The 56,988-nt window shown below is 70.9% G+C and carries 50 protein-coding genes (2 of these 50 only partly in view); 24 read left to right on the top strand and 26 right to left on the bottom strand.

The features are described 5' to 3' along the window. The 6 genes from ASE01_RS15545 to ASE01_RS15520 all read left to right on the top strand — a co-directional run. Nucleotides 1-1,394: the 3' portion of a pyridoxal phosphate-dependent decarboxylase family protein gene (locus ASE01_RS15545; RefSeq protein WP_082606089.1), read on the top strand. It extends 73 nt beyond the left edge of the window; only the last 1,394 of its 1,467 coding nucleotides appear in the window; the start codon falls outside the window, past its left edge; it ends in the stop codon at nt 1,392-1,394. Beyond that, entirely contained in the window at nt 1,391-2,692 is a 1,302-nt protein-coding gene (locus tag ASE01_RS15540; RefSeq protein ID WP_056753877.1) for a lysine N(6)-hydroxylase/L-ornithine N(5)-oxygenase family protein, read from the top strand. The genes ASE01_RS15545 and ASE01_RS15540 overlap by 4 nt, the downstream gene beginning before the upstream one ends. Continuing rightward, entirely contained in the window at nt 2,689-5,106 is a 2,418-nt protein-coding gene (locus ASE01_RS15535) for a GNAT family N-acetyltransferase (RefSeq protein WP_056753874.1), read from the top strand. The genes ASE01_RS15540 and ASE01_RS15535 overlap by 4 nt, the downstream gene beginning before the upstream one ends. Beyond that, nucleotides 5,103-7,106: a penicillin acylase family protein gene (locus ASE01_RS15530; RefSeq protein ID WP_056753872.1), complete on the top strand. Its 2,004-nt coding sequence runs from the start codon at nt 5,103-5,105 to the stop codon at nt 7,104-7,106. Before ASE01_RS15535 ends, ASE01_RS15530 begins: the two co-directional genes overlap by 4 nt. 2 nt (nt 7,107-7,108) lie before the next feature. Beyond that, nucleotides 7,109-7,651 (top strand): GNAT family N-acetyltransferase, encoded by a 543-nt coding sequence (locus ASE01_RS15525; RefSeq protein ID WP_056753869.1) that lies wholly within the window; start codon nt 7,109-7,111, stop codon nt 7,649-7,651. A gap of 138 nt (nt 7,652-7,789) precedes the next feature. Then, nucleotides 7,790-9,370 (top strand): MFS transporter, encoded by a 1,581-nt coding sequence (locus tag ASE01_RS15520; protein WP_056753864.1) that lies wholly within the window; start codon nt 7,790-7,792, stop codon nt 9,368-9,370. 33 nt (nt 9,371-9,403) lie between these two features. On the opposite strand, the gene gdhA is transcribed toward ASE01_RS15520, so the two are convergent. Beyond that, nucleotides 9,404-10,750 carry an NADP-specific glutamate dehydrogenase gene (gene gdhA / locus ASE01_RS15515; protein ID WP_056753861.1) on the bottom strand — a complete coding sequence of 449 codons (1,347 nt, stop codon included), beginning with the start codon at nt 10,748-10,750 and terminating at the stop codon, nt 9,404-9,406. Between the two features lie 125 nt (nt 10,751-10,875). On the opposite strand from gdhA, the gene ASE01_RS15510 reads away from it, so the two are divergent. Together ASE01_RS15510 and ASE01_RS15505 are read left to right on the top strand one after the other, a co-directional pair. Beyond that, nucleotides 10,876-12,945: a molybdopterin oxidoreductase family protein gene (locus ASE01_RS15510; RefSeq protein WP_082606158.1), complete on the top strand. Its 2,070-nt coding sequence runs from the start codon at nt 10,876-10,878 to the stop codon at nt 12,943-12,945. A gap of 88 nt (nt 12,946-13,033) precedes the next feature. Then, nucleotides 13,034-13,339, top strand: coding sequence for a hypothetical protein (locus ASE01_RS15505; protein WP_056753853.1), 306 nt, complete (start codon nt 13,034-13,036; stop codon nt 13,337-13,339). 33 nt (nt 13,340-13,372) lie between these two features. Here ASE01_RS15505 and ASE01_RS15500 read toward each other — a convergent pair whose 3' ends face one another. Further along, the gene (locus tag ASE01_RS15500) at nt 13,373-13,837 is read right to left on the bottom strand and encodes a DUF5063 domain-containing protein (protein WP_162260301.1); all 465 of its coding nucleotides are present in this window, start codon (nt 13,835-13,837) and stop codon (nt 13,373-13,375) included. 537 nt (nt 13,838-14,374) lie between these two features. Beyond that, a complete protein-coding gene (locus ASE01_RS15495; protein WP_157537380.1) occupies nt 14,375-15,685 on the bottom strand; it encodes an HNH endonuclease signature motif containing protein in 1,311 nt (436 codons plus the stop codon). A 274-nt stretch (nt 15,686-15,959) separates the two neighbouring features. Between ASE01_RS15495 and ASE01_RS15490 the strand changes: the two genes are divergently transcribed. Genes ASE01_RS15490 through ASE01_RS15470 form a run of 5 tightly spaced genes read left to right on the top strand, consistent with a single transcriptional unit; the run spans nt 15,960 to nt 22,369 of the window. Continuing rightward, nucleotides 15,960-17,525: an FAD-dependent oxidoreductase gene (locus ASE01_RS15490; protein WP_056753840.1), complete on the top strand. Its 1,566-nt coding sequence runs from the start codon at nt 15,960-15,962 to the stop codon at nt 17,523-17,525. Between the two features lie 2 nt (nt 17,526-17,527). Then, nucleotides 17,528-20,119: a nitrite reductase large subunit NirB gene (gene nirB / locus ASE01_RS15485; protein WP_200958863.1), complete on the top strand. Its 2,592-nt coding sequence runs from the start codon at nt 17,528-17,530 to the stop codon at nt 20,117-20,119. Next, nucleotides 20,116-20,493, top strand: coding sequence for a nitrite reductase small subunit NirD (gene nirD / locus ASE01_RS15480; protein ID WP_082606086.1), 378 nt, complete (start codon nt 20,116-20,118; stop codon nt 20,491-20,493). The genes nirB and nirD overlap by 4 nt, the downstream gene beginning before the upstream one ends. Before the next feature lie 2 nt (nt 20,494-20,495). Then, a complete protein-coding gene (locus ASE01_RS15475; protein ID WP_082606157.1) occupies nt 20,496-21,614 on the top strand; it encodes a uroporphyrinogen-III synthase in 1,119 nt (372 codons plus the stop codon). Beyond that, nucleotides 21,611-22,369 carry a sirohydrochlorin chelatase gene (locus ASE01_RS15470; protein WP_157537377.1) on the top strand — a complete coding sequence of 253 codons (759 nt, stop codon included), beginning with the start codon at nt 21,611-21,613 and terminating at the stop codon, nt 22,367-22,369. The genes ASE01_RS15475 and ASE01_RS15470 overlap by 4 nt, the downstream gene beginning before the upstream one ends. 248 nt (nt 22,370-22,617) lie before the next feature. Here ASE01_RS15470 and ASE01_RS15465 read toward each other — a convergent pair whose 3' ends face one another. Continuing rightward, complete coding sequence (locus ASE01_RS15465; RefSeq protein ID WP_200958862.1) at nt 22,618-23,202, bottom strand: TetR/AcrR family transcriptional regulator; 585 nt, start codon at nt 23,200-23,202, stop codon at nt 22,618-22,620. 97 nt (nt 23,203-23,299) lie between these two features. On the opposite strand from ASE01_RS15465, the gene ASE01_RS15460 reads away from it, so the two are divergent. Further along, nucleotides 23,300-24,376, top strand: coding sequence for a spirocyclase AveC family protein (locus ASE01_RS15460; RefSeq protein ID WP_082606084.1), 1,077 nt, complete (start codon nt 23,300-23,302; stop codon nt 24,374-24,376). Between the two features lie 57 nt (nt 24,377-24,433). Continuing rightward, on the top strand, nt 24,434-25,888 hold the full coding sequence (locus tag ASE01_RS15455; RefSeq protein WP_056753823.1) for a calcium-binding protein: 1,455 nt from the start codon (nt 24,434-24,436) through the stop codon (nt 25,886-25,888). Nucleotides 25,889-25,942: 54 nt separating this feature from the next. Here the strand turns inward: ASE01_RS15455 and ASE01_RS15450 are convergent, their stop codons facing one another. From ASE01_RS15450 to ASE01_RS15440, 3 genes are read right to left on the bottom strand one after another with little or no spacing between them, the layout of a single operon-like run. Further along, nucleotides 25,943-27,037, bottom strand: a complete 1,095-nt coding sequence (locus ASE01_RS15450; RefSeq protein WP_056753820.1) for a lipocalin-like domain-containing protein — start codon at nt 27,035-27,037, stop codon at nt 25,943-25,945. A 41-nt stretch (nt 27,038-27,078) separates the two neighbouring features. Beyond that, complete coding sequence (locus tag ASE01_RS15445) at nt 27,079-28,365, bottom strand: oxygenase MpaB family protein (protein ID WP_235536040.1); 1,287 nt, start codon at nt 28,363-28,365, stop codon at nt 27,079-27,081. A gap of 20 nt (nt 28,366-28,385) precedes the next feature. After that, nucleotides 28,386-30,209: a multicopper oxidase family protein gene (locus tag ASE01_RS15440; protein WP_056753817.1), complete on the bottom strand. Its 1,824-nt coding sequence runs from the start codon at nt 30,207-30,209 to the stop codon at nt 28,386-28,388. A gap of 47 nt (nt 30,210-30,256) precedes the next feature. Here ASE01_RS15440 and ASE01_RS15435 point away from each other — a divergent pair, with 47 nt between their 5' ends. Both ASE01_RS15435 and ASE01_RS15430 read left to right on the top strand, forming a co-directional pair. Continuing rightward, nucleotides 30,257-31,090, top strand: a complete 834-nt coding sequence (locus tag ASE01_RS15435; RefSeq protein WP_157537375.1) for an esterase/lipase family protein — start codon at nt 30,257-30,259, stop codon at nt 31,088-31,090. Further along, the gene (locus ASE01_RS15430) at nt 31,087-31,686 is read left to right on the top strand and encodes a TetR/AcrR family transcriptional regulator (protein ID WP_056753812.1); all 600 of its coding nucleotides are present in this window, start codon (nt 31,087-31,089) and stop codon (nt 31,684-31,686) included. Before ASE01_RS15435 ends, ASE01_RS15430 begins: the two co-directional genes overlap by 4 nt. 24 nt (nt 31,687-31,710) lie before the next feature. On the opposite strand, the gene ASE01_RS15425 is transcribed toward ASE01_RS15430, so the two are convergent. The 17 genes from ASE01_RS15425 to ASE01_RS15345 all read right to left on the bottom strand — a co-directional run bounded on the left by ASE01_RS15425 (nt 31,711) and on the right by ASE01_RS15345 (nt 47,311). Continuing rightward, complete coding sequence (locus tag ASE01_RS15425) at nt 31,711-32,259, bottom strand: hypothetical protein (protein ID WP_056753808.1); 549 nt, start codon at nt 32,257-32,259, stop codon at nt 31,711-31,713. Continuing rightward, nucleotides 32,256-32,735, bottom strand: a complete 480-nt coding sequence (locus ASE01_RS15420) for a hypothetical protein (RefSeq protein WP_056753805.1) — start codon at nt 32,733-32,735, stop codon at nt 32,256-32,258. Before ASE01_RS15420 ends, ASE01_RS15425 begins: the two co-directional genes overlap by 4 nt. Before the next feature lie 3 nt (nt 32,736-32,738). Then, nucleotides 32,739-34,115, bottom strand: a complete 1,377-nt coding sequence (locus tag ASE01_RS15415; RefSeq protein ID WP_056753803.1) for an MCE family protein — start codon at nt 34,113-34,115, stop codon at nt 32,739-32,741. Beyond that, nucleotides 34,112-35,362: an MCE family protein gene (locus ASE01_RS15410; RefSeq protein WP_056753801.1), complete on the bottom strand. Its 1,251-nt coding sequence runs from the start codon at nt 35,360-35,362 to the stop codon at nt 34,112-34,114. Before ASE01_RS15410 ends, ASE01_RS15415 begins: the two co-directional genes overlap by 4 nt. After that, nucleotides 35,359-36,603, bottom strand: coding sequence for an MCE family protein (locus ASE01_RS15405; protein ID WP_056753798.1), 1,245 nt, complete (start codon nt 36,601-36,603; stop codon nt 35,359-35,361). The genes ASE01_RS15410 and ASE01_RS15405 overlap by 4 nt, the downstream gene beginning before the upstream one ends. Then, complete coding sequence (locus ASE01_RS15400; protein ID WP_056753796.1) at nt 36,600-37,703, bottom strand: MCE family protein; 1,104 nt, start codon at nt 37,701-37,703, stop codon at nt 36,600-36,602. Before ASE01_RS15400 ends, ASE01_RS15405 begins: the two co-directional genes overlap by 4 nt. After that, on the bottom strand, nt 37,700-38,779 hold the full coding sequence (locus ASE01_RS15395; RefSeq protein ID WP_056753794.1) for an MCE family protein: 1,080 nt from the start codon (nt 38,777-38,779) through the stop codon (nt 37,700-37,702). Before ASE01_RS15395 ends, ASE01_RS15400 begins: the two co-directional genes overlap by 4 nt. Then, complete coding sequence (locus ASE01_RS15390) at nt 38,779-40,161, bottom strand: MCE family protein (RefSeq protein ID WP_082606083.1); 1,383 nt, start codon at nt 40,159-40,161, stop codon at nt 38,779-38,781. Before ASE01_RS15390 ends, ASE01_RS15395 begins: the two co-directional genes overlap by 1 nt. 5 nt (nt 40,162-40,166) lie before the next feature. Next, nucleotides 40,167-40,988: an MlaE family ABC transporter permease gene (locus ASE01_RS15385; RefSeq protein ID WP_056753788.1), complete on the bottom strand. Its 822-nt coding sequence runs from the start codon at nt 40,986-40,988 to the stop codon at nt 40,167-40,169. Nucleotide 40,989: 1 nt separating this feature from the next. Beyond that, nucleotides 40,990-41,778: an MlaE family ABC transporter permease gene (locus tag ASE01_RS15380; protein ID WP_056753786.1), complete on the bottom strand. Its 789-nt coding sequence runs from the start codon at nt 41,776-41,778 to the stop codon at nt 40,990-40,992. 101 nt (nt 41,779-41,879) lie between these two features. Further along, entirely contained in the window at nt 41,880-43,409 is a 1,530-nt protein-coding gene (locus ASE01_RS15375; RefSeq protein ID WP_056753783.1) for a cation acetate symporter, read from the bottom strand. Beyond that, nucleotides 43,406-43,795 carry a hypothetical protein gene (locus ASE01_RS15370; protein WP_056753780.1) on the bottom strand — a complete coding sequence of 130 codons (390 nt, stop codon included), beginning with the start codon at nt 43,793-43,795 and terminating at the stop codon, nt 43,406-43,408. The genes ASE01_RS15375 and ASE01_RS15370 overlap by 4 nt, the downstream gene beginning before the upstream one ends. 3 nt (nt 43,796-43,798) lie before the next feature. Next, complete coding sequence (locus tag ASE01_RS15365) at nt 43,799-44,527, bottom strand: LytR/AlgR family response regulator transcription factor (RefSeq protein WP_056753777.1); 729 nt, start codon at nt 44,525-44,527, stop codon at nt 43,799-43,801. Next, a complete protein-coding gene (locus ASE01_RS15360; protein ID WP_056753775.1) occupies nt 44,524-45,657 on the bottom strand; it encodes a sensor histidine kinase in 1,134 nt (377 codons plus the stop codon). Before ASE01_RS15360 ends, ASE01_RS15365 begins: the two co-directional genes overlap by 4 nt. A 16-nt stretch (nt 45,658-45,673) precedes the next feature. Continuing rightward, entirely contained in the window at nt 45,674-46,603 is a 930-nt protein-coding gene (locus ASE01_RS15355) for a class I SAM-dependent methyltransferase (protein WP_056753773.1), read from the bottom strand. 49 nt (nt 46,604-46,652) lie between these two features. Then, complete coding sequence (locus tag ASE01_RS15350) at nt 46,653-47,042, bottom strand: type II toxin-antitoxin system VapC family toxin (protein WP_056753770.1); 390 nt, start codon at nt 47,040-47,042, stop codon at nt 46,653-46,655. Next, entirely contained in the window at nt 47,039-47,311 is a 273-nt protein-coding gene (locus ASE01_RS15345; RefSeq protein ID WP_056753768.1) for a type II toxin-antitoxin system VapB family antitoxin, read from the bottom strand. Before ASE01_RS15345 ends, ASE01_RS15350 begins: the two co-directional genes overlap by 4 nt. Before the next feature lie 72 nt (nt 47,312-47,383). On the opposite strand from ASE01_RS15345, the gene ASE01_RS15340 reads away from it, so the two are divergent. Further along, on the top strand, nt 47,384-48,112 hold the full coding sequence (locus ASE01_RS15340; RefSeq protein WP_056753765.1) for a hypothetical protein: 729 nt from the start codon (nt 47,384-47,386) through the stop codon (nt 48,110-48,112). A gap of 251 nt (nt 48,113-48,363) precedes the next feature. On the opposite strand, the gene ASE01_RS15335 is transcribed toward ASE01_RS15340, so the two are convergent. Further along, entirely contained in the window at nt 48,364-50,211 is a 1,848-nt protein-coding gene (locus tag ASE01_RS15335; RefSeq protein WP_157537374.1) for a PKD domain-containing protein, read from the bottom strand. A 65-nt stretch (nt 50,212-50,276) separates the two neighbouring features. Further along, nucleotides 50,277-51,080, bottom strand: coding sequence for an IclR family transcriptional regulator (locus ASE01_RS15330; RefSeq protein ID WP_056753757.1), 804 nt, complete (start codon nt 51,078-51,080; stop codon nt 50,277-50,279). A gap of 203 nt (nt 51,081-51,283) precedes the next feature. On the opposite strand from ASE01_RS15330, the gene kduI reads away from it, so the two are divergent. From kduI to ASE01_RS15300, 6 genes are all read left to right on the top strand, one after another. After that, nucleotides 51,284-52,063, top strand: coding sequence for a 5-dehydro-4-deoxy-D-glucuronate isomerase (kduI, locus tag ASE01_RS15325; protein ID WP_235536038.1), 780 nt, complete (start codon nt 51,284-51,286; stop codon nt 52,061-52,063). Beyond that, the gene (gene kduD / locus ASE01_RS15320; protein WP_056753752.1) at nt 52,060-52,827 is read left to right on the top strand and encodes a 2-dehydro-3-deoxy-D-gluconate 5-dehydrogenase KduD; all 768 of its coding nucleotides are present in this window, start codon (nt 52,060-52,062) and stop codon (nt 52,825-52,827) included. Before kduI ends, kduD begins: the two co-directional genes overlap by 4 nt. 106 nt (nt 52,828-52,933) lie before the next feature. After that, nucleotides 52,934-54,013, top strand: coding sequence for a sugar ABC transporter substrate-binding protein (locus ASE01_RS15315; protein ID WP_056753750.1), 1,080 nt, complete (start codon nt 52,934-52,936; stop codon nt 54,011-54,013). Nucleotides 54,014-54,015: 2 nt separating this feature from the next. Further along, on the top strand, nt 54,016-55,023 hold the full coding sequence (locus ASE01_RS15310; RefSeq protein ID WP_235536070.1) for an ABC transporter permease: 1,008 nt from the start codon (nt 54,016-54,018) through the stop codon (nt 55,021-55,023). Further along, nucleotides 55,020-56,579: a sugar ABC transporter ATP-binding protein gene (locus tag ASE01_RS15305; protein WP_056753747.1), complete on the top strand. Its 1,560-nt coding sequence runs from the start codon at nt 55,020-55,022 to the stop codon at nt 56,577-56,579. The genes ASE01_RS15310 and ASE01_RS15305 overlap by 4 nt, the downstream gene beginning before the upstream one ends. Continuing rightward, nucleotides 56,576-56,988, top strand: partial view of an ABC transporter permease gene (locus ASE01_RS15300; RefSeq protein WP_056753743.1) — the 5' end (the start) only. 583 nt of this gene lie beyond the right edge of the window; only the first 413 of its 996 coding nucleotides appear in the window; it begins with the start codon at nt 56,576-56,578; the stop codon falls past the right edge of the window. Before ASE01_RS15305 ends, ASE01_RS15300 begins: the two co-directional genes overlap by 4 nt.

Below are 56,988 nucleotides of genomic sequence, written 5' to 3'. Positions count from 1 at the left end.
GTCTGGACCATCTTCTCTCCCACCTCAAGGGAGTGGCCGGACCCGCCACTGGTCGCCAGCCCGACGAGGCGGCCGCCCGGGTCGCCGCGGTCGACCTCGACGAACCACTCGACGGCGTCGACGCGGTGCTCGCGGAGATGTCGGAGCTCTGGCTCGACGACGCCGTGTGGTTCCACGAGACGCGGTACGCCGCCCACCTCAACTGCCCGGTCGTCGTACCCGCCCTGCTGGCGGAGCTCTTCGTCGCCTCGGTGAACAGCTCGCTCGACACCTTCGACCAGAGCGTCGGCGGCACCTTCATCGAGCGTCGGTTGGTCGAGTGGACCGCGGAGCGGATCGGGTTCGGTGCGACCGCAGACGGCGTGTTCACCAGCGGCGGCAGCCAGTCCAACCTGCAGGGCCTGCTGCTCGCCCGTGGCCGGGTGGAGCGCACACCCGCCGAGCGCCTGCGGATCTTCGCCTCGGCCGAGAGCCACTTCTCCGTCCAGAAGTCCGCCCGCCTGCTGGGGCTCGGGGACGAGTCGGTCATCAGTGTGCCGACCGACGAGCGCCACCGGCTCGACGCCGTCGCCCTCGAGCGCTCGCTCGCCGCCTGCACCGCGATGGGCCTGCGACCGATGGCGATCGTCGCCACGGCAGGCACCACGGACTTCGGTGCGATCGACCCGCTGCCCGCCATCGCAGACCTCGCCCGCGTCTACGACGCGTGGTTCCACGTGGACGCGGCGTACGGCGGCGGGCTGCTCGTCTCGCCGACCCGCCGCTCACGGCTGGAGGGCATCGACCGGGCCGACTCGGTCACCGTGGACTACCACAAGACCTTCTTCCAGCCGGTCTCCTCCAGCGCGATCATCGTCCGCGACCGCGCGACCCTCCGGCCGGCCACGTGGCACGCCGACTACCTCAACCCGCGCGACTCGGCGACGCCCAACCAGGTCGACAAGAGCCTGCAGACCACCCGCCGGTTCGACGCGCTCAAGCTCTGGATGACGCTGCGGACGATGGGACCCGACCTGATCGGTCAGTACGTCGACGCGGTCGCCGACCTCGCCCTCGCCGTGCACGCCCAGATGCGCGAGGAGCCCGACCTGGAGTTCGTGGCCGCCCCGGAGCTGAGCACCCTGGTGTTCCGCTACGTCCCGACGGACCTGGCCCTCGACGGCCCGGCGCTCGCGACGCTCAACACCACGATCCGCGCCGAGCTCTACGCGACCGGCACCGCGATGGTGGCCGCGACCAGGGTCGACGGCGTCCAGTACCTCAAGCTCACCCTGCTCAACCCGATGGCCACGGCCCACGACATCGTCGGGATCCTCGACACCGTGCGTGCGTTCGGGGCTCGGATCGCCCACGGGGGCGTCCTGGCCTCCGCCACGATCGGAGCGACGCGATGATCACCCACGACTTCGCCGGGATCGGCCTCGGGCCGTTCAACCTGGGGCTGGCCTGCCTCGCCGACCCGCTGCGCGGCACCGACGACCTCGACGGCGTCTTCCTCGAGGCCAACGATCGCTTCGACTGGCACCCGGGCATGCTGCTCGACGACGCCACGCTGCAGGTGCCGTTCCTCGCCGACCTGGTCACGATGGCCGACCCGACCTCGCGCTGGTCGTTCCTCAACTACCTCAAGCTGAGCGGCAACCTCTATCCCTTCTACATCCGGGAGAGCTTCTACCCGCTGCGCCGGGAGTACGACGACTACTGCCGCTGGGCCGCGGACCACCTGCCCTCCGTGCGGTTCGGCCAGCGGGTCAGCGGCGTCGAGCACGACGGGACGTCGTACGTCCTGCACAGCGAGGGGGCAGGACCGCTGCGCACCCGCCGCCTGGTGGTCGGCATCGGCACCTCGCCGCGGGTTCCGGACGCGCTGCGCGCCGTCGCCGGCGCGCCCGGCGTGAGCCACTCCGCCGACTACCTCGCGCACCGCGAGGCGCTGCAGGCGCAGGACCGGATCACCGTGGTCGGCAGCGGCCAGAGCGCCGCCGAGATCTACCACGACCTGCTGGTCGCGGCGCCCGAGCACGGCTACGAGCTGGTGTGGCTCACCCGCAGCCCGCGCTTCTTCCCGATGGAGTACACCAAGCTCACGCTCGAGATGACCTCGCCGGAGTACGGCGCCTACCACCGCGCGCTCCCGATGGAGACCCGCGACCGGCTGGCTCGCGACCAGCGCCACCTGTTCAAGGGGATCAGTGCCGACCTGGTCGACGCGATCTTCGACCTGCACTACCAGCAGCGGGTCACCGGCGACGGGCCCCGCACGACGCTGCTCACCAACACCGAGGTCCGCGGCTCCCGACAGGTTGCCGTCGGGAGCGAGCTGGACCTGCTGCACACCGAGACCGGCGAGTCCTTCTCGCTGCGCACCGGCGGTCTCGTCCTCGCGACCGGCTACGGACCGACCGAACCAGCCTTCCTCGACGGTGTCGCCGACCGGATCCGGCGTGACGCACGGGGCAGGTACGACGTCGCGGACGACTACTCGGTCGACGTCGCGGGCGGCGAGATCTTCGTGCAGAACGCCGAGGAGCACACGCACTCGCTGCTCGCCCCGGACCTCGGGATGGGCCCGTACCGCAACTCGGTGATCCTCGCCTCGATCCTCGGCCGCGAGCCCTACCCGGTCGAGAAGCGGATCGCGGTGCAGACCTTCGGCGTGCCGGACCGGTTCCGGGAGGAGGTCAGCCGATGACACGCTCGCTCGCCAGCCAGGTCTCCATCGAGCCGCTCGACCTCGAACGCGACGTCGCGCTGGTGCACGCCTGGGGCACGCACCCGCGCTCGGCGTACTGGATGATGCAGGACGCCTCGATCGCCGACGTCCGTGACGAGTACGCCGCCATCGCGGCCAACCCCCATCACGACGCCTTCCTGGGGCGCATCGCCGGCCGGCCGGCGTTCCTCGTGGAGACCTACGACCCGGCGCACGCCGAGGGCCTGGCCGGGTTGGCGGACCTGCGACCGGGCGACGGTGGGATGCACGTCCTCGTCGCACCACCCGAGGGCGAGCCCGTCGCCGGGCTGACCACGGCCGTCTTCGACGCGGTGATGGCCTTCTGCTTCGCCGACCCCGCCGTGGAGCGGGTCGTCGTCGAACCCGACGTCCGCAACGACGCCATCCGTGCCAAGAACCTCGCCGCCGGCTTCACCGAGGTCCGCGAGATCCCGATGCCCGGCAAGACCGCGATGCTCTCCGTCTGCCCCCGCTCCGACTGGAACACGCCAGACCTCGTGCTCGGCTCCGACCGTCCCAGCGCGGTAGTCCCGGGTCAAAAGCACCGCGACACGCCGGACGAAGGTGCTTTTGAACCGGGACTATCGTCCGCGGAGCACCTGACGCCCGAGTTCATGGAGCGGGCGCAGCGACACCTGGTGGCCAAGGCGCTCGGGGAGTTCGCGCACGAACGGCTGATCGCGCCGCTCCGGCTGGAGGGGAGCGAGCGCGACGGGCGCTGGCAGGTCGGCACCGACGGGGCGTCGTACTCCTTCACGGCGCGGGTCAAGCGGCTCGAGCACTGGGTGGTCGATGCGGCCTCCATCGTGCGCACCCGCGACGGTGCCGTCGCCGAGCCGGACGCGCAGGAGCTCGTCGCCGAGCTCGCGCCGGTGCTGGGGATCCCCGACTCGCTGCTGCCGACCTACCTGGAGGAGATCGCGTCCACGCTGGCGTCGACGGCCTGGAAGCTGTGCCACCGGCACGTCCCGGTCGCCGAGCTGGTCGAGGCGGACTACCAGGAGCTCGAGGCCGCGATGACCGAGGGACATCCGGCGTTCGTCGCCAACAACGGGCGGATCGGCTTCGGGCTCGACGACTACACCGCGTTCGCGCCGGAGACCGGTGCCGTCGTACGACTGCACTGGGTCGCCGCGCGGCGCAACCTCACGCACCTGTCCCTCGGAGCGGGCGAGACCGAGCAGGCGTTGTACGACGACGAGCTGGATGCGTCGGTGCGCGAGCGCTTCCGCGCCCACCTGGCCCGGCTGGGCCTGGCGCCGGACGACTACCTGTTCCTGCCCGTGCACCCGTGGCAGTGGCAGAACAAGCTGGCGATCACCTTCGCTCCCGACGTCGCCCGACGCGACCTCGTCCACCTCGGGCCAGGTGCGGACGAGCACCACCCGCAGCAGTCGATCCGCACGTTCTTCAACGCCAGCAACCCCGGTCGCCACTACGTGAAGACGGCGCTCGCGATCCAGAACATGGGCTTCGTGCGGGGCCTGTCGCCGAAGTACATGGAGGCCACCCCCGCCATCAACGACTGGGTCGCCTCGGTCGTGCACGGTGACGAGGAGCTGCAGTCCTGCGGCTTCCAGGTCCTGCGGGAGCTGGCGGCGATCGGCTACACGGGCGATGCCTTCCACCGGCTGGCCGGCACCTCGCCGTTCCGCAAGATGATCGCCGCCCTGTGGCGCGAGAGCCCGGTCCCGCGCACGCCGGACGGCGAGCAGCTGACCACGATGGCCGCGCTCCTGCACCGCGACGCCGACGGCGACGCACTGGTGACCGCCTGGATCAAGGCGTCGCCGGTCGACGCGGCGACCTGGGTGCGCGCCTACCTGCGGGCCTACCTGCGACCCCTGGTGCACTGCCTCGCCGCGCACGACCTCGCCTTCATGCCGCACGGCGAGAACCTGCTGCTCCGGCTGCGCGACCACGTGCCGGTGGGCGCCTTCATGAAGGACATCGGCGAGGAGGTCGCCGTGATGGCGGCCCCCGACGAGGTGCCGCACCCGCTCCCGCCCGAGGTGGAGCGGATTCGCGGCTCCTACCCCGACGACGTCAAGGCGCTCGCCGTGCACACCGACGTCTTCGACGGGGTGCTGCGCTTCGTGGCCGCGATCCTCGACGAAGACGGCATGCTCGGCGAGGAGGAGTTCTGGGCGATCGTCCGCGACACGATCACCGGGCACGCCGCCGACCACCCGGAGCTCGCAGGTGCCGTGGCGCGCTACGACCTGCTGCGCGAGCGCTTCCGGCACAGCTGCCTGAACCGGCTCCAGCTGCGCAACACGCTGCAGATGGTCGACCTCACCGATCAGGCGGAGTCGCTGATCTTCGCCGGCACGCTCGCCAACCCGGCCGCCCGTCCCGAGCCACGGCCGTGATCGTCAGGGACGCGTGGGGCATCCCGACCATCACGGCCGGCTCGCTGCTCGAGGTCGCCCACGAGCAGGGGCGCGCGATCGCCCAGGACCGGGCCTGGCAGCTCGAGGTGGAGCGACGTCGTACCAACGGGACGACGGCGGAGCTCTTCGGCCCGTCGGCCCGGGAGTGGGACGTCCTGGCCCGGCGGTCGCTGCTGGTCGACGTCGCCCGCCGCGCCCACCTCAGCCTGACGGCGGAGAGCCGCGCGTTCGTCGACGCCTTCGTCGACGGGCTCAACGAGGTGCTCGAGAGGCCGTGGCACCGGTGGACCCCACTGGCGGTCTTCGGTGTCCAGCACCTGCTGTTCTCGACCTTCCCGAGCAAGCTCTGGCACCGCCACCTCGCGGAGCGGGTCGCGCCGGAGGGGCGGGAGTGGCTGGACCTGCTGCGGACCGAGGGCCTGCCCGGCGGCAGCAACGCCGTCGCCGTCGCCGGTTCACTCACGGCCAGCGGACTGCCGATCGTCGCTGGTGATCCGCACCGCGTGATCGAGGCGCCCGGTTGCTATGCCCAGGTGCGCCTGGTGTGCACCGACCCCGAGGATCCCTTCGACGTCGCCGGGTTGAGCTTCGTGGGCGTCCCCGGCATCCAGCACTTCGGCCACGCCGGCACCGTGGCGTGGGGCGTGACCAACGCCGTCGCCGACGACGAGGACGTGTACGCCGAGGAGCTGGTCCGGCACGGCGACGCGGTGATCGCGCGCGGTGCCGGTGGATGGGAGCCGGTCGCCCGACGGGTCGAGGTCGTGCGGGTGCGCACCGGCGAGGAGACGTACGACGCCGAGCCGGTCGAGGTCCTGGTGACCGATCGCGGACCGGTCGTGGTCGGCGGACCGGGTCTTCCGGGCACCTACAGCCTGGGCACTCCCTCCTACGTGTTGGGAGATCTCGGCTTCGACACCCTCGTCCCGCTGCTGCGGTCCCGCACTGCCGACGACGTGCTCGGTGCCTTCGAGCACTGGGTCGGTCCCGTCGACAACCTGCTCGTCGGTGACGGCGACGATCACGTCGAGCACCGGGTGGTCGGCCGGGTCCCCGTGCGCTCGCCCGACGCCACCGGCACCCGGCCCGGCTGGGACGGGTGGGTGAGCGACCTCCCCCGTCGCACCGGGGACCTCCTGGTGAGCGCCAACGACCGCGCCACCGCGGACTTCGCCCGGATCGGCGACGACTTCGCTCCGCCGCACCGGGCGGAGCGGCTGACCGAGCTCGTGACTGCCCTGGCTGATCGGGGGCCGATCACCCCGGAGGCATTGGCCGCCACCCTGGCCGACGACCGGCAGACTGCCGGCGCGGTCCTGCTCGAGGTCGTCGACCGGCTGCTCGACCTCTCCGGTGGAGCCAGGGTCCTGCAGCAGCGGTTGCGGGCCTGGGACCGTCGGATGGCGGCCGGCAGCGTCGAGGCGTCCCTGTTCGCCGCGGTGCGGGCCGCCGTGGTGGAGGCCTACGTCGCCTCGCCCCAGCTGGTCGACGTCGACACCAGCCCCCACGGCGAGCTCTTCGCCCCCTGGTTCGACCTGCGCGGCCGGATCCGGCTGGCGCTGCCTGCGCTGCTGGTGGCGGACAAGCCGTTCGGCGTCGATCCGCTGCAGGCCGTGGCGGAGGCGCTCGAGGAGGTCGCCGCCGCGCCGGAACCGGCGGCCTGGGGGGCCGCGCACGTCGCCGTACCCCTCACCCCGCACCAGCAGTTCGGCCTGCCCGCCCCCGCGGGGCAGGAGGTGCCCTTCGTCGTGCTGGAGGGCGACGACGACTGCGTGCTCGCCACCCGCGCCCTCGGAGGCACCGGCGTGTGCGTGCACGGACCGGTCGCCCGCTTCGTCTGGGACCTCGACGGCGCGAGCCGCTGGGTGGTGCCGCTCGGTGCCGCGGGCGACCCGTCCTCGCCCCACCACCACGACCAGCAACAGGTCTGGGCGGCCGGTGGCACCGTGCCGCTCGACCGACCCCGAACGAGGAGATGACGATGACTGTCACCGTGCGCGAGGTGGACCCCGCCGTCGACGCCCCGCTGCTGACCCGCTGGGTCACGGCCGAACGCGCGTCCTTCTGGGGCATGAACGGTCTGGACGAGGAGGAGGTCCGCGACATCTACTCCTACATCGACGAGCAGGAGCACCTGGCGGCGTACCTGCTCCTCCTCGACGGCGAGCCGGTCGGGCTGTTCCAGACCTACGACCCGGAGGTCGACGAGATCGGCGAGTGGTACGACCGCCTTCCCGGCGACGTCGGCGTCCACCTACTGCTCGATGCCGACCCACGCCGGGCCGGGCGCACCAACGAGGTCTTCGCCGCCGGCCTCGACTTCGTCGCCCGGCTCCCCGGCTGTCGCCGGCTCGTCTTCGAGCCCGACGCGCGCAACGCCCCCTCGATCGCGGTGATGGAGCGGCTCGGGTGCGAGCGCGGCCCGCTCGTCGACCTGCGCACCAGCATCAGCGAGAAGCCGGCGCAGTTCTTCTTCCTCGACCGGGAGCGGGCGCTGGCGTTCGCCGGGGCCGTCCTGGCGTGAATCCGTGAGGTGCGTGAGCCCGTGAGATCGAGTTGACGAAAGGAAATCAGGAGAGTCGAGGGCCTGAAACGAGCGCGGCACAGGATCAGGTCCACCATCACACGCCTGTCCCGAGATCAGCCCGCCAGGAGCCCGACCATGACCCTCACCAGCCCGAGCAGCGATGACCTCGTTGCGAGTGCCCCCGCCCCCGAGAGCGGCCGCCGTGGCGGGCGCTGGATCGACGACTGGCGCCCCGAGGACCCCGAGTTCTGGGAGACCACCGGCGCACCGATCGCCAAGCGCAACCTGATCTGGTCGATCTTCGCCGAGCACCTCGGCTTCTCGGTCTGGCTGATCTGGAGCGTCTCGTCGGTGTTCCTGGTCGCCCAGGGCTTCGCCTTCACCCCGCAGCAGCTGTTCTTCCTGATCGCCATCCCGAACCTCGTCGGTGCGCTGATCCGGGTGCCCTACACGCTCGCGGTCGGCAGGTTCGGCGGTCGGAACTGGACGATGATCAGTGCCGGACTGCTGCTGGTCCCGACGCTGTCGTTCGCCTACTTCGTGACGAAGGCGGACACGCCGTACTGGGCCTTCTGCATCATCGCGGCGACCGCCGGCTTCGGTGGCGGCAACTTCGCCAGCTCGATGGCCAACATCAACTTCTTCTACCCCGCCCGGCTCAAGGGTTCGGCGCTGGGACTGAACGCGGCCGGCGGCAACCTCGGTGTCGCGATCATCCAGTTCTTCCTGCCCGTGATCGTCGGCGGCGCCGGCATCTTCGGGCTGGTCAAGGCCTCCCAGGGCGGCATCCACCTGGAGCGCGCCGCGTGGGTCTACGCAGGTCTCGCGGTCATCGCCGTGCTCGCCGCGTTCTTCTTCATGGACAACCTGTCCAACGCCAGGACGGACACCAAGCAGCAGCTCAGCGTGCTGAACCACAAGCACACGTGGGTCATGTCGTTCCTCTACATCGGCACCTTCGGCTCGTTCATCGGCTACTCCGCCGCGATGCCGCTGCTGATCAAGCTCAACTTCTGGCGCCAGCCGGTCCCGGCCGTCGAGGGCATCGGCATCAACTTCGCCTTCTACGCCTTCCTCGGTGCACTCGTCGGCTCCGTCGCCCGCCCGCTGGGTGGCTTCCTCGCCGACAAGTACGGCGGTGCCCGGATCACCCTCGGCGCCTTCTCCGGCCTCGTGCTCGGCACCCTCGGGATCCTCTACACGCTCGGCCGGCTCCAGCCGCTGCCGCCGGCTCCCGACAAGGCGACCCTGGCGAAGATCGCCGCCGACCCGGGTGCCTTCCAGTACCCCGACGCGGTCCGCGCCGCGGTCGAGTCCAACGCCGACGTGTTCCCGCTCTTCCTCGGCATCTTCCTGTTCGTCTTCGCCTGCACCGGGATCGGCAACGGCTCGACGTACAAGATGATCCCGGCGATCTTCCGCAAGGACGCCGTCGTGGCCACCGCCGAGGACAGCCCGGAGCGTGAGCTCGCGGTCCTCGACGCCACCAAGAAGTCCTCGGCAGCGGTGGGCATCATCGGCGCCGTCGGTGCCCTGGGTGGCTTCCTGATCCCGATCACCTTCAACAGCCCCTGGGTCACCGAGCCCCTCGACGCGACCAAGAGCGCGTTCACGATCTTCACCGTGTTCTACGTGGCCTGCGCGTTGGTGACCTTCGCGGTCTACCTGCGGGTCCGCAAGGGCGCCAGGGCGGAGACCGGGTACGTCGGCGTCTGAGCCGACCGTTCGTCCGCGATGCTCGCGCTGGGCTCAGATCACGCCCAGCGCGAGCATCGCGTCTGCCACCTGGACGAAGCCGGCGATGTTGGCGCCGTCGACGTAGTTGCCGGGGGAGCCGTAGGCGTCGGCGGTCTCCAGGCAGCGGGCGTGGATGCCGATCATGATCTCCTCCAGCCGCTGCTCGGTGTGGGCGAAGGACCAGGAGTCACGCGAGGCGTTCTGCTGCATCTCCAGCGCGCTGGTGGCCACACCGCCGGCGTTGGCTGCCTTGCCGGGAGCGAAGGCCACACCGGCCTTGGCGAACACCTGCACGGCGTCCGGGGTGCAGGGCATGTTGGCTCCCTCGGCCACCACCGTGCAACCGTTGCGCACCAGCGCCAGGGCGTGGCTCTTGTCCAGCTCGTTCTGGGTCGCGCAGGGCAGGGCGATGTCGCACGGCACGTCCCACACCGAGCCGCCGGCCACGTGGTGGGCAGACTCCCGGGCATCGGCGTACGCCGTGAGCCGCTCCCGCCGGACCTCCTTGACGTCCTTGAGGAGCTCGAGGTCCAGGCCCTTCTCGTCGACGACGTAGCCGCCGGAGTCGGAGCAGGCCACGACCGTCGCGCCGAGCGCGGTGGCCTTCTGGGCGGCGTAGATGGCGACGTTCCCGGAGCCCGACACGATCACTGTCCGTCCCTCCAGGGACTGGCCCCGGGCCCGCAGGATCTCTTGGGCGAAGTAGACCGTGCCGTAGCCCGTCGCCTCGGTCCGGACCAGGGAGCCGCCCCAGCCCAGGCCCTTGCCGGTCAGCACGCCGGACTCGTAGCGGTTGGTGATCCGCTTGTACTGGCCGAACAGGTAGCCGATCTCGCGGCCGCCGACGCCGATGTCGCCCGCGGGCACATCGGTGTACTCGCCGATGTGGCGGTAGAGCTCGGTCATGAAGGACTGGCAGAAGCGCATCACCTCGGCGTCGCTGCGGCCCTTGGGGTCGAAGTCCGAACCGCCCTTGCCGCCACCGATCGGCATGCCGGTCAGGGCGTTCTTGAAGATCTGCTCGAAGCCGAGGAACTTCACGATCCCGAGGTAGACCGACGGGTGGAAGCGCAGGCCTCCCTTGTACGGGCCGAGCGCGGAGTTGAACTCGACCCGGAAGCCGCGGTTCAGCTGGACCTGACCGGCGTCGTCGACCCACGGCACCCGGAAGATGATCTGGCGCTCGGGCTCGCACACGCGCCGGATGATGGCGGCGTCGGTGTACTCGGGATGCCGGGCGACGACCGGGGCGAGGCTGTCGAGCAGCTCCCGGGTGGCCTGGTGGAACTCGTTCTCACCGGGATTGCGCGCCAGGATCTCGTCGAAGACGGGCTGCAGCGTCGGGTTGAGATCGTTCATCAGTGAACCCTCTCACCGGCTTCGTCGGGTGGGGCAACCGGGTCCGTGAGGCCGTGAGCAGATGTTGACCTCGCGGCCTCGCAACCTCCCGGGTCGTGAAATCACGATCGGCTGGAATGGAGGGCATGACCGCGACCCGCACCCACTGCCCGTACTGCAGCCTCCAGTGCGGCATGCAGGTGTCCCGCAAGGGCCGGGTCGGGATCGAGATCTCCGCGTGGCAGGAGTTCCCGGTCAACGAGGGCGCGATGTGTCGCAAGGGCTGGACCTCCGGCGAGCTGCGCGGCAGTCGCGAGCGGTTGACGACGCCGATGGTGCGTGACCGCGAGACCGGCGAACTGCGTGCCGCGGGCTGGGACGAGGCGCTCGACCTGGTCGCCTCCCGGATCGCCGCGCTGCAGGGCGAGCACGGCAAGGACACGGTCGCGGTCTTCGGCGGCGGCGGACTGACCAACGAGAAGGCCTACCAGCTCGGCAAGTTCGCCCGGGTCGCGCTCGGCACCAGCCAGATCGACTACAACGGCCGCTGGTGCATGAGCTCCGCCGCCAGCGCCGGCAACCAGGCCTTCGGTGTCGACCGCGGACTGCCCTTCCCGCTCGCCGACCTGGAGCAGACCGACGTCCTCGTGCTGGTCGGCTCCAACATGGCCGAGACGATGCCGCCGGCCGCCCGCCACCTCGACCGGCTCCGTGAGCGCGGCGGCAAGGTCGTCGTGATCGACCCCCGCTTCACCGCCACCGCCGAGCGCGCAGACCTGTTCCTGCAGCCCGTGCCGGGCACCGACCTCGCCCTGGCGCTCGGCGTCCTGCACCTGCTCGACGCGCAGGGTGCCATCGACGAGGAGTACGTCGCCGCCCGCACCACCGGCTTCGGCGACGTACGTCGCTCGGTCGCCAGCTGGTGGCCCGAGCGCGTCGAGCGAACGACGGGTGTCGCCACCGACGAGCTCCGCGCCCTCGCCGACCTGCTCACGGGCGCCGACCGGGTGATGGTCCTGACCGCCCGCGGTGCCGAGCAACACTCCCAGGGCACGGCCACCGTGCTCGGCTGGCTCAACATCGCCCTCGCCCTCGGCATGCCCGGCAAGCCGTACGCCGGCTACGGCTGCCTGACCGGACAGGGCAACGGGCAGGGCGGACGCGAGCACGGCCAGAAGGCCGACCAGCTCCCCGGCTACCGGATGATCGACGACCCCGCGGCCCGCGCCCACGTCGCTGCCGTGTGGGGGGTCGAGCCCGACTCGCTGCCCGGCAAGGGCAGGTCCGCCTACGAGCTCCTCGACTCGCTGGGTGACGGCGGTGGGTCGAAGGCACTGCTCGTCTTCGCGTCCAACATCGTGGTCTCGGCACCCCGGGCCACCCACGTCACGCAACGACTCGAGTCGCTCGACCTCCTCGTCGTGTGCGACATCGTCATGTCGGAGACGGCTGCCCTCGCCGACGTCGTCCTCCCCATCACGCAGTGGGCCGAGGAGTCCGGAACGATGACCAACCTCGAAGGCCGGGTGATCCTGCGCCAGCAGGCGATCGCGCCTCCCGAGGGGGTGCGCAGCGACCTCGACGTGATCGAGGGCCTCGCCACCCGGCTCGGTTCGCCCGTCGCCTTCCCGACCGACCCGGAGGAGATCTTCGCCGAGCTCGGCCGCGCCTCAGCCGGCGGCAAGGCCGACTACTCCGGCATCACCTACGCCCGGATCACCGACGAGATGGGCGTCTTCTGGCCCTGTCCGGCCGTGGGTCCGGGCGAGGCCGCGCACCCTGGTACGCCGCGGATGTTCGACGACTCCTTCCCGACCCCCGACGGCCGGGCGCGCTTTCTGGTGCAGGAGTTCGTCGGCGCCGCCGAGCAGCCCGACGCGTCGTACCCCGTCCACCTGACGACGGGCCGTGTGCTCGCCCAGTACCAGTCCGGAGCCCAGACCCGCCGGATCAAGGGGCTGACCGACGAGGGTGCCTTCGTCGAGCTGCACCCGATGCTCGCCGACCGGATCGGTGCGCACGACGGCGCGCTCGTCGTCGTACGGACCCGCCGGGGGGAGATGAAGGCACCGGCCCGCATCGTCACCACGATCCGCCCCGACACCGTCTTCATCCCGTTCCACTGGGTCGGTGCCAATCGCCTCACCAATGACGCCCTCGACCCCTCCAGCCGGATGCCGGAGTTCAAGGTGTGCGCGGCCGAGGTGCTGGTCTGAGCCGCGCGCTCCAACCTCGCGAATCTCCGGCACGATCCGCGATACGGTGCGCCGTGCCGCTCCGCGGCCCATGCCTTGAGGAGACCCCATGCCCTTCACCCGCCAGTCGACCGTGCTCGAGCTGTCCTCGACCCTGCCCGGGCGCGCCTTCAAGGCGCTGATCGTGCGCCAGCTCCCGCCGGTGGCCACCGAGAAGGAGCGTCAGGAGCTGGAGGACATGACCGTCGGCCTTCCGCTGGCGACGCTGGTCGAGCTGTCCGAGGGCAAGCTCACCTGGGGGATCGCCGACTCCGTCGTGGACCTGGCGAACCGCAAGCCGCACCGTCTGGTGAAGCGCGGAGCCGGTGCTGGCGCGGGCGCGCTGAAGAAGGTGGCGCGCAAGGTTCGTCGCTGACGACCTCCCGAAGGCGGGAGGTGCCGCGCTGTGTCAGGGCTCGTACTTGAGCGCGTGCAGGACGCGAAGCGCGTCGACTGCGTGGTGGCCCCAGTGGCTCTCGAAGTCGTACTTCCATTGCCAGGCGACCTCATCGGCGCTGGTCCCCCCGCTGAGGGCACGCAGGCCGGCGACGAGATCTCGCCAGATGTCTGCCAGGTCATCGCAGAGCGATCCGATCCCGGTGTCGCTCTCGTCGGGATCGAAGGGCACGACCTGCAGCACTGACCAGTACAGGTCCGCTTCCAGGCGCCTCCCGAGGTGCTGGAAGATCTGCTCCCACTCACCGTGAGCGACTGCCGGCACTTCCTCGTTCCTCGTGGGGTCCACGTCCGGGAGTCGATAGGCGACGACAAGAAGTTCGGTGAGAGCCAGGATCAGTTCATCGCGGAACTCGGCTGGGCTCGATCCCGCATCAGACTCCACGAGTTCGCAGAACCGAGTGGCCTCCTCCAGCATCAACACGACTGCAGGATGCCGGATCGTCGGGCGTCCGCGCCAACCGTTCCTCGCCCGGATCCGAGGTCGGGCGTGTGTCCCTGAGCAGGTTGCTAGGGTCCCGGCCATGTCGGCGGTGCGGTTCAGTCTCGAGATTCGGATTCCAGCTCCGACTGAGGCTGTGTGGTCAGTTCTGTCGGCACCGAGTCAGCAGCCGGTCCTCGAGCCACGTGTTCGCCTTGTCAGCGAATGGGGCGAGCCGGGGACCGTGGGCTCGGGCTATGAGGTGACGATGCGCGGTCGACCAATCATGTGCGTACGTGTCGCTGCCGCTGTGCCCGGCGAAGAGTACGTCGAGACGATCGAATGGAACGGTCGCACCCGCGGGACACAAGCGCTGGGCTTGCAGTCGATTCAACGTTTCTACGGCAAGAAGCAGTTGAGTCGCTGGCTCCATGCCGTGGCTCGAGTGAGCACGACGCCTGACGGCCGTCGGCCATAGGCACACGGCGGTCGCTCATCGGTTTGTGAGCGCACTCGGGCACAACCCCCAAGGCCTCAGGCCGCGCCCTTGCGGAAGTCCTCACCCGGTCTGTCAGATGTGCCCGGCGCGGCCCGGGGTGGGCTGGTCTTGCGGGTCCCGGTGTGGTCGACGACGTAGGTGGTGCCGTAGGGATCTCGCCAGACCACGATCCCGGGGAAGGGTTGTCGGCACTCCCACTCCTTGCCGTCCTCGGTGTGGTGGGTCTTGATGCGGTGGTGGGTCCGGGTCATCGGTCCGAGGTTGCCGGCCTCGGTTGCGCCGCCCTCGGAGTGGGGGATGTTGTGGTCGGTGTCCATTGCCCGGCCCGTGTGGGGCGCGTACGGGAAGATGTCGCCGCCGTGGATGAGGTGCACCGCGCGGCGCAGGGCTGCGGGGATCTCGTAGGCATCGACCGGGGCCTGGTGGGCGAGGTTGATGACGGGCGTGACGCGGACCCGGCCGCCGAGGTGCGCGATCACGTCCTTCACCCAGGCGGTGGTCACCGGCCCGTGGCCGTCCATCCGGGCGATGGGGGAGTCGGGGGTGAGGCTGAGGTCGATCCGGACCTGCGCCCTGACCGGGCCCACTGCGAGGTCCGGGTGCGCCTCGGGGTTGGTCAGCGTCGCGAACGCGGCCAGTCTGCTGTCGGTCCGGCTCAGTTCGGGAGCCTGCTCGGCGAGAGCCTGCGCGGCGGCCTCAATGCCGGCGGTCGCGCGCAGCAGGGTCGTGATGTGGTCACGGATCGTCAGGGTGCCGATGCCGTGCTCGTTGACCCTGGAGAGCCGGATGCCTCGCTCGGTGGCCGCAGCGAGCTCCTTGGCACGGGCGAGCTCGGGTGCCGCGACGGCGACCTTGCCCTTGACGATCCCGGTGAACCGCTTCCATGCGAGCCGGCCGTCGGCGATGTCGACGACCTCGGTGTCGACCCACGAGGCCTGCTCGGCAGTGAGCTCACGGGTGGCTTCGGCGACGTGTCGGGCGCAGCGCACCGAGGTCCGACCGTCCTCGATCCCGGCCTGGAGGCGGGGCAGGCGGTGGTGGAGGTCCACGGCGTCGGCGATGAGCCTGCGTGCGCCGTACGGGGAGGTCCGGATGCGGGCGGCGAAGGCAGAGGCGGCGTACTCGGTGATCGGCGGGGTGCCCTCGGCGCCGGCGGGGCGGGCGTTGGCGCGCGACCGGGGGGACAGCGCGGCGCAGCGGTCGGGGTGGTCGGGGTGGTGCAGCACGGCCCACTGGCGCGCGCAGGCGAGCACGTCGCGCTCGGCCTGCGCCTTGAGGGCGTGAGCGCGCTCGACGTGGTCCAGGACGTCGGTCCTGGACATGTCGTCGAACACGTGAATGGTCATATGAGGATTGGATCACGACCTGCCGACGGAAAGGACTGGCCTGGTGACGTCTTGTGGAAGAACGGTTGGAAAGACGTCCCTGTGGACGCGAAGTGGCCGATCGGGGGGCATGATCCCGCCCCCGCCCCCGGGCCCGCTCTCCTTGACATTTACACCGGCGTGACGTGGCCCACCGCCGTGATCCCGTGAGACCGGTGAGGTTGTGAGGACTAGTTGACGTCGGGGCGCGCTGCGAAACAACCGCCGTGAAATCTCCACCCTCGACCATGGACACATGACCGAGAGCCCCCGCCCCGAGGAGCCGCGCACGCGGCTCGTCGTCGTGGGTTCCGGCATGGCGACGACGCGCCTGGTCGAGGAGCTGGTGGCGCGCGGCGCGACCACGACGATGGACATCACGGTCCTCGGCGACGAGCCCGTGGCGCCGTACAACCGGATCCTCCTCTCCGCCGTCCTCGAGGGCACCCACCGTCCCGAGGCGCTCACGCTGCGCTCGACGGAGTGGTACGACGAGCACGGCATCGACCTGCGCCTGGGCGCCCGGGTCCTCGGGGTCGACCGTGACCACCGCGACGTGATGCTGGTCGACGGCACGCTCATCGAGTACGACGTGCTCGTGCTCGCGACCGGCAGCATCCCCACCCTTCCGCCGATCCGGGGCCTGGTGCGGATGGATGGCTCGCTGCACGACTCCGTGCACGCGTTCCGGTCGCTCTCGGACTGCCAGGGCCTGGTCGAGGCGATCGAGGAGACCGACGACGAGGGTCGTCCGGTCAACCGCCGGGCGGTCGTGGTCGGCGGCGGGCTGCTCGGCCTCCAGGTCGCCCGGGCCCTGGGCGCACGGGGGATCGACACCGAGATCGTGGAGGGTGCCGAGCACCTGCTCCACCAGCAGATCAGCTCCGCGGCAGGCAGGATCCTGGCCCGCGACCTGAAGAAGCTCGGGGTCGCGGTCTACACCGGCGCCCGGGCCGTCCGGCTCAACGACGCGCTGGACGGTTCCGGCACCGGAGCCCTCGGTGGCCAGGGGCAGGTGCGGGTCCTCGACCCGCTGCCGCGCAACCCCGGCCGCGTGTCGCTGCGGCTGGACAACGGCTTCACCCTCGACACCGACCTCCTCGTCCTGACCGCCGGTGGCCGCCCGTCGACGGCACTGGCCCGGGGTGCCGGGCTCGAGGTGCGTCGCGGGATCGTCGTCGACGACCGGCTCGCGAGCGTCACCGACCCGAGCATCCACGCACTCGGCGACTGCGTGGAGCACGACGGCCGCACCACCGGCTTCGTGCCGCCCGCCTGGGAGCAGGCCGGCATCCTCGCGGGGATCCTGTGCGAGGAGTCCGTGAAGTACGACGGCAGCCGGATCGTCGCCCGCCTGCGCGCCACCGACCTCGACGTCGCCGTCCTCGGTGACGCGACCGCCGAGATCGCGGCCGGGGGCGAGGTCGTCGAGGTCTCCAACCCGATCTCCGGCTCCCACCGCAGACTGGTCGTCCGCGACGGCCGGATCGTCGCGGCCACCCTGGTCGGCGACCTGTCCCGGGTCGGCCTGATCACCCAGCACTTCGACCGGCAGACGGTCCTCGGCGCCCACGAGCCCGGGAACCTCCTGATGCCGGAGCGTCCCGCCGGCGGCGACGAGGTCGCCCGCACGCTGCCCGACGACGCCGAGGTCTGCGCGTGCGCAGGCGTCAGCGCCGGCCGGATCCGGGCGTGCTCGTCCCTCGAGCAGGCCCGTGACACCACTCGCGCCACCACCGGCTGCGGCGGTTGCGCCCCAGTCGTCCGGCAGCTGCTCGGCAGCAATGCCACCCACTCCGTCCTCGCCACGAAAGGCAGCTAGACATGGCACCGCACCTGAGGAAGCAACTGGTCGTCGTCGGCCACGGCATGGTCGGACACCGGTTCGTGCAGGCCGCGATCGAGCGGGGACTCACCGAGACCTACGACATCACGGTCCTCGGCGAGGAGCCGCGCGCGGCGTACGACCGGGTCGCCCTGACCTCCTTCTTCGAGGTCGGCGCGGAGGCACTTTCCTACCTCCCCACGGGTGAGTACGACGACCCGCGCGTCACCCTGCGGCTCAACGCCGCGGTCGCCGCGATGGACGCCACCGCACAGACGGTGACCCTCGCCGACGGCGACACGCTCCGCTACGACGAGCTGGTCCTGGCGACCGGCGCCGCGCCGTTCGTGCCGCCGGTGCCGGGCAAGGACCTCGGCAACGTCTTCGTCTACCGCACCATCGAGGACCTCGAGGCCATCCGTGAGGCCAGTGCGGGTGCGCGCGCCGGTGCCGTGATCGGTGGCGGGCTGCTCGGTCTCGAGGCCGCGAACGCACTGCACCAGCTCGGCGTGACGACGCACGTGGTCGAGATGGCGCCGCGCCTGATGGCCGTCCAGATCGACGAGGTCGGCGGCGCGACCCTCAAGCGCCACGTCGAGGACCTCGGCCTCACCATCCACACCGGCGTGATGACCGAGCTGATCGACGGTGACGACGACGGTCTCGTGTCCGGCATCAAGTTCAAGGACGAGGAGACGATCCCCATCGACATCGTGATCTTCTCCGCCGGCATCCGGCCGCGCGACCTGATCGCCCGTGAGGCCGGTCTCGGCATCGCCGAGCGGGGCGGCGTCCTCGTCGACGAGGACTGCCGCACCTCCGACGAGCACGTCTGGGCGATCGGCGAGTGTGCCGCTCCGGGCGGGCGGATGTACGGCCTGGTCGCGCCGGGCTACGCGATGGCCGAGGTCGTGGTCGACCAGCTGCTCGGCGGCGAGGGCCAGTTCCTCGGTGCGGACATGTCGACCAAGCTCAAGCTGCTCGGCGTCGACGTCGCCTCCTTCGGTGACGCCTTCGCGACGACCGAGGACGCCCTCGAGCTGGTCTTCGCCGACGCCGTGGCGGGGATCTACAAGAAGCTGGTCGTCGCCGAGAACGCCTCCGGTGGCTACGAGCTGCTGGGCGGGATCCTGGTCGGTGACGCGTCGGCGTACGGCGTCCTGCGGCCCATGGTCGGCTCGGGGATGGAGCTCCCGGCCAACCCGGAGGAGCTGATCCTGCCCGCCGGTCGCGGCGGTGTGGACTCTGCTCTTTCCGGGGGAGGTCTGCCCGACACGGCGCAGATCTGCTCGTGCAACAACGTCACCAAGGCCGACATCGTCGCCGCGGTCTCCGACGAGTCGACGCTCAACGACGGTGGCCCCTGCGGCGACGCCGGCTGCGTCACCAAGTGCACCAAGGCGGGCTCGACCTGCGGGTCCTGCAAGGTCGTGGTGAAGAAGATCGTCGAGGACCACTTCGCTGCGACCGGCAAGGTCGTCGACAAGTCCCTGTGCGAGCACTTCCCGCTCACCCGCCAGGAGCTCTTCGAGGTCGTTGCCATCCACGGCTACAACCGCTTCGACGACATCATCGAGGGCCACGGCAGGGGTCGCGGCTGCGACATCTGCAAGCCCGCGGTCGCCTCCGTCCTGGCCAGCCTGCTCAACCACCACGTGCTCGACGGCTCCAACGCGACGCTGCAGGACACCAACGACGCCTACCTCGCGAACCTGCAGAAGAACGGCACCTACTCGGTCGTCCCGCGGATCCCCGGCGGCGAGATCACGCCGGACAAGCTGATCGTGATCGGCCAGGTCGCCAAGGAGTTCGGCCTCTACACCAAGATCACGGGCGGCCAGCGGATCGACCTCTTCGGCGCCCGGATGGAGGACCTCCCGACCATCTGGAAGAAGCTCGTCGACGCCGGCATGGAGTCCGGCCACGCCTACGGCAAGTCCCTGCGCACGGTGAAGTCCTGCGTCGGCTCGACCTGGTGCAGGTACGGCGTTCAGGACTCCGTCGGCATGGCCATCGAGCTCGAGCTCCGCTACCGCGGCCTGCGTTCGCCCCACAAGCTCAAGGGCGGCGTCTCCGGTTGCGCCCGCGAGTGTGCCGAGGCGCGCAGCAAGGACTTCGGCATCATCGCGACCGAGAAGGGCTGGAACCTCTACGTCTGCGGCAACGGCGGGGCGATCCCCTCCCACGCGCAGCTCCTCGCGGGCGACCTGGACCACGCGACGCTGATCAGCTACCTCGACCGGTTCCTCATGTACTACATCCGCACGGCCGACCGGCTGCAGCGCACGTCGTACTGGATGGACGCCATCGGTGGCCTGGACCGGATCCGCGAGGTCGTCGTCGACGACGTCCTCGGGCTCGGTGCCGAGCTGGAGGCGGCCATGGACACCCACGTCGACTCCTACTTCGACGAGTGGAAGGCCACCATCGAGGACCCGGAGAAGCTCGCCCGCTTCGTGTCCTTCGTGAACGCACCCGGCACCCCGGACCCGAACATCACCTTCACCGAGGAGCGCGGCCAGATCCAGGCCGCCAACAACGACGGTCCGGTGTCCCTGGGCGCGACGATCCCCGTGGGAGGCCCCCGATGAGCGAGACGACCCCCATGGTGGAGACCGCGGTCTGCCGCCTGGAGCAGATCCGACCCGAGTCCGGCGTCACGGCGCTGGTGGAGGGGCAGGCCGTCGCCGTCTTCCGGACGTACGACGACCAGGTGTTCGCGCTGTCGAACTTCGACCCGTTCGGCAAGGCGTCGGTGCTCTCGCGCGGCATCATCGGGACGAGGACCCGCGTCACGGAGGCCGGCGAGGAGCAGGTCCCCTTCGTCGCGAGTCCCCTGCTGAAGCAGCCGTTCGACCTGCGCACGGGCATCTGCCTCGACGATCCCGCGGTCGCCGTACCCACCTATGACGTCCGGGTTCTCGACGGGGTTGTGGTCGTGGGCGCTCGGCGCGAGACACTGTGACGGTGGCGACCAGCGAGCAACCTCTCTCCGGATTCCGGATCGGTGTGACCGCTGCCCGCCGTGCGGAGGAACAGATCGCGCTGCTCGAGCGCCGCGGCGCCGAGGTGGTGCACGCCCCGGCGCTGTCGGTCGATCCCAATCGGATCGACGAGGTCGGCCTGCTCGATGCGACCAAGGACGTCCTGTCCCAGCCGGTCGACATCTTCGTGGCGACGACGGGCATCGGCCTGAAGTCGTGGTTCACCGCCGCCGAGCGCTGGGGCCTGCTCACCGACCTGATCGCCCACCTCGGCAACGCCGAGATCCTGGCCCGCGGCCCCAAGAGTGTCGGCGCCCTGCGCCGGTTCGGCCTGCGCGAGCTGTGGTCGCCCGAGTCGGAGGCCTTCGAGGACGTGCTCGTCCACCTGCGCGGCCGTGACCTCCACGGTGTGCGGATCGTCGTCCAGGAGCACGGCCAGTCGTTGTCGATGGCGGCCCATGCCCTGCGCCGGCTGGGCGCCGAGGTCACCACCGTCGCGGTCTACCGCGTCGAGGGCGCCGAGGACCCGGAGCCGATGTTCGGCCTGATCGAGCAGATCGCCGAGCGCCGCGTGCACGCGGTCACCTTCACAGCCGCTCCCGCGATCGCCGCGATGATGCAGGCCGCCACCTCCACCGGCCACCGTGACGAGCTCGTCACCGCCTTCCAGGCCGACGTGATCGCCTCCTGCGTCGGCCCCGTCACTGCCGCCGCCTTCGAGATGTGGGGCGTGCCCTCGATCTACCCCGAGCGCTCCCGGCTCGCGGCGATGGTCAAGCAGCTCGAGATCGAGCTGCCCTCCCGCGCGACCGGCACCACCCTCGAGGTCGCCGGGCACGTGCTCCTGCTGCACGGCGACGACGTCCTCCTCGACGGGGCCGAGATCAAGCTCTCGCCCGCGCCCTACGCCGTCCTGCAGGCCCTGCTGGTCAACCCCGGCACCGTCGTGTCCCGTCGTGACCTCCTCGGCGCGCTCCCCTCCGGCACCGCCGGCTCCGAGCACGCCGTCGAGATGGCCGTCGCCCGTCTCCGGGCTGCCCTCGGCACCCGCTGCATCCAGACCGTCGTGAAGCGCGGGTACCGCCTGGCGGTGGCCACGTGACCCGCGAAGTGCCAGGTTTTCTCCCGCCAAGTGCGGGGGTTTCTCCCTCGAGGTGCGAGGAAGTCCCGCGCCTGGTCACCGTCGCCCACGGCACGCGTACGGCGGCCGGCAACCTGGTCGCGGCTGAGCTCACCGCGGCAGCCGGTGCGCAGCTGGGCTGGACCGCGACGACGTCGTACGTCGAGCTCTGCGCGCCGCTCTTCGCCGACGTGGTCGCCACCAACGAGGACCCCGCGGTCGCCGTCCCGCTGCTGCTCTCGACCGGCTTCCACCTCCGTCAGGACCTGCCCGAAGCCGTCTCCGCGGCGGCCCGACCCGAGCTGGTCCGGCTCGGCTCCAGCCTGGGACCGGACCCGCTCCTCGCCGCGGCGCAGGTCGACCGGCTCCGCGCCGCAGGAGCCACCCCCGGCCAGCCGGTCGTGCTGGTCGCGGCCGGTTCGTCCGACCCGCTCGCCACCGCCGACCTCGAGGCGGCCGCCGCCCACCTCGCCGAGGCGTGGGGAGCGGACGTCCGGCTCGCGACCCTGTCCGCGCTGGGGACCCGTCCCGAGCACGTCGTACGCCGTGGGGACGCCGTGTCGCCGTACCTCCTCGCGACCGGGTACTTCCATCGCAAGGCCCGGCACGCCTCCCTGGCGGCCGGCGCGAGTGTCGTGGCCGACGTGATCGGTCCGCACCCGCTGCTGGTCGAGCTGATCTGTGCCCGCGCGCGGCGTCACTGGATGCAGGACGCCGCGCCCTCCATGACGCCCTGACGGAAGGCCTTCACCCGGTCGTACCCGGCTCGCTGTCGGTCAGCGTCGCCGTCGGCATCCGTCCGTCCCGGGCCAGCGCGCCCCGGCTCCGATCCGCCTGACTCGCGAAGTGCGACCTTTTCTTCCGCGAAGTGCGTGGTTTTCTCCACCGAGGTACGCCCTCTTCGCCGACCTCGGGAGAGAAGTCCACGCACCTCGAAGGAGAAAACCACGCACTTCGCGGGAGAAGACCGCGCACTTCGGCGCGCTCAGCGGAGCGAGGTGGTGACGAAGCGTTCGATCATGGCGCGTTCCCGGTCCAGGTCGATGTGGGGACGGACGACGATCGAGGCGTAGACGGTCTGGAGCCAGTCGGTGATCTCGTCGTCGGTGAGCTCGGGACGCACGCGCCTCTCGGCCCGACCGATCGCCAGCCACGGGGCCCAGTGCTGGCGGGCGCGGGTGACGAGCTCGGGGGACCAGAGCGTCTCGTACGCCGACACCGGGCTGCCCTCGCCGAACAGGTCGCCGAGCTCGGCGTCGCCCCGGAGCAGCTCGATGGTGCGCACCGAGACCTCGACGAAGGCGGTCGCGAAGTCGCCGCTCGCCTCGCCCGAGGCGAGGTCGGCGATCTCGAGGATCCGCTCGATGGCGACCTCGCGCACGAGCTCCTTGCGGTCGAAGAAGACCTTGTAGACCATCTGGCGCGACAGGCCGGCGGCCTCGGCGATCTGGCTCATGGTGACCGATCGGACGCCCAGGTCGCGGTAGAGCTCACGAGCGACGGACTGGATCCGGTCGCGTGTGCCCGAGCGGGTCCCGGTGACGCCGGAGGGCGCGGAGAGTTCGGGCACGCCCCGGAGCATAGCAACGGACGTGGTTGACAAATAGATCTGTTTGACAACAAACTCCTCATATTGACAACCGTCGCCATCGAGGAGTTCGACCACCATGTCCGCACCTGCGCAAACCCCGCAGCCCCCGAAGTCCCCCGACCTGCCGGCGTACGGCGTTGCCGGGAACGGCGACCTGCCGCCGATGGGACGACAGGGCCCGGCGAGCTTCCTGGCGCTGATCGGCGCCCTGTGGGCGGCGCTCTCGGTCTACGTCGTGCTCCGGTGGGTCACCGACGGCACCCAGTTCGGTCCGGTCGAGCGGATCGGACCGGACGAGATGGCGTCCTGGCGGGTCGCCGCGCTGCGGGTGTTCGAGCTGGTCAGCCTCGCGGTCATGTTCGGCTTCTTCTGGTGGAGCTGCATCAAGCCGTGGCGCGAGACCGGGAGGATCAGCCTCGACGGCAAGTTCGTCATCGGCGGCCTGGTCGGCTTCACCGCGGACGCCTTCCTCAACGTGCACAACTACCTGTTCGCGTGGAACAGCCACAACGTCAACCTCGGCGTCTGGGTGAAGTACCTGCCCTTCCACAACCCCGATGCGCCCAGCCAGTACGGCGAGTCGCTCATCTGGGGACCGCCGATGTACATCTACTTCTGCGCCGGTGTCGCCATCCTCGCCGCGCACCACGCGGTCAAGCTGCGCCGCAGGTGGCCGAAGCTGTCGAAGTTCCAGATCTTCGTCGCGATCTTCGTCTTCGAGTTCTGGTTCGACTTCATCATCGAGAACCTCGCGATCCGGTTGACCCACGGGTACGCCTACGCCAAGACGTACGAGCCGTTGACCCTGTGGGCCGGCGAGGTCCACCAGTTCCCCGTCTACGAGTCGGTGCTCGTCGCCTTCGTCGGCATGGTGTTCACCTGGGCCCGGATGGAGGCGATGGAGCGGCCGCCCGGCCAGTCGCCGATCGAGATCGGTGTCGAACGCTGGCGCGCCTCCCTGCAGGGCGTCGTGGGCCACTTCGCGGTCTACGGCTTCTGCGTGGTGACGCTCGTGTTCGTCTACCACCTGCCGTTCAACTGGCTCGGCACGATCGGCGACAGCTACGCCGACCTGCCGAGCTACCTGATGCCCAGTGAGTGCGAGGGAATCGCGGTCGAGGACTGCGTGACGGGCAACTTCGACAAGCCCTGACCGCTCCCGCAAGCCGGTCGCAAGCCGACCGCAAGCGAGGTCGCCCAGTCTCGGGCCATGACCTGGAGACTTACGTTCCTCCCCATCCTGACTGCGGCCCTCGTCGTGCCCGCGAGCATCGGCTTCGCAACCAGCGCGGAGGCGGCCACTGCCCGATGTGCTGGGTTCAAGGCGACCATCGTCGGCACCAATGCCTCCCAGAAGATCACCGGGACCAGCGGCCGTGACGTGATCGTGGCGCGCGGCGGCAATGACGTCATCGACGCGCGGGGCGGACAGGACTTCGTCTGCGGGGGCACCGGCAACGACACCATCCGTTCGGGTTCGGGCACCGGTGGACTGCTGTACGGCGAGGACGGGCGCGACCTGGTCATCGCCCAGGCCGACGGGGTCGGGGTCTACGGCGGCAACCACGACGACACCCTGCGGACCTCGCGGCGCGGGACCCTGCTCGAGGGCGGGGCGGGCAACGACGTGGTCGTGGGCGGCAGCCACGCCGACGTGATCGATGGCGGTTCCGGCAACGACCGGATCTCCGCAGCCGGCGGCAACGATCGCCTCGTCACCGGCGGGCCCGGGGCCGACTCGATCAACGGCGGCTCCGGCACCGACACCCTGCGCGGCGGCAGCGGCAACGACGTCATCTCGCCGGCCACCGGTGTGGGCGGTTTCGCCTACGGCGACGCCGGCAACGACACCCTCGCCGCGGGCGATGACGGCCAGGCGCTGTACGGCGGTGCCGACGCCGACCTGCTCAAGACGGCCTGGGAGGGGACGCTCCTCGAGGGCGGCACCGGCGACGACCGGATCTTCGGTGGTGCCTTCGCCGACACGATCACCGGTGGCGACGGCAACGACCGGATCTCCGCGGGAGGGGGTGACGACGTCGACCTCAACGCCGGCTTCGGCGTCGACACCTGTGACGGCGGACCCGGGAACGACCGCTGCCACGGTGGCGCGCCCGGCGGCCCGGCCAACTCGCCGACGGACCCCGACATCTGCACCGCCGAGGTGACCGAGTCGTGCAAGGGCGACGAGTTCCCGCAGCGGTGGCTCGCGAAGGTCACCGGCCGCGAGACCACCGACATCGAGACACGGACCTGGGAGCTGAGCATGGTGCTCGTGCGCCACGGCGACCCCTCGACCACGACGACGTGGAAGCAGGAGTCGGTGAGCGGATCCTTCTCGGTCCGCGGGCAGGACCACCGTTGTGTGTGGTCGCACGACGGTGGGCTGGGCAGCCGCGACTTCTCCGGTGATCTCGGCCTGGTCCCCGGTGAGGACCTGTACTGGCTCGACGTCGTCGCCGGTGGGTACGGCGAGCGCCTGCTCAGCTGCGAGGGCGGTGCGCCGAGCAGCACCCGGACGTCGTACGAGGCCTGGGGTGCGACCGGCGGCGGTCCCGACGCCATCGCCTGGGACCGCACGCGGCGCGAGATCACGGGTACCTGGGAGGACCCCGACGGCTACCCCGCCCGCGACATCGACTGGGTGATCACGCCGCTGGACTGAGCACCAGAGGACTCAGGCCAGAGTCCTCAGGCCAGAGTCCTCAGGTCAGAGTCCTCAGGTGAGCGCGACCAGCTCGTGCAGCGTCGTCCCGGTCTCGACCACGGTCTCGCCGTCGACGGTGACGGTGAGCTCGAAGTCGGACAGGAACCTGAAGTAGCCGGGCTGCCCCACGACCTTGTGGATGATCGGCTTGAGGATCGCGCCGCCGACCTTGGTGCCGACGACCGGGATGTCATCGAGCAGGTCGTGTCCGTGGATGACCTCGCGCACGTCCATCTGCAGCACCACCTTGGCGTCGCTCACGCCGTCACCGGAGGCCTCGGTCTCCATTCGGATCCAGGTGGGGTAGCTGCGCCGCGCGTCGGCGTTGTACTCCGTAGGGCCCTCGGTGAGGGTGACCTCCCCGGTGCTGAGCAGGATCTCGCCGCCGCGAGCCAGCATCAGCGGCTTGGACTGGTGGTGGTCCAGGCGCTTCTGGGTGCCGACCATCGCGTAGATCAGCGAGAACTGGTCGGTGTAGAGCCGCCCCCAGTGCCAGCGCTCGATGATCCGGGTCATGTTGCCGACGCCCCAGTTGTGGTCGGCGTACCCGATGCCGTTGGCCTCGATCCGCTCACCGTCGATCACGACGGTGCCGCTGACCTTGGTCCGCGGGCCGGGGACGACCCAGGCGAAGAAGTCCTTCTCGCCGTAGCGGGTGTAGCCCTCGCCGGGCATCCACGACGGGGTCTCGTTGGTGAAGGTCAGGTCCATCTCCACGCCGCCCTCGTCGACGTGCAGCTGGTGCACCGGCAGTGGGTCGGTGCCGACGAGCTCGCAGGTGTTGTGGGCGACGCGCGCCTTGCACTTGTCGGCTGACGCCTCGAACGCCATGTGCGGGTAGTGCTTGACGATCTGGCGGCGGGTGCCGTCGGGGAAGTAGACGACGACCTCGACGACCGGCTTGCTGCCGGGAGGCTCCTCGGGACGACGCTTCTGCAGGAAGGCGACGACGGTGTGGCCGGTGTCGAGGCGGGCATCGAAGTACCAGTGCTCGAAGGCCCATTTGGAGTCGCTCGGGTGCAGGGCGTTGTCACGGGGCTCGACGACGGTGAGCTTGCCGTCCTTGCTGCCGGGGCCGTTCCAGCCCTCGGTGATGGTGATGGCCATGCGTGGTCCTTTGGTCGTGGTGCGGGGGAGGAAACGGTGGGTCAGCGACGCAGCGCGCTGCTGGCGTCGAACTCGGCCTCGCGGCCCTCCATCTGTGCGGCGTGCCAGCTGCGTCGGTGCTTGTCCATGACGGTGGCGTGCAGGCCCTTGAGGACCGGAAGCCGGCGCAGCAGCTCGACGGCGGTCATCAGGGGGAAGCGCGCGACGATGATGAGGATCCACGGGAACGCGGACGGCATGTCGTACATCCGCCGGGTCTCGGGCGCCATCCACAGTGCGCAGTAGGCGGAGTAGATCCGGTAGTTGTACGCCGCCCGGAGCTTCTTCAGCCCACGCTGGCCGGGCCGCGGGGCGAAGGCCGCCGGGAAGGACTCGATGAGTTCCTTGCCCGCTCGGCCGGAGTCGTAGCTGCGTGCCGCGGTCGTCATCATCAGCGTCTGGATCTGCTCGATGATCGTCTCGGGGGCCCACCGCGGCTGTACGCCGAGCAGGTGGCCCATGTAGCGGTTGAAGTGGATCAGCGCGCGCATCTCCCTGGGTGTGGTCTGCACGCCGGCGAGCCAGAGGCTCAGGGCCGGTGCGACCGCACCGCCGATCTGCGTCATCTGCTCGTAGGTCTGGCTGATCGGGAGACCCCAGCCGTCGTAGTTCCACTCCGGGTGCTCGCCGACCCGCTTGCGAACCGCGACGTGCATGACCCGGACCATCATCGCGGTCTTGCGGGCCTGGGAGTTCTTCTCGAACAGCTGGCCGGGCTCGGAGACGTCGATCCAGAACTTGTTGGTCTCCAGGAAGCGGCGCAGCGCGTTGTCACCGGCGTACCCACCGGCCAGGGACAGCGGCATCGCGACCGCACCCTCGGTGTAGATCTCGAGGGTGATCGCCCCGGCGACGCTGAACAGCATCGTGCCCCAGCGGCGCCACACGGCGGCGCCGGCCTCGACGAGCTCGCGGTCGACCCAGTCGGGCACGGTCTCCAGCTCGGCGAAGAGGTCCACCATCGACGCAGGCGCGTCCGGCAGGGACTCGATGCCGTCGTCCAGTGCCCGCTCGAGCAGCTTGCGGCCCTTGGCGTGGCCGTACTCCTTGCCGAAGAACACCTCGGCGACGAACTTCTCCGCGACCGGGTCGCCGGCGAACTGGTCCTCGCAGAGCATCCGGGCCTGCTCGTCGGTGGGGAACAGGTCGTGGCCGGTCAGCTTGCGGAAGACCGCGCGCCGACGCTGCCAGTGGGGCAGGTCCTTGCGCTCCCAGTAGCGGAACCGGGTCGGGCAGACCTCGCCGGGCGCGCCGGTCGGGGCCGGGGGTGTGGTGACGTCGATGCTCACGGGTGTGCTCCTGGTCGTGCTCACTGAGCCACCGCGCGCAGCGGCAGCATCATGTCGTGGTCCTCGTGGTCGAGCATGTGGCAGTGCCACAGGTAGCCGCGGATGTGGCCGTCTCCTTCGGCGGTGGCGGCGGCACCGCCCGCTCCGCCCTCGTGCTCGTTGTGCGCAGCGTGCTCCCCGCCTCCGGCGAGCTCGCTGCGGGCGACGGCGCCCTGGGGGAGGTAGGCGAGGTCGGGGTCGAAGCCGAGCTCGTCGGCGGTGGGCCACCGCACGACGATCCGGGTGACGGTGTGGCCGTCGGTGCGCACGGTGTCCTTCGGCCCGGCCTCCCAGGCAGCCGACGGCGTGGTGCGACCGAAGACGAACTTCGCCGGGTCGGGCGTCCAGCGCCTGCCGTGACGGGGGCGGGGATGCGAGAAACGGTAGGCGGCGGTGTTGAGCCTCTGCCGCTCGAGGATCCGGAAGTGCGTCAGGTGGAGGTGGATCGCGTGCGGGTCGGCGGTGATGTTGACCAGGTCCCAGATCTCGGTCGTTCCCTGGACCGGCTTCTCGATGTCGTCGGTCATGAAGCCGAGGTTGTTGAGGCTCATCAGCGCGGGAGGGATCCGGATCTCGGTGTCCTGGAGGATCGTCACCACCCGTCGCCGGACCGGGCGCTCCACCGGTGCCAGCAGTGGCGGCTGCCGTCGCCCGCCACGCAGCCGGGTGGGTACGCCGCCGGTGAACCCGCGCGCCGTACCCGCGGTGAAGCGGCAGAACAACGGCATCGCCACCTCGCCGAGGATCGCGGCCTGGGGCGGCGGTCCCTCGTCGTTGCGGAGCTCGACGGACTCGCCGGGTGCCAGCGAGGAGAAGTCGACGAGGATGTCGACCCGCTCGGCGGGGGAGAGGCGCAGGTCGCGGGTCGCGACGGGCCGGTCGAGCAGGCCGCCGTCGTTGCCGATGACCCAGAACTTCATGGTGTTGGAGAAGAACAGGCGCCACACGCTGTACGAGCCGGCGTTGATGACGCGGAAGCGGTAGAGGCCCCGGTCGACCGGGAGCTCGGGCCAGACCTTGCCGTTCACGAGACCGACGTCGCCGACCGCTCCGCCCTCCCAGCTGCCCTGCGGCACGATCCAGGTGGAGCGGACGTTGAGCCGGCCACCCGGGCCGAAGATCTTCTCCTGGAGGACGAGCGGAATCTCGTGCTCCCCGGCCGGCAGACCCAGCGGGTTGTCCGCCCGGCCGGTGTCGAACTCGTCGCGGACCAGGTTCATCGCGGCCAGGCCGGCGGCGACGTTGAGGCGCGTGGTCCCGAGCGAGTGGTCGTGGTACCAGAGGTGCGCGGCCTCCTGGATCATCGGGAACTGGTAGGTCTGCTGCTCTCCGGGCACCACGAAGTCGTTGGGGTGCCCGTCGGAGGAGGCGGGCGTGACGCCGCCGTGCAGGTGGGTGCTCGTGCGGGTGCGGGTCGCGAAGTCCTCCGGCACGCCGTGCAGGGTGTGGTCGACGTCCTCGGCGAACGGGTGCAGGCCCAGCTGGTTGCGGGTCGTGAGCCGCCACGGCTGGTCCCGGTGGCTGACGATGGTCGGCCCGAGGTAGGTCTGGTCGCCGTAGGCGAAGCTCGGCTGCTCGTCCCAGTCGCGGTGGAAGCGGTGCATCGTGCTGCGCGCCGTCACGGTCACCCAGGTGTTGTCGATGACCGGCGGGACCGGCATCAGGTCGCGAAAGGGCCGCACAGCCGGCGAGTGGAAGATGAACGGCGACCTCAGGGTGCCGGCCGAGCTGGCGCCGTGGGCCAGCGCGCCGACGCCCACGGCGCCACCGGCAGCCAGCAGCGCGCGACGGCTCAGTCCGGTCATGGCGGGGACACTATCCGAAAACCGTACATTTGTGTACGGTTTTCTTCATGAGTCGATCCCGCGCCCTCGCCGGGGTGCTGCTCGCGACCGTCGTGACGACGGCGCTGCTCGTCGCCCCGGCTCGCGCCGGCGCCGCGCCGGGCTGTGCCGTGACGGCGGACCGGCCGGTCGTCGTGCTCGTGCACGACCTGGCGGGCATGCCCGCCTCCGTGGCGCCGTTGGCGAGGAGGCTCGAGGCCGCCGGCCACTGCACGACGACGGTCGGCTGGGGTGCCATCCCGCTGCTCGCCGCCCTGGCGCCGCTCGGCCCGGTGCTCTCCTCGCTGCCCGGCGGCTTGGCCTCGATGGAGACCTCCGCCGCCGAGGTGGGGCGCCGGATCGCCGCCGTCGCGGCGCGGACCCCCGCCCGACGCGTCGACGTGGTCGCCGTCGGCGCCGGCTCCCTGGTGACACTGCGCGCCCGGCAGCTGGACCCCCACCTCGCCGTACGCCGGCTCGTCTCGGTCGGTTCGCTCTGGGAGGGAACCAACCTGCTCGGTCTCGGTGATCTCGAGCAGCTCAGCCGGGACGCCGGCACCTACGACCTGGTGCTCGGGGTCGAGAAGCTCCTGATGGACGGCGTCTGTGCGTCCTGTCGCGAGTTCATCAAGGGCTCGGACTTCCTGCGCGGGTTGCGTGCCGCCGGCCTCACCCTGCCCGGGCTCGCGCAGGTCGACATCGTCTCGACGAGGGACGGCCTGGTGGTGCCCTGGACCTCCGGTCGCCGACCGGGCGTGACTACGCTGGTGGTGCAGCACCGGGCTCCCTCCAGCTCGGTCAGTCACTTCGCACTGCCCCGTGACGTGGACGTCCAGGACCTGGTGCTCGGCGCGCTGCGATGACCACGACCAGCCCGGACAGTGAGGTGGCCACGGTGACGACCCCCGTACGACGCTCCCGCGGCACCCGGCTCACCGCGGACGACTGGGCGGCCGCCGCCCTCGACCTGCTCACCACCGACGGGATCGCCGGTGTCGACATCAACAGTGTGTGCAAGCGCGCCGGTGTCACCCGCGGCAGCTTCTACTGGCACTTCGCCGACCTCAACGCCCTCCACGCCGCCATGGCCGCGCGCTGGGTGGCCGAGACGAAGGACGCACTGGCGCAGCTCTCCGAGCTGGACCAGCTGCCGGCCCGCGAACGGATCCAGGCAATGACGATGCGTCTGGTCGACGACTCCTACGCCGGGGTCGAGCGGGCACTGCGCGAGTGGGGTCGCTCGGAGCCCACCGTTGCGGAGATGATCGCCGAGGGCGACCTGTTCGTGTTCTCCCTCGTCGAGGGCGCCCTGCTGGAGCTGCGCGGCGACGCGCAGGAGGCCCGCGTCCTCGCCGGCCTCCTCGTGTACGCCGGCATCGGCTTCGCCCACGGCCAGGCCGGTCTGCCGAAGCCGACCGCCACCGAGATCGAGCAGTTGCTCCGACTCGTCACCGAGTGACTCCCCCCGGCTCGCCGAGTTGGGTCAGAGGGGGTCGATGCTGTCCAGCAGCCATGTGCCGTCCACGGATTTCACGCTCACCAGCACCCGCGTCTGACTGACCCGGACCGGCTCCTCGCCCCCCGAGGACTCCGACGAACCGGAGGATCCCGACGACACCAGCACCTGGTCGACGTACGCCAGCACCAGCGCCTGGCCGGCGTCGGCGGAGCGGATCAGGCCGGTGGCGCGCACGTGGGCCTCGGAGATCGCCTTCCTGGAGGTCGCGAGCGGGCGGACGGTGGCGTCGAAGGTGTCGGCGTACTCCTTCGCGAAGGCCTCCGTCATCGCGGCGGTGGCCTCGGCGAGGTCGGCGTCGAGGGTGCTGTGGTCGTAGGAGAGGGCCGTGGGCAGGAGGTCGGAGACGGCCTGGAGGGCGCCGTCGGGGGCGGCGGGGACGGAGCCGGCGGTGTGCGCGGCGGCGTCGTCGACGGCGGGGCGCACGGCGTCGGGCTCGGAGCGGGTGGCCAGCCAGGCCACGGCGGCAGCGGCGATCACGACGGCGACCAGCAGGGCGAGGACCCGGCGGCTCATCCGACCTGCTCCAGACCGGAGACGAGCCAGGTGCCCTCGACGTGGGAGAGCACGACGCGGATCCGGTAGTGGGCGGTCTCCGCGGACCCGCTCTCGGCGGTCGTGGTCGCGTCGACGGCGACCAGGACCTGCGCGTCGTCGTCGTGGAGGTACTCCACCGCCGTGCCCTGCTCGGGGATCTCGGAGGTGATGACGAGCTTCTTGGTGGTGACCTGCTCGGCGAGCTCCTCCCGCTCCTCGCCGTAGCTCGTTGCGAAGGTGCCGGTGGTGAGGGCGGCCATCGCGTCGAGGTCGTCCTCGATGGTGGCGTGGTCGAGGTCGAAGAAGGTGGTCGCCGCCGTCCGTGCACTGCTCGTCACCGCCGCCGTCGGGTCGTCCTCGCGCTGGCGCCACCACAGGACACCGGCCGTCGCCAGCAGGGCGACGAGCAGGACCGCCAGGGTCAGGCTCAGCAGCCGTTCACGCTTCTCGTCCACGCATCAGTCCTCGAGGTTGCGGGTCAGCAGCCAGCCGAGCCCGTCCGGCCCGGCGGGCGCGGTCGGCGCACTGATCTGCGTCGCACGTCCGTCGGGGGTCACCATGATCCCGCTCGCCGGGTTGAAGAGCGCCTGGCCCCACTGCGGAGCGGTCCGACCGAGCGGGGACCCGCCCCGGGGCTGGTTCTGGAAGCCACGGACGTTCGGCCCCGTCGGGTCGTACGGCGAGGAGGTGCACCTGTTGTCGTCGGGCACCGGTGCATCGTCCGTCTGCCGCGCGCCCTTGCCGTTGGCGGGGGTGCCGTCCGGGTTGTAGCGCTTGACGTCCTCGTATCCCTGCGTGCACGGCGGGGCCAGCGGCACGGTCGGCAGCACCAGCGCGATGTGCGCGCTGTAGATCGGGTTGCCGTCCTCGTCGTAGTGGCAGGTCGCCTCGACGGGCTTGCCGGTGACCGGGTTGATGCTGTCGCAGTGCCGCAGGGTCTGGATGTTCTGCTCCAGGATCCACGGGAAGACGACCAGGCCCTTGCGCAGGTGCGGGAGCCGGTCCGCTGCGACCTCGGTGACCCCGACGAGGTTGCCGAGGAGCACGGGCAGGGCGTCCGCGTTGTCGCGCAGCAGGCCGTTCAGGTCGCCGCCGGCGGCGATGCCCTCGCGGAAGACCCGGTCGAAGGTGCCGTCGAGCTCCCGCAGCCGGGTGGTGAGGACGGCCAGGTCGGACTGGCCAGCCCGGGTCTCGCCGAGGAGGTCGACCTGGGTGTCGAGCACCAGCTGCGCCGAGTCGATCAGCGCGGTCAGGTCGTCCGCGCTCCTCACGGCGCTGCGGGTCAGCTGGTCGGCGTCGTCGAGCAGCGAGGACAGTGACGGCTCGATCCCCTCGAGGGCGGTGGCGCCCTCGTCGAGGATCACCGCCAGGTCGGCCGGATCGACCGAGCCCGCGAGGTCGCCGAGGTGGGTGATGAGGGCACCGAGGTCGGGTGGGGCGTCGGTCTGCGCGAGGGTCAGTAGGTCGCCGTCGCCGAGACGGGGTCCGTCCGCCGAACCGGGCGTGAGGGCGACGTACTGCTCGCCGATCGCCGACTTGTTGCTCACGACGGCGCGTACGTCGGCCGGCACCTCGGCGTCGTGACGGAGCTCGACCACGACGGTGGACGCCGACCCCGGTCCGGGCACGATCTCGACCACCGAGCCCACGCGGGTGCCGAGCAGCTCGACGTCGGCGCGGGGGTAGATCCCGCCGGGATCGCTGAACTGGATCTCGACCCGGTCCGGCGGGTGGACCAGGTTGGTGATGTCGAAGAACTGAGTCGTCCCGTAGGCCACCGTCGCCGCGATGACGCCGAGGAAGGCGACCAGCTTGAGCCGGATGCTCCGCGTCATCGCGCGCCTCCCGTGAGGAGTTCCGCCAGTGTGCGTGGGGGTTCTGCACCCCGGGCAGTGGTCGGCGACTTCAGCAGCGAGGACAGGTCGAGGGTCCCGGCCAGGCCGTCGGCCAGGCCGTCGGTCAGGTCGCCGACCAGCGTGGACAGGTCGAGGCTGTCGAGCAGCTCCTTGACGGTGCCGGGCGTGCCGGCGTCGACCTCCTCGCCGGGGGTGCTCGGCGCCGGTCGCTGGGCGGCCGGCGCGGCGAGGTCGGCGAGCGAGGTCAGCAGCGCGTTGATCGTGTCGACGTCGATGAGCACCTGGCCGTACATCCCCGCGTAGTCGCCCTTGATGGTGCTCAGCGCGTTGCGCGAGAACGGGAAGGACGCCAACCGCTCGATGGTCTGGGACAGGTCGTCCTTGGCGGTGTTCAGCTCGGCCAGCACGGGCTCGAGGTGCTCGAGGTCCTTGATCGTCGCGGCCTTGGTGCGCCGGATCAGCGGCACGGCCGTGGCGGACAGCCGCGAGAGCCGGGTCAGCGTGCGGGTGAGCGCAGGCCGCTGCCGGTCGAGGGCGGCGAGGCCGTCCGGTACGGCGTCCAGCGCCTCGCTGATCACCGTGCGCTGCGACGCGAGGGTGGTCGAGAGGCGGGCCAGTGAGTCGAGCGCCGTGACGAGGCTGTCGCGGCGACCGTCGAGCGTGGTGATGAGCGATGCGAGCCGCCGGGTGGTGGTGCGTACGTCGCCCGGTTGCTCGAGCGCGGCGCTCAGCTCGCGGGAGATGGTCTCGATGCTGCCGAGCGAGCCACCGTTGAGGACCAGCGACAGCGCGCCGAGCACCATCTCCGTGTCGGGCTGGGCGGTGGTCCGGTCGGCCGCGATCTCCGTGCCTGCGGCCAGTCGGCCTTCGGGCTCGGCACCCGACGGGACGTCGAGCGCGATGTACTTCTCGCCGAGGAGGCTGGTCTCGCGCAGGGTGGCGACGACGTTGGCGGGCAACCGGACGTCGTTGTCGATGCGGCACACCACGCGCGCGTCGTAGGAGTCGTCGAGCTCGACCGAGGCCACGGTGCCCACGACGACGTCGCCCGAGCGGCAGGTCTCCTTGGCGACCAGGTTGGTCGCGTCCTCCAGGACGACGACCACCTCGTACCCGTCGTTGCCGACACCACCGGGCAGCGGGAGGCTCTGGGGTCCTTCGTAGCCACAGGCGGTGAGGGGCACGAGCAGTGCGGCGGCGATGGCCAGCGCGGGTGTCGGCTTCATCGTCCGCCTCCTGCCGCCGCGGCGAGTGCGGCCCGGACGGCGGCGACGATCTCGCCGAGCGGCCCGGCCAGGCTGCCGGTCTGCTGGCCCTTGGCGATCGCGGTCAGCAGTGTGCCGATGCTGTTGCCGGCGGCCCGCAGGGCTGCGCAGAAGGGAAGCAGCTGGGCGGCCTGCGCGCCGGTGGCCTGCTGGCACAGGGCGCCGAGCGTGTAGGACAGCTGGATGCCGAGGTCCTCGGTGAAGTTGCCGCGCAGTGCGAGCGATCCCGTGCGCCCGTCGACCACGCTGTCCTCCGGCTTCTCCGGGTCCCAGTTGTTCGGCGCATAGATCGCCATCGCGTTGGCGAAGCCGACCGGGATCAGGTCGAGCAGGTCGGTCAGGTCGGCGAGGTGGTCGTCGAGCACGTCGGAGACAACGGTCAGGCCCTTGATGCTGGAGGTGATGTTCGCGCGGTTGGTGCGGGTGAACTCACGGACCTCGTCCAGAGCGGCCGCCAGTCCCTTCACCGAGCGGGTGAGGTCGTTGCGCTGGCCCGACAGCTGCGCGGAGACCTGCGCCAGGCCGAGCACCAGGCGGCGTACCTGCTGGTCGTTCTCGGCGAGCGTCCGGGTCAGGGTCGCGGCCTGCGCGACGACGTCCTGGGCATCGCCGTCGACCGCGGCGAGCGTGCCGAGCGCCTTCGAGAGCTGGCGCAGGGTCTGGTTGAGGCGGCGGCCGTTGCCCTCGAGGAGGTCGGCGCCGGACCGGGTGAGTCGGGACAGGGCGCCGTCACGGTCGGCACCGTTCGGTCCCAGCGCCGTGGCGAGGTCGTCGAGCTGGGTGAAGGTCTCGTCGAGCTCGAGCGGGACGCCGGTGCGGTCCAGGCCGATCCGGGCGCCGTCCGCGAGGACGTCGCCGGAGGTCCACGCCGGTGCGAGCTGGACGAAACGGTCGCCGACGATGGACGGCGGCACGATCGTCGCGGTCACGTCGGGCGGGAGCTTGACGTCGGGGTCGTAGGTCATGGTGACCTCGACGGCCGTGCCCTTGACCTCGATGTCGGTCACCTTGCCGACGCGCACACCCAACACCTTGACCGGGGCGCCTTCGTACAGGCTCGTGGTGCGCGGGAAGGTCGCGATGACGCTCTGGTCGGGCGGCGTGTGGGACCGGCCCCAGGCGAGCACCCCGGCGACCACGGCGAGGACGACGGCGATGCCGAGCACGACACGGGCCGGGGTCGAGGTCAGTCGAGTGCTCACTGGTCGGCCTCCACGGCTGCGGCGGCGGCCGGGCCCAGGGGCAGGCACGGGGAGGCGCTCTGGTTGAGCGCCTGGTTGAACCGGGACAGGATCGGGTCGAGGAGCTGGTTCAGGACGGTGGCCTCGTCGGAGGCGCACACGGCGAAGCCGCCCGGGAACTTGATCGTGCCGTCGAACCACGGCCCCGTGCCGCCGACGTTGGTGAACGTCTTGCCGTAGCGGGTCGTGCCCTTGATCGACTCGCCGAGGTCGTCACGGTGCTCGCGGAGGACCGCGAGGATCCGGTCGAGTCGCGCGAGGGTCGGCTCGAGGGCGTCCTTGTTGTCGGTGACCAGGCCGCGCAGCTGGCGGGCGAACCCCGCGGTGTCGGTGATGATCGCCGAGATGACGGCCTTGCGCTGGTTGAGCATCGCGAGCACGTCGGAGGTGTCGCCGAGCAGCTCGGCCAGCTCGTCGTCCCGCGCTGCGAGGACGCCGGTCACCTCGTTGGCGTCCGTGAACAGCTGGCGCACCTCGGCGTCCCTGCTGGCGAGGGTCGTGGAGAGGCGACCGAGTCCGTCGAGCGCGCCGCGGGCCTGCGGAGCGGCGGCCTCCACGACCTCCGAGAGGGAGTCGAACGCCTCCGCGAGGCGCTCGGTGTCGAGCTCCTCCAGGGTGGTGGTCGCCTGCTGCAGGGTGGGGACGACGCCGATGGGCGTCGTCGTGCGCTCCACCGGGATCGTGTCGCCCGCCTCGAGCGGTTCGGCGCCGGCAGGGGTGAGCGCGACGTAGTGCTGGCCGAGCAGCGTGCGGATCTCGATGCTGGCCGCCGTACGGTCACCGATCTCGACGTCGTCGAGCTCGAAGTCGACGACCACCGTGTCGCGCACGAGGCGCAGCGCGGTCACCTTGCCGACGGTGATGCCGGAGATCCGGACCTCCTCGCCGCCCTGCAGGCCGGAGGCGTTGGCGAACACGGCGTGGTACTTCGTCCCGGCGAACAACGGGATCCGGTCGAGGTTGAAGACCAGCAGGGTCAGCAGCAGGAACAGCACGATGCCCTGGGCCGCGAGGACGGCCGGGTGCCTGCGCCCGAAGGCGATCAGCGAGTAGCGGCTCATTCGAGGTTGCCCTTCTCCGTGCCGGCGCAGATCGTGCTGCGCTCGTTGGCGGAGATCCCGGGTGTGGAGAGGAGGTACTCCCCGCCGAGGAGGCGGACGTTGAGCTCGAGGCCGCACATGTAGAAGTTGAACTGCGAGCCGTAGGAGCCGGTGCGGGTCTGGGCACGGGTACGCCGCGGGAGTCGGTCCAGCGACGCGGCGAGCAGTCCGCGGTCCCGGTCGAGGGCGGCGACGATGTCGTCGAGCTGGTCGACGTCCTTCCTCAGCGGACCGCGGACGTCCTGGATCAGGTCGGTGGAGACGGTGAGCAGGCTCGAGAGTCCCGGCAGTGCGGTCGAGATCGCGTCGCGGTCGCTGGCGAGACCGCGCATCAGGTCGCGGAAGGTCACGATCAGCCGGGTCAGGCGCACGTCGCGGTCGGCGATGGTCGAGAGCACGGTGCCGAGGTTGTCGACGACGGTGCCGATCACCTCGTCCCGGTCCGCCAGCTCGGAGGTGAGGCTGGCGGTGCTGCGCATCAGGGCGGCGTACGTCGTGCCCTCCCCCTGCAGGGTGCGCACCATCAGGTCGGCGAGCCGGTTGGTCTGGCGGGCGTCCAGCGCACGGAACAGCGGCTGGAAGCCGTTGAAGAGCAGGGTCAGGTTGAGTGCCGGCGTGGTCCGTGCGACGTCGATGGTGGCGCCCTCGGCGAGGACGTCGCCGCCCGGCTCCTGGGTGATCGAGAGGTAGCGGCGTCCGACGATGTTCTCGAAGCGCAGCGCCAGCGTCGCCGACGCACTCAGCGCGACGTCCTCCTCGACGGTGAAGCTGACCTGCGCCCAGCGGTCGTCGAGCCCGCCGGCGAGGTCGATCGCGGTGATCCGGCCGACCTCGACGCCGGACAGCCGCACCTTGTCGCCGACGGTGACGCCCGTGACGTCGGTGAAGTTGGCGCGGTAGGTGCGGGTGTCGGCGAAGGAGATGTTGCCGATCACGGTCGCGAGGAGACCGAAGAGCAGCAGCGTCACCGTCGCGAAGACCGCCATCTTGTACGCCGAGGACGGGATCCGCGGCTGGGCCTTGATCTCGTCGCCCATCACGGCACCTCCACCGGGTCGCCGCCGAGCAGCGGCGCGACGAGCAGGCCACCGAGCTCGGCGTTGCCGTCGACTGCTCTGCCGTCGCGGCCGTCCAGGCGGGCCAGCAGGTCGCGTGCCAGCGCGGTGGCCAGCGCCTGGCGCTGGCCGGCGACGTCGACCGGCGTCCGGGAACCGGCGCGAGGAGTCGCGGTGCCGGGAGCTGCTTCTTCCTCGCTGAGCACCAGGTTGGGCAGTGCGGGCAGGCTGCGGGGCTGCGCATCGACGGCGTCGTACACCTGTTGGCCGAACTGCGGGCAGTGCGGCGCCCACGAGCGGATCGGCGACGGCAGCGTCCCGAGCGCGGCGTCGCTGGTCGGGTTCGACGGCAGGTCGTCGGGCGCGGAGTAGGGCTCGCGCAGGATGAACATGTCGATCGAGAGCAGGACGTACGGGCCACGGGCGCCGGTGGTCTGGTTGCCGTGCAGGTCGATGCGGCGCAGGCCGTCGATCGAGCAGGCCATCATCGGGGCGTACTCCTCGAGCAGGTTCAGCAGCGGCTCGCCGCGCACGACCAGGCGGACCAGATTGTCGCCGTTCTCCTCGAGGACCTCGCGGGTGGTGTCGGAGAGGTCCGTGATCGTGTCGAGGAAGGCGGCCAGGCGCTTCTCCGCCGGGACGAGGAGGTCCTCGCTGAGGGCCGTCGCGTTCGCAAGGGTGGTGAGCACGTCGGGCGCGGCGGCGTCGTACCCGTCGAGGGTGCGGGCGAGCAGCTTCAGGTCGGTGTCGAGCGTGTCGAGGTGCGGGTCCAGCTCGGCGAGGAAGGTGCCGAGGTTGTCCAGGGTGTCGTGCACCTTCGTGCCGCGGCCCTCGAGGGTCGTCGCGAGGGTGGTGAGCACGGTGGAGAGGCGGGCGGGGTCGATCGCGCGGAGCACCGGCACCAGCTGGGCGTAGACGTCGCCGATCTCGGTCGCGGTCGCCGTCTGCTCGATGGTGTCGCCGTCCGCGAGCCGGGTCGCCGTCGCCTCCCTGGGTGCCAGCAGGTCGACGTACTTCTCGCCGAACAGTGTCTTCGGCACGATCGCCGCGTCGACGTCGGCGGGGATCAGGTCGAGCTCGTCCTGCTCGATGCCGAGCTCGATCACGGTGCGCCCGCCGTCGTTGCGGATGTCACGGACCTCGCCCACGACGCGTCCCTGCAGCTTCACGTCGGCGTAGCGGTTGAGCTCCAGTCCGGCGTGCGTGGTGACGACCTCGACGTGCGCGGTCTCCTGCCATGGCAGGTCCTTGTTGTACGCCGCCACGGAGACCGACACGAAGAGCGCGCCGACGACGAGGTAGCCGACACCCATCAGGGCGTGCCGGTGCTGCTGCCAGGTCGAGCTCTCCACGGGGCGGGTCATGGTCGCTAGCCCGCCAGCCGGACCGTCGTCGTGGAGCCCCACAACGCCAGGCTCAGGAAGAAGTCGGTGACGATGATCAGCACGATCGACAGGCGCACCGCCCGGCCGACCGCGACGCCCACGCCGGCCGGTCCGCCCGAGGCATTGAACCCGTAGTAGCAGCAGACCATCGTCAGGATCACGGCGAAGACGAGCACCTTGGCGAAGGAGTAGGCGACGTCGATGGGCGGCAGGAACAGGCTGAAGTAGTGGTCGTAGGTGCCGCCGGTCAGGCCGTAGTAGTGCACGGAGACGGCCTGCGTGGAGGCGTAGGTGCCGACGAGCGCGATCAGGTAGAGCGGGATGACGGCCAGGAAGGCGGCGACCATCCGGGTGGTCACCAGGTAGGGGACCGAGCGGATCGACATGACCTCGAGGGCGTCGATCTCCTCGCTGATCCGCATCGCGCCGATCTGCGCGGTGAAGCCCGCGCCGACGGTGGCGACGAGGGCGTTGCCGGCGATGAGCGGTGCCACCTCGCGGGTGTTGAAGTACGCCGACAGGAAGCCGACGTAGGGCTCGATCCCGACCTGCTGGAGACCTTGGTAGCCGACCAGGCCCACCACGGTGCCGACCGCGACGACCTCGAAGATCAGGATGCCGACGGTGCCGGCGACCAGCACCAGCGCGCCACGACCGAAGGAGACCTCGGTCAGCAGGCGCAGGATCTCGCCGCGGTGGTGGCGCAGCGCGTGCGGGAGGCCGCGGACGGTCCGGCCGTAGAACGCGACCTGCTTGCCGAGCTCGCTCAGCGCGTCGTACCCCGGGACGGAGCGGGTGCCGGCCATCTCAGAGGCCCTTCGGCGGGACGAGCTCGTAGTAGACGGCCGTCAGGAGGGCGTTGGACAGGAACAGGACGACGAAGGCGATCACGACGGACTGGTTGACGCCGTCGCCGACGCCGCGTGCGCCGCCCTTCGCGCGCACGCCCTGGTAGGTCGCGACGATGCCGGCGAGGATGCCGAAGATGAAGGCCTTGAGCTCGCCGACGTAGAGGTCGGGGAGCTGGGCGAGGGCACCGAAGCTGGCGAGGTAGGCGCCCGGGGAGCCGCCCTGGACCAGGACGTTGAAGGTGTAGGCGCCGATGATGCCGACGCTGGTGGCGATCGCGTTGAGGAGGGCGGCGACGATGCCCATCGCCAGCACGCGGGGTACGACGAGCCGGTCGATCACGTTGAGGCCGAGGACCTCCAGGGCGTCGAGCTCCTCGCGGATCTTGCGGGCGCCGAGGTCGGCGGCGACCGCCGTGCCGGCAGCGCCGGCGACGATCACGACCGTCGCGATCGGTGCGGCCTGCTGGACGATGCCGATCACAGCCACCGCGCCGGTGAACGAGCGGGCGCCGAGCTGGTCGAACAGCGAGCCGATCTGGAGGGCGAGGACCGCGCCGAAGGGGATCGTGATCGCGCAGGCGGGCAGCAGTGAGACCCGGGTCGCGAACCACGCCTGGTCGGAGAGCTCCCGCCAGGCGAAGGGCCGGCGGAACATCCCGCGGAACACCTCGAGGGAGAAGACGAGGAGCTCGCCGATCGGGACCAGTGGGCGCGCGAGGACCCCGATCCGGGCGGTGGCGCTCATGCGCAACCTCTGGACATCGCTGCCCCCTCTCGCGTGACCTTCGGCACCCTAACCCAAAACCGTACATTTGTGTACGGTTTCTGTTCCGGGCTGCCGGTGGGTCAACTGCGTTCGGCCCCCAGGGTCTCGGGTGTGTGCAGCCGGACCAGGAATCGCTGCGCGTGAGCCGGGGCGCGGGAGGCCGTCGCGAGCGAGACGAGCACCATCACCGCGAAGGCCAGCGGGACGCTCCACGCCGCCGGTTGGGCCAGCAGTGCGCCGGTCCAGCCGCTCGCGTTGACGCCGGCCAGGTTGAGCACCGCGGCACCGCCCGCGCCGAGTCCGCCGGCAGCCAGGCCCGCGAGCGCGCCGGCGTCGGTCAGCCCGCGCCACCAGATCCCCAGCACCAGCAACGGGCAGAACGTGGAGGCCGCCACCGCGAAGGCCAGGCCCACCGACTCGGCGACCCCCACCTCGCCGACCACGAGCGCCACGAGCAGGGGCACGACGACCGCCACCGCGGCCGCCAGCCGGAAGGCGGTCGCGATCGATCCGCCCGGGTCGCGGGTGCCGCGCTCGCCGACCAGCCGGCTGGTCACGTCCTGGGTCAGCACGCCCGACACGGCGATCGCGAGCCCGGAGGCGGTGGAGAGGAAGGCCGCGAACGCCCCGGCCGTCACCAGGCCGGTGAGCAGCTCGCCGCCGATCCCCTCGACCATCAGCCGGGGCAGCTCCAGCACGAGCACGTCGGCATGGCCGTCGCTGACCAGGTCGTCGCCGTACACGCGGCCGAGGGCGGCGTAGACCGGCGGCCAGACGTAGAAGAGGCCGAGCAGGGCGAGGACCGCGAGCGTCGTACGACGCGCGCCGCGCCCGTCGGGGTTGGTGTAGAACCGCACGACGACGTGCGGCAGGCCCATCGTGCCGAGGAAGAGCGCGATGATCAGCGAGTAGGTGGAGTAGAGGCCGATGCTTCCGTCGCCGGCCACCGGGACCGACCACGCGTCGCCGGCACTGCTGCCCGCCGGGCGGCCGTCTCCCCACCACACGACGAGCAGGACCATCGCGGGGACGAGGATCGCGGTGAGCTTGAGCCAGTACTGGAAGGCCTGCACGAAGGTGATCGAGCGCATCCCGCCGGACATGACGTTGACCAGCACGACGAGACCGACGATGACGGGGCCGACCCACTCCGGGGCGCCGATCGCCGACTCGAGGGTGATGCCCGCGCCCTTGAACTGGGGCACCAGGTAGAGCCAGCCGACGCCGACGACGAGCAGCGACGACGCGGCACGGACCCACGCGGAGCCGAGTCGCGCCTCGGCGAAGTCGGGCAGCGTGTAGGCGCCGGAACGGCGCAGGGGAGCGGCGACCAGGACCAGCAGGACGAGGTAGCCGGCGGTCCAGCCGACGGGGTACCAGAGCATGTCGGCGCCGCCGACGAGCAGCAGCCCGGCGATGCCGAGGAAGGACGCGGCGGAGAGGTATTCGCCGCCGATGGCGGACGCGTTGAGTCCGGGTCGGACCGTGCGGGAGGCGACGAAGAAGTCGCTCGTGGTGCGGGAGAATCGCAGCCCCCACGTGCCGATCGCGACCGTCGCGACCGTGACGGCGAGGACCGCGACCAGGCCGGGGACGGCCTCGGTGTTCACTCCTCGCCGTCCCGAGGGGCGGAGCCCGATCCCTTGACCAGCTCGGCGAAGTCGCGCTCGTTGCGCTCGACGCTGCGCACGTAGCGCCAGCCCAGCAGAAGGAGGAACGGGTAGACGAGGACGCCGAGGCCGATCCACACGACGGGGAGCCCGGCGACGTCGACGTCGGCGAGTCCCGGCCACAGGTGGAAGACCAGCGGCAGCGAGCCGAGCACCAGCGTGATCGTGACGAGCACGGTCAGCGCGAGACCGAGCTGTTCGCGCAGCAGCGAGCGGAGGTAGACGTCGCCGAGCTCGGTCTGCTCGTGGACGTCACCGAGCCGGCTCGACGTCCGACCCGCGATCGTGTGCCGCGGAGGACCGGTGACCCGCACCCGCTCGGTCATGGCTCAGCCGCCGGCCCGCGCGCGCCGGACCAGGACGTCGCGCAGCGCGCGTGAGTGGCGGCGACTCACCGGCAGCTCGGTGTCGCCGACCATGACCGAGGTCCGACCGGCATCCGAGCGGACCTCGCTGACCTGGGCGAGGGCGACCAGCAGCGACCGGTGGATCCGGTGGAACCCGGCCTCGGCCCACTGCTCCTCCAGCGTCGTCAGGGGGACCCGGACGAGGTAGGCCTCGCCGGTGCGGGTGTGCAGCCGGGCGTAGTCGCCCTGCGCTTCCACATGGGTGATGTCGCCACGATCGACGAAGCGGGTCACGCCGCCCCGCTCCACGGCGATCTGGGTGTCGGTGGCCGGAGCCGGTGGTGCGGTGTCGGCCAGCACCCGGCGTACGGCCTCGGCGAGGCGTTCGGGGCGGACCGGCTTGAGGACGTAGTCGACGGCACGCAGGTCGAAGGCGTCGACGGCGTGCTGCTCGTGCGCGGTGACGAAGACGATCCGCGGCGGCTGCTTGAAGCGACTCAGCACGTCGGCGAGCTCCAGGCCGGTCAGCCCCGGCATCTGGATGTCGAGGAAGACGCAGTCGACCTCGCGCTCGCGCAGCAGGCGCAGGCCATCGGTCGCCGACTGGCAGGCGATCACCTCGCCGACCCGGGGATCCGCCTCGAGCAGGTAGCTCAGCTCGTCCAGGGCCGGCCGCTCGTCGTCGACGACCAGGACCGTCAGGCCGCTCACCCGCGAACCCCGTCGACGGCGACGCCCGGAGCGAACTTCGGAACGCGCACGATCACCTTCGTGCCGGCTCCCGGTGCGGTCTCCACGACCAGACCGTAGTCGTCACCGAAGGTCGTCCGCAGCCGTGCGTCCACGTTGCCCAGGCCGACCGAGTCGAGGGAGGAGTCGCCGGCGAGCGCGCGTCGTACCCTCTCGGGGTCCTCGCCCACCCCGTTGTCCTCGACCTCGATGACGGCCTCGTGGCCGCGGTCGTGCGCGTTGATGGTCAGCAGGCCGATCTGGTCCGCACCCTCCAGGCCGTGCCGGACGGCGTTCTCGACGAGCGGCTGGATGCAGAGGAAGGGGACGACGACGGGCAGGACCTCCGGGGCGACGTTGAGCGTCACCCGGAGCCGGTCCCCGAAGCGCGCCTGCTCGAGCAGGAGGTAGCGCTCGATCGAGTTGAGCTCCTCGGCCAGCGTCGTGAACTCGCCGTGGCGCCGGAAGGAGTAGCGGGTGAAGTCGGCGAACTCCACCAGCAGGTCGCGGGCCCGGTCCGGGTCGGTGCGCACGAAGCTGGCGATCGCGTTGAGCGAGTTGTAGACGAAGTGCGGACTGATCTGCGCCCGCAGCGCGCGGACCTCGGCCTCGATCATCCGGTTGCGGTGGGCATCCAGCTCGGCGAGCTCGAGCTGGCCCGACACCCACTGCGCGACCTCCTCGGTGGCCCGCACGAGCCCCGCCGTCGGGCTCGGCGAGAACGCCTGGACCGTGCCCAGCACCCGGCCGTCGACGATCAACGGACTGACCACGCCCGTCCGCACCGGACACCCCGGCTCGGTGCACCCGAGCTGGCCGCGATCCACCGTGCGGGTGCTGCCTTTCTCGATCGCGAGCAACCCCACCACTGCTGCCTGGTCGAGGTGATGGCCGCCGACGCCGTCCCACGCCAGCACCGCCTCGGTGTCGGTGATCGCCAGCGCCGGCGTACCCAACAGGCTGCGCAGGTGCCGGATCGCCCGCTCGGCACTCGAGGTGGTCAGGCCCTCGCGCAGCGCCGGTGAGGCGAGGGAGGCCTGGTGCAGAGCACGAAAGGTCGCGCGCTCGGCGTCACTGCCGAGATGACCGCGCCGCCACAGCCGTCCCTGCATCTGCCCATCCTGCCCCTCAGCGGAAGTCGATGAGGAGCATGCCCGAGTCGTCGTCGGCGGGCGGCTCGACCGCAGGCGCCAACGCGACGGGGAGGGTGGCCTCGCCGACGTAGGTGCCGTCGGTGTCGGCCGGGCTCTCCTCGCCGCTGCCGGACGCGTCGACGTCATCAGGACGGACCGGTCCCTGGCGGATCGTCTTCGGCTGGATCCCGACGACCGCGCGGAAGCACTCGGTGACCCAGGGCAGCTGCATGCCGTCCATGCCGCGACCGAAGTCGTCGTAGAACGCCAGCACCTCGCGGAGTCGTGACTCCTGGCCGGTGCGCTCCAGCATCGCGACCTCGGGCAGCGAGCGGACGAGGTCCTGGACCGAGGAGCGGTCGATGACCTGCCACTGCTTGAAGGAGGAGTCCTCGGCAGGTCCGAAGTACGGCGACGCCTCGACCGCGTCGTCGAGACCGGCGCCCGCCGGGAGGTGGCCGATCAGCTTGCCGAGGCGCTTGACCCACGGAACCCGCTCGTCGCGCACGTTGCGGATGATCGCGAAGGTCCCGCCGCGCTTGAGGACGCGCGCGATCTCGGGCAGCGCCTTGTCGGCGTCGAAGAACTCGAAGGCGTCGCCGGCGACGACCAGGTCGAAGGTCGCGTCGGCGGCGGGGATCTCCTCGGCCGGCGTCTGCGAGACGCGCAGCTCGGGCAGGCGCAGCGCGAGCCGGTCGAGCATCCCCGGGTCGGGGTCGGTCGCGTGGACGTCGTGGCCGAGCGCGACCAGGTGCTCGGTGAGCTTGCCGGTGCCGGCACCGAGCTCGAGGATCGTCAACGGCTGCTCGCCACTCAGCCACGCCACGGCCTCGCGCGGGAAGCCGGGGCGGCCGCGGTCATAGGCCTCGGCCACGGCTCCGAAGCAGAGCGCGGCCGGTGCGGGGGTGGTGTCGTCGGTAGCCATCACCGCGAGGGTACGGCGGCAGACGCCTCGGGGGGCGGAGGCGCGACGGTCAGACGGCGCGCAGCACGTCGGTGTGGGTGAAGTCCTCACCCTTGAAAAGCAGCGGCTCGCCGCTGCTGGCGGACAGGGCGTAGGCGAAGCAGTCCCCGAAGTTCAGGCGGGCCGGGGATCCGGAGCCGCGGCCGTAGCGGCGGAAGGCGATCCGGGCGGCGCGGGCATGGGCCTCGGTGACGGGCTCGAGCGCCACGTCGAACGTGTCGAGGAGTGCGTCGAGGGCGTTGCCGCCGGCAGGGCCCCGGGCGCCCTCGACCCGCATCGCCGTCTCGAGCCAGTTGGCGGTCGACATCCGACACGGGGTCGCGGCCATGCGCTCCGAGAACGGGCCTGCCTCCGGCTCGCTGAAGAGGATCGCGATGATGGCTGACGAATCGACGATCACACCGGAAGTCCCGTCGCCGGGTCGTAGAGGTCGTCGTCGGTGAGGATGCGGTCCTCGCCCGTGGCCTCCGGAAGTGCGGCGAACCGGACCTGTATGTCGTGGACGACGTCCAGGCGTCGACGTCGCTCGACCTCGGCCGGGTCGGCGCCGTACTCAGCGAGCAGACGCACCAGCGCCTCCTCGATCACGCCGGTCTGGCTCTTGCCCGTGACGCGGGCAGCCTCGCGTGCCAGCGCGTGGACGCGCTCGTTCTTGATGTTCAGGCTCATGGGGACCTCCGGTGCGATTCTACCCTTCCACCTCCGACATCATCTACCCTTCCACCCTCCTAGGCTGGCCCCGTGAGCACCGACCCGCACGCCTGGCTGATCTCGCTCGAGGGCGTCCCGTCCGGCTTCGCCGGGACCCGCGACGGGATCGACGTGATGCTGCGCGACCGCGGCCTGCGCCGCACCAGTCCCGAGCTGACTGCGGAGTCGTTGCTGCGAGGCGCGCACGCGAGTGCCGTGCTCGAGGGCTCGTCCTCGACGTTGGCGGAGGTGCGCGCCGGCGAGGGCGACGAGATCGCCGCCGACGCCGTGCGACTCTCCGCCGAGCTGCTCTCGCTCGTGCCCGTGCTCCGGCGCCAGCCGCTCCAGGCCTTTGCCCGGATGCACGCGGTCGCGGCCCGCGGCGTGCTCCCCGACGAGATGCTCGGCCGTCCCCGCGACGGCGAGTCCGCCTCGTCGCTGCGCGGCATCGCGGAGCTCGTCACCGCCCCGACCGAGGCGCCCGCGCTGGCCGTCGCCGCCGTCGTCCACGCCGAGTTCGTGACCGCCGCCCCCTTCGGCTCCCACAACGGGATCGTCGCGCGAGCCGCCGAGCGCCTGCTGCTGGTGGCCAAGGGTGTCGACGAGAAGTCCCTCATCGTCCCCGAGGCCGCGCACCTGGCGTTGCGTCGGGAGTACGAGTCGAACCTGCGTGGTTGGAGCAACGGCGGCCGCGCCGGCATGCACGCGTGGCTGTTGTACGCCACCGAGGCGTACGCCGCTGCCGCCGAGGCCAGTCCTCTGGTCCGCGACGCGGAGTAGCCGCTCCGTCGTTGGTCGAGCAGCCCGTCCGTCGTTGGTCGAGCAGCCGTCCGTCGTTGGTCGAGTAGCCCGAGCCCCTGGGCGAGGGCGTGTCGAGACCACCTGCTCCGGTGCACCTGGCTGCCCGTGCGTGGGTTCCGGCACCGGGTCGCCGGGTCTCGAGACGGTCGCTGAGCGACCTCCTCGACCAACGGGGGTGCCGCCGGGTCTCGAGACGGTCGCTGAGCGACCTCCTCGACCAACGGGGTCGGCTACCGCACCCGGAAGCTCCAGGTCCGCACGGTCCGGTTCCCCACGGAGTCGGCCACGACCAGGCGCACCCGGTGCCGACCGGGGGCCAGGGCGCGGCGGGGTTGCCAGGTCACGACACCTCGTCGGGCGTCGTACCTGATCGCGACGAGGCGACCGTCGACGCGCAGGACGATGCCGCGTGCCCGGACGGGTGAGGGGATGTCCCGCACGCGTGCGCGGACGGTCGGGGTGCGGTCGCGGACCGGGCCGGTCGGGCCGATGAGATCGACGGCGGGGCCGCGGGAGTCGACGGTCCAGCTGCGGTGGGCCGGCGTGGGATCGACGTTGCCCGAGGGGTCGACCGCGCGGACGAGGAGGCGGTGCGGTCCGTCGCGCAGGCCGGTCAACGAGGCCGCGGGCCGGCAGCCGGTCCAGGCGCGGGAGTCGACCCGGCACAGGAAGCGGCTGCCGGGCTCGTCGCTGCCGAACCGGAAGGATGCCGTGCGGGTGCGGACCGTTCCCGACGGCCCGGCCGTGATCCGGGTCTGGGGCGGCGTCACGTCGGCGGGTACGCCGACAGTGATCTCCACCGACGCCGTCGTCTGCTTGCCGCCCGGTGCCGTCACCGTCACCGTCGCGGTGTGGACGCCCGGCGCGGTGTAGACGTGGTCGGGATCGGGCCCGCTGCCGTCGGCCCCGTCGCCGAAGGACCAGGTGTAGCCGAGGTCGGCGGTGCCGGGGCCGAGGTCCGCGCAGCCGATCCGCTTCGCCGGGTTGTCCGGGTCGTGGATGACGATCGAGACCGCCTTCGCCCCGGCGCGCAACGGCTGGGTGACGGCAACCGTCCCCGTGGTGCCGGTGGCGTCCGAGGTGAACGGCAGCCAGACCTCGTTGTCCTCGGCGAAGGGCTGGGTCTCGTCGAAGCGGAAGTGGGCGCCGCCGTGGGCGGAGCCGCAGGCCTGCTCGTGGACGTGCACGAGGTGGGCGGCGTTCGCGCGCAGCCCGGTCACGTCGAGCGCCGCCCAGGTCTGTCCGCGCGAGCGCACCAGGCTCGCCGTGCCGGTCAGCTCGGGGTAGGTCGTCAGCCCGTCGGCGTAGGAGTGGAAGGTCCCGTCGGTCGTGACGGAGGTGGAGAGCGCCACCGGCAGCGGGCTCGGCCCCGCCGTGTGGTCGGCGTGCGCGTGCACGGTCGGCAGCTCGTCCTCGACCTCGCCGACGACGATCGGGAACTCCTGCCGGAAGACCCCGCCGTTGCCGTCGGAGACCTCCAGGGTCGCGGTCCACGTGCCGGCCTCGGTGTAGGTGTGGGTCGCGTGCGCGCCGTCCACGCTGTCGGGTGCCTCGCCGGTCCCGACGTCCCACGTGTAGCTGAGGGGATCGCCGTCGGCGTCGGTGACCTCGGCGCTGAAGTGCACCTCGAGGGGAGCCGCGCCGCTCGTGGGCGTCGCGCTCGCCGTACCCGTCGGGGCGGCATTGACCGCGTCCTCCACGACGACGGTCCCGCGCATCACGACGCCGTGCAGCGAGCAGAGGTACTCGTAGGTGCCGGCCGTCGCGAAGGTACGACGGACCGCGTCCCCACCCGGGACGCGGTACTCCTGCACCGGCTCGGCCCACTCCGACCGACTGTCCTCGGAGGTCAGGTCGTGCTCGATGACGGCCCGGTCGAACTGCCACTCGACGGTGTCGCCGACCCGGACGGTGAGGACCTGCGTCCCGGTGTCCTCGGCGACCCACCGGTTGCCGTTCTCGTCATCGACGGCGTCAATGACCCAGGTCCGTGGTTCCGGCTCCGCCGACGCCAGGACCGGCACGACGGCCACCAGGCCGAGGAGCAGGAGCAGCAGGACGGGGAGGCGAGAGACCATGCGACCGATGTTCGCATACACGAACCGAGTTCGTCACCCGGTTCTCGACCGGGAATCGGTCAGCGTCAGCGCACGAAGCTGTTGTCGTGCTCCAGCGACAGTCGTGACCGGACGCTGAGCAGCGTCTCGACGATGTGGTCCTCGCGACCCGGCGTGAGCCGGCTCATCGGGACCGCGACGCTGATGCCGTCGACGGCGGGACGGATGAACGGCAGCGCGACGCCGAAGCAGCGCACGCCGATGCACGACTCGTCGCTCTCGGCGGCGTAGCCGAGGTCGGCAGCCGTGTCGATGATCGTCAGCACGGCGTCGCGGTCGACGACCGTGCGGGCGGTCAGTGCCTGGATCGTCTGCGGGACGAGGGCCTCGCGGACCTCGAGCGGCCGCTCGGCGAGGATCGCGCGTCCCAGGGCGGTGGAGTACGCCGGGAGGCGGCGTCCGACGGGGGAGTGCATCCGCAGCGGGTTCGAGGACTCGCGCTTGGCGGTGTAGATGACGTCGTTGCCGGCGAGGCGGCCGAGGTTGACGGTCTCGTCGGTGGCCTCGGCGATCTCGTCCATGATCCCGGACGCACGGGCCAGGACCGGGTCGCCGGAGAGGTAGGCGGAGCTGACCACGAGCGAGCGGATGCCGAGCTGGTAGACGCTGCCGGTGGGGTCGGTCTGCAGCCAGCCGCGGTCGACCATCGTGCGCAGCAGCGCGTGCAGGCTGCTCTTGGGGATGCTCAGCCGGGTCGAGAGCTGGAGCTGGGTGCCCGGCCCGTTGGCGGCGATCTCGTCGAGCAGGTCGAGGGCGCGAGCGGCCGACTTCACCGGCCCTGCGGCGGCGGACGTGCCACCCGTGGTGGCGGTCGTCGTGTTCTGGGTCATGGGCCCACTCCTCGTCGGCGTGCGCGCGCTGCGCACGGATGTGTCCTCGACTGTACCTGCTGTTTCACATACATGGACTGAAGTTCAACCCCTTGACCGTGACGGGCGTCACGTGTAAGTTCTCGGTTCACAGATACGAACGCAGTTCACGAAACCAAGGAGCTCTTGTGATCCAGGTCCGATATTCGACTTCTCCGTCGAGCGTGGAGACCTCCCGCGCCGAGGACCTGCGCGAGAATTTCCTCCTCGAGGACCTCTTCGGTGCCGGCGAGGTGCGTGCGGTCTACACCCACGACGACCGCATGGTCGTCGGCGGCGCGGTCCCCTCGGGCGAGCGCCTCGACCTCCCCGCGTGGGACGTGCTCGGCACGACCTCACACCTCGAGCGCCGCGAGCTCGGCATCATCAACGTCGCCGAGACCGGCCACGTGCTGGTCGACGGCGAGAAGTTCGAGCTCGGCCACCTCGACGGTCTCTACGTCGGTCGTGGCAGCGAGGTCTCCTTCACCGGTGACGACGCGGTCTTCTACTTCGTCTCCGTGCCCGCCGGCACGACGTACCCGACGACGATCCTCAAGCACGACGAGGTCGAGCCGGTCGAGATCGGCACCGACGGTGGCGCCAGCGTCCGCAGCCTCTACCGCTACGCGTGGGGCCAGGAGCTGCAGACCTACGGTCTCCAGTTCGGTGTCACCGTGATCGCCAACGGCTCGGTGTGGAACACGATGCCCCCGCACCTGCACGACCGGCGCACCGAGGTCTACATGTACGTCGACCTCGCCGAGGAGGACCGGGTCTTCCACTTCCTGGGCCAGCCCGGCGCGACCCGCCACCTCGTGGTCGGCAACCGCCAGGGCGTCATCTCCCCGCCGTGGTCGATCCACTCGGGCGCCGGCACCGGCTCCTACGCCTTCATCTGGGCAATGACGGGCGAGAACAACGTCTACACCGACCTCGACGGCGTCGCGCTGGACACGCTGTGAGTGCCGCAGCGTCCTCCCCCTTCGACCTGAGCGGTCGACTCGCGGCCGTCACCGGCGCCGGGCGTGGCCTGGGCCAGGCGGTGGCCGTCGGCCTCGCCGAGGCCGGTGCCGACCTGGTCCTGATCGGGCTGCCCGGCAGCCAGACCGAGACCGAGAAGGAGATCCGCGACCTCGGTCGCGACGTGGAGGTCATCGACCTCGACGTCTCCGACCACGACGCGATCGCCCGGGTCAGCGCGGAGCTCACCTCCCGCCGTCAGGTCGACATCCTGGTCAACAACGCCGGGATCATCGACCGCGAGGACACCGTCGACGTCACGCCGGAGGCGTGGAACAAGGTCGTCGACATCAACCTCAGCGGTCTGTTCTTCCTGAGCCAGCACTTCGGCCGCCAGATGGTCGAGCGCGGCAGCGGCAAGATCGTCAGCGTCGCCAGCCTGCTCGCCTTCCAGGGCGGCATCCGCGTCGTGTCGTACGCCGCCAGCAAGCACGGCGTCGCCGGCATCACCAAGGCACTGGCCAACGAGTGGGGCCAGTACGGCGTCCAGGTCAACGCGATCGCGCCGGGCTACATGGCGACCGACAACACCACCGCGCTCCGCGCCGACGAGGACCGCTCCCGCGCGATCCTCGACCGGATCCCCGCCGGTCGGTGGGGCACGGCTCGCGATGTCGCCGGAGCCGCCGTCTTCCTGGCCTCTCCCGCAGCGGACTACGTCAACGGACACGTCCTCGTCGTCGACGGGGGCTGGATGGCTCGTTGACCCGGTCCGACACCTCCCACGCCGCTCGGGGCGACGAATTCCCACCCTCCTCTTCTCTCACCACCCCACTTGCCGCACCATCGGCACCAAGAAACGAGGATCAACGATGACCCGCATCTCCCGTCCCGTCGCCGCGCTGTTCAGCCTCAGCCTGGCGGCTGTGGCCCTGGCCGGCTGCAGCGAGGGCAGCTCGACCGCATCCGGCGACGCCGGTTCGTGCGACCCCGCCGACATCACGCTCGTCGGCCAGGTCCGCAACGAGTCCAACCCCTACGAGGCCGCGTGGCTGGACGGCGGCGACGCCTTCGCCGAGTCCGTGGACCTCGAGCAGGAGCGACTCACCTACGACGGCGACTCGACCAAGCAGCAGGAGCAGATCCGCCAGCTCCTCGCCGGCGACACCGAGTGCCTGGTCATGAACGTCCTTCCGAACGGCGACGCCGACACCACCCCGATCGTCAAGGGAGCCGACCAGGCCGGCGCCTACCTGGTGACGCAGTGGAACAAGCCCGCCGACCTCGACCCGGGCGAGTACGACCGCTGGGTCAGCCACCTCACCTACAACGGCGAGGAGTCCGGCCAGCAGATCGGCGACGCACTCGCCGAGGCGATGGGCGGCGAGGGCGGCATCATCGCCCTGCAGGGTGTCCTCGACACCGCCGCGGCCAAGGACCGCTTCGCGGGCCTGGAGGCATCGCTGGCCAAGAACTCCGGCATGACGCTGCTCGACGACCAGACCGCCAACTTCTCCCGTGCGGAGGCGCTCGAGGTCACCAAGACCCTGCTCGCCAAGCACGGTGAGAAGGTCAAGGGCATCTGGGCGGCGAACGACGACATGGCGCTCGGCGCGCTGGAGGCCCTCAAGCAGGCCGGTCGCGACGGTGACGTCGCCGTCGTCGGCATCGACGCGGTGCCGGACGCCCTCACCGCGATCCAGGACGGCTCGATGACCGCGACGGTCTCGAGCGACGGTCCGTGGCAGGGCGGTATCGGCCTGGCCATCGGCTACTGCGCCGCGATCGGCGAGATCGACGTCGACAAGCTGCCGGAGGACAACCGTGCGTTCTTCGCCGAGCAGTTCCTGATCACCGACGACAACGTCGCCGACTTCGCGACGCCGGCCACCGACCCGGCCGACTTCGAGTGCGACAACGTCTTCAACCGCGTGGCTGGTCCGCTGTCGTGACCATGACATCCCCCGCCGAGGACGTCGACGTCGTCGCGACGCGCCCCCAGCCTCGGCGGGGGGTGTCGTTCCGGGACGCAGGTCCCCCGATCGCACTCGTGGTGATCTTCGTGGTGTTCGCGGCGCTGAGCCCGCAGTTCCGCGGCGTCGCGAACATCCAGAACATCTTCGACACGGCCGCCGTGCTGGCCGTCGTCACCTGTGGCATCACCTTCGTGCTGATGATGGGGTCGATCGACCTCTCGGCAGCCGGAGTGATGGGTGCCTCCGCGCTCGCAGTCGCACTCCTGGTGGAGAACAACCGCAACGGCAACGACTTCGGCCTGCTCGGGATCGCGATCGCGATCCTGCTCGGCGCCGCCCTCGGTGCCGTCAGCGGCCTGGCCCTGGTGCTGTTGAAGGTGCCGTCCTTCATGACCACCCTCGGCGTCTCCGCCGTGGGACTCGGCATCGCCACCCTCATGTTCAACGGGGTCCAGCCGAACATCTCCGACGCCATGCTCGAGAGCTGGGCGACCGAGCGGCTCCTCGGGTTCTCCTGGCTCGCCTGGATCGCGGTCGTCTGCATCGCGGTCGGCTGGCTGATCCAGCGCTACACCCGCCTGGGCCGCTACGCCTTCGCGATCGGCGGCGCCGAGGAGGTGCTCGCCCTCTCGGGTGTGAAGGTGGCGCCGTACAAGGTCGCCGTGTTCACCCTCGCCGGTGCCTTCTACGGGCTCGGCGGGGTGATGGTGACCAGCCAGCTGGGCGCCGGACTCGTCCAGGCCGGTGACGGCTACGACTTCTCCGCCATCACCGCAGCCGTCGTCGGCGGCACGCTGCTCACCGGAGGCCGCGGCGGTGTCCTGCACTCCGCCGTCGGCGTCCTGCTGATCATGGTGCTCACCAACGGACTCGTGCAGGTCGGCGTCAGCCCGTACTGGCAGGGCGGCGTCCAGGGCCTCATCGTCGTCGCCGCGGTTGCCGCGGCCGTCCTTCCGCAACGTCGCAGGAACCAGGTGGTCAAGTGAGCATCCACGCCCACAAGGAGGTCACGGTGCCCAACCCGGCGACCGTGCCCGCGCTCGAGGTGCGCGGACTCGTCAAGCACTACCCGGGCGTCAAGGCGCTCGACGGGATCGACTTCGTCGTCAACCAGAACGAGGTGCTCGGTCTGGCGGGCGAGAACGGCGCCGGCAAGTCGACGCTGCTCAAGGCCCTCGTCGGTCTGGTGAAGCCGGATGCCGGCGACATCTACGTCCGCGGCGAGAAGGTGAAGCTGCGCAGCGTCGTCGACGCCGCCAACCACGGCATCGGCATGGTCTTCCAGGAGCAGTCGCTCGTCCCGAACCTCACGGCCGCCGAGAACATCGTGCTCGGTTCCGAAGGTCTCGGCGTACGACGGGGCGTCTACCGCTGGGAGACGATGCGCAAGCTCGCCCAGGAGCAGCTCGACAAGATCGGGTCTCACATCGACCCGCTGGCGCGCACCGAGTCCCTCTCCTTCGCCGACCGCCAGATGGTCGAGATCGCGAAGGTGCTGCGGATCGAGCAGCGCAGCCAGCACTCGCCGGTGATCATCCTCGACGAGCCGACCTCGGTGCTGGAGTCGAAGGAGATCGAGACCCTCTTCACCCAGATCCGCCGGCTGCGCGAGTTCGCATCCGTCATCTTCGTCTCGCACCGCCTCGACGAGGTGCTCGACGTGTGCGACCGGGTGGCCGTGCTGCGCGGTGGCCAGTCCGTCGGCGAGGTGAAGGCCGCCGGTGCGGAGCCGACCGAGCTGCACCGAATGATGATCGGCTCCACCGGCTCCGAGGACCACTACCACGACGGTCTGGCCGAGCGCCCTGAGGAGCCGCGTCCGCGGCTCACCGTGCGGGGCATGTCCGGCAAGACCTTCCGCGACGTCGACCTCGACGTCCACGCGGGGGAGATCGTCGCGATCGTGGGCGTCCACGGCTCCGGCCGCGAGGACGTCTGCCGGGCCCTCTTCGGCGCCGAGCCCACGACGTCCGGCGAGGTCACCCTCGACGGCGAGGTGCTGCAGCTCTCCGGCACCCGTGCCGCCTGCGCCGCTGGGATCGGCTACGTCCCCGCCGAGCGCAAGATCGAGGGCATGGTCGGACCGATGTCGGTCGCCGAGAACATGACCCTCACCCGCCAGCAGGCCCGTTGCTCGGGGCCGATCGTGTCCCCGCGCAAGCAGGCCTCCCTGGTCGACGGCTGGATCAGTCGCCTCTCCATCCGCACCCCGCACCGCGGCACCGCGATCCAGCGACTCTCCGGTGGCAACCAGCAGAAGGTCGTCCTGGCCCGATGGCTGGTCGGCGGCGACATCCGGTTGCTGCTGCTCGACCACCCGACCCGTGGCCTCGACATCGGCGCCCGCTCGGAGGTCTACCGCCTGATGCGGGAGCTTTCCAACAACGGCGTCGCGACCGTCCTGCTGGCCGACAGCCTGGAGGAGGCGATCGGCATGGCCGACCGGATCCTCGTGATGAACGACGGCAAGGTCGCGACCCAGGTGCCCTGCCCCTCGGGCGCCAAGCCGACGCCCCTCGACCTGGTCAAGGAGATGGTATGAGCACCCCCGTCGTTGCGAAGCCGACGGCCGAGGCGCCCGTCGCGGCCCACCGGCCCACCGTCGCGAGCCGGGTGACGTCGTTCATGCCGCTCATCGCGCTGGTGGCGCTCCTGACCGCCCTCACCATCGCCGACCCGGGCTTCTTCACCCAGCGCAGCCTCACCGCGGCCGCCATGACCGCGGCGCCGTTGATCGTGCTCGCCGCCGGCGCGACCCTGGTCGTGCTGTGCGGTGGCATCGACCTGTCGATCGCCGCGATGGCTTCGCTGTCGACGGTGTTCCTGGCCCTGTGGCTGCCTGGTCTCGGTGGCCTCGCGACCCCGGCGGTGATCCTGGCCGCGGCCGCCATCGGCGCCGTCCAGGGCATCGCCCACGTCGTCCTGAGGATCCCGTCCTTCATCGTCACCCT

Origin of the sequence: Nocardioides sp. Root190 (assembly GCF_001428565.1) — a bacterium.
Taxonomy (GTDB): Bacteria; Actinomycetota; Actinomycetes; order Propionibacteriales; family Nocardioidaceae; genus Nocardioides.
Note: the sequence above shows the minus strand (reverse complement) of the source record. Positions and strands in the feature narration are given on the sequence as shown.

What these genes read in the sequence shown, in the direction of transcription:
- ASE01_RS15440 (WP_056753817.1), bottom strand. Translation starts at nt 30,209, where the DNA reads ATGACCGGACTGAGCCGTCGCGCGCTGCTGGCTGCCGGTGGCGCCGTG.
- ASE01_RS15540 (WP_056753877.1), top strand. Translation starts at nt 1,391, where the DNA reads ATGATCACCCACGACTTCGCCGGGATCGGCCTCGGGCCGTTCAACCTG.
- ASE01_RS15535 (WP_056753874.1), top strand. Translation starts at nt 2,689, where the DNA reads ATGACACGCTCGCTCGCCAGCCAGGTCTCCATCGAGCCGCTCGACCTC.
- ASE01_RS15430 (WP_056753812.1), top strand. Translation starts at nt 31,087, where the DNA reads ATGACCACGACCAGCCCGGACAGTGAGGTGGCCACGGTGACGACCCCC.
- ASE01_RS15520 (WP_056753864.1), top strand. Translation starts at nt 7,790, where the DNA reads ATGACCCTCACCAGCCCGAGCAGCGATGACCTCGTTGCGAGTGCCCCC.
- nirD (WP_082606086.1), top strand. Translation starts at nt 20,116, where the DNA reads ATGAGCGAGACGACCCCCATGGTGGAGACCGCGGTCTGCCGCCTGGAG.
- ASE01_RS15315 (WP_056753750.1), top strand. Translation starts at nt 52,934, where the DNA reads ATGACCCGCATCTCCCGTCCCGTCGCCGCGCTGTTCAGCCTCAGCCTG.
- ASE01_RS15410 (WP_056753801.1), bottom strand. Translation starts at nt 35,362, where the DNA reads ATGAAGCCGACACCCGCGCTGGCCATCGCCGCCGCACTGCTCGTGCCC.
- gdhA (WP_056753861.1), bottom strand. Translation starts at nt 10,750, where the DNA reads ATGAACGATCTCAACCCGACGCTGCAGCCCGTCTTCGACGAGATCCTG.
- ASE01_RS15450 (WP_056753820.1), bottom strand. Translation starts at nt 27,037, where the DNA reads ATGGCCATCACCATCACCGAGGGCTGGAACGGCCCCGGCAGCAAGGAC.
- ASE01_RS15390 (WP_082606083.1), bottom strand. Translation starts at nt 40,161, where the DNA reads ATGACCCGCCCCGTGGAGAGCTCGACCTGGCAGCAGCACCGGCACGCC.
- ASE01_RS15490 (WP_056753840.1), top strand. Translation starts at nt 15,960, where the DNA reads ATGACCGAGAGCCCCCGCCCCGAGGAGCCGCGCACGCGGCTCGTCGTC.
- ASE01_RS15345 (WP_056753768.1), bottom strand. Translation starts at nt 47,311, where the DNA reads ATGAGCCTGAACATCAAGAACGAGCGCGTCCACGCGCTGGCACGCGAG.
- ASE01_RS15335 (WP_157537374.1), bottom strand. Translation starts at nt 50,211, where the DNA reads ATGGTCTCTCGCCTCCCCGTCCTGCTGCTCCTGCTCCTCGGCCTGGTG.
- ASE01_RS15495 (WP_157537380.1), bottom strand. Translation starts at nt 15,685, where the DNA reads ATGACCATTCACGTGTTCGACGACATGTCCAGGACCGACGTCCTGGAC.
- ASE01_RS15380 (WP_056753786.1), bottom strand. Translation starts at nt 41,778, where the DNA reads ATGAGCGCCACCGCCCGGATCGGGGTCCTCGCGCGCCCACTGGTCCCG.
- ASE01_RS15500 (WP_162260301.1), bottom strand. Translation starts at nt 13,837, where the DNA reads ATGCTGGAGGAGGCCACTCGGTTCTGCGAACTCGTGGAGTCTGATGCG.
- ASE01_RS15360 (WP_056753775.1), bottom strand. Translation starts at nt 45,657, where the DNA reads ATGCAGGGACGGCTGTGGCGGCGCGGTCATCTCGGCAGTGACGCCGAG.
- ASE01_RS15310 (WP_235536070.1), top strand. Translation starts at nt 54,016, where the DNA reads ATGACATCCCCCGCCGAGGACGTCGACGTCGTCGCGACGCGCCCCCAG.
- ASE01_RS15355 (WP_056753773.1), bottom strand. Translation starts at nt 46,603, where the DNA reads ATGGCTACCGACGACACCACCCCCGCACCGGCCGCGCTCTGCTTCGGA.
- ASE01_RS15455 (WP_056753823.1), top strand. Translation starts at nt 24,434, where the DNA reads ATGACCTGGAGACTTACGTTCCTCCCCATCCTGACTGCGGCCCTCGTC.
- nirB (WP_200958863.1), top strand. Translation starts at nt 17,528, where the DNA reads ATGGCACCGCACCTGAGGAAGCAACTGGTCGTCGTCGGCCACGGCATG.
- ASE01_RS15330 (WP_056753757.1), bottom strand. Translation starts at nt 51,080, where the DNA reads ATGACCCAGAACACGACGACCGCCACCACGGGTGGCACGTCCGCCGCC.
- ASE01_RS15385 (WP_056753788.1), bottom strand. Translation starts at nt 40,988, where the DNA reads ATGGCCGGCACCCGCTCCGTCCCGGGGTACGACGCGCTGAGCGAGCTC.
- ASE01_RS15370 (WP_056753780.1), bottom strand. Translation starts at nt 43,795, where the DNA reads ATGACCGAGCGGGTGCGGGTCACCGGTCCTCCGCGGCACACGATCGCG.
- ASE01_RS15505 (WP_056753853.1), top strand. Translation starts at nt 13,034, where the DNA reads ATGCCCTTCACCCGCCAGTCGACCGTGCTCGAGCTGTCCTCGACCCTG.
- ASE01_RS15400 (WP_056753796.1), bottom strand. Translation starts at nt 37,703, where the DNA reads ATGAGCCGCTACTCGCTGATCGCCTTCGGGCGCAGGCACCCGGCCGTC.
- ASE01_RS15435 (WP_157537375.1), top strand. Translation starts at nt 30,257, where the DNA reads ATGAGTCGATCCCGCGCCCTCGCCGGGGTGCTGCTCGCGACCGTCGTG.
- ASE01_RS15525 (WP_056753869.1), top strand. Translation starts at nt 7,109, where the DNA reads ATGACTGTCACCGTGCGCGAGGTGGACCCCGCCGTCGACGCCCCGCTG.
- ASE01_RS15395 (WP_056753794.1), bottom strand. Translation starts at nt 38,779, where the DNA reads ATGGGCGACGAGATCAAGGCCCAGCCGCGGATCCCGTCCTCGGCGTAC.
- ASE01_RS15415 (WP_056753803.1), bottom strand. Translation starts at nt 34,115, where the DNA reads ATGACGCGGAGCATCCGGCTCAAGCTGGTCGCCTTCCTCGGCGTCATC.
- ASE01_RS15425 (WP_056753808.1), bottom strand. Translation starts at nt 32,259, where the DNA reads ATGAGCCGCCGGGTCCTCGCCCTGCTGGTCGCCGTCGTGATCGCCGCT.
- ASE01_RS15510 (WP_082606158.1), top strand. Translation starts at nt 10,876, where the DNA reads ATGACCGCGACCCGCACCCACTGCCCGTACTGCAGCCTCCAGTGCGGC.
- ASE01_RS15460 (WP_082606084.1), top strand. Translation starts at nt 23,300, where the DNA reads ATGTCCGCACCTGCGCAAACCCCGCAGCCCCCGAAGTCCCCCGACCTG.